The organism is Pseudomonas khorasanensis (genome assembly GCF_014268505.2).
GTDB classification, from domain to species: Bacteria; Pseudomonadota; Gammaproteobacteria; order Pseudomonadales; family Pseudomonadaceae; genus Aquipseudomonas; species Aquipseudomonas khorasanensis.
The window spans coordinates 57,672-115,342 of record NZ_JABWQP020000013.1 but is presented as its reverse complement, the minus strand read 5'-3'; the positions used below and the strand labels follow the sequence as shown (position 1 = coordinate 115,342).

The following is a 57,671-nucleotide window of genomic DNA, read 5'->3' as shown; positions in this document are numbered from 1 at the left end:
CGCAGTCGATGGCCAATGCGCTCACACACCGCTTGCAGCACCCGGTCACCGACGGCATGACCGTACTGATCGTTGATGCGTTTGAAGTGGTCGATGTCGAGCATGATCACCGACAGCTCGCCGCCGCCACGCTCGACACGGGCCATTTCGGTGGTCAGGCGCTCCTGGAAATAGCGCCGATTGTGAATCCCGGTCAGCGAGTCGGTCACCGACAGCGCGCGCAGCTCTTCTTCCACGCGCTTGAGGTCGGAAATATCCGATATGTAGCCGTGCCATAGCACGCCGCCGCCCGGCAGCTCTTCGGGCGTCGCTTCGCCGCGCACCCAGCGCAGGCCACGTTCGGGCAGTTGCACGCGGTATTCTTCGCGCCATGGGCTGAGATTCTCGGCAGACTCACGGATCGATGAGCGCACACGAATGACGTCCTGCGGGTGAATACGACTGAAAATCGCCTCGGCGTCGAACAACAGCACGTCCGGCTCCAGCTCATAGATTTCGCGGATGCCGTCGCTGGCATAGATCACGCTGAAACGCCCGTCGAACTCCATCTTGAACTGGTAAATGCCACCGGGAACATGGGCGCTGAGTTTTTTCAATAAAATGTCGCGCGCCGCCAGCACCTCGTGGACGCGCTTGCGCTCGGTGATGTCGATGCAGATCGCCAGATGACCGACCCACAACCCCTGTTCATCGAGCACCGGTGTAGCGAGCATGTTCACCGGCAGATGAGTCCCGTCGCTGCGCACCAGCGTCCATTCGCGCGCTTCATGGCCGCCGACTTCGCCGCCCTCCACCAGCATCGCGTGACAGGTAGGGATGCTTTTGCCGTAACGCGCACTCAACTCGGCCGAGCGCGCCATCAGTTCGCGGGGCAAATGCAGGTTTTCCAGGGTCATGCGCCCGACGACTTCGGCGCTGGTGTATCCCAGCATTTGCTCGGCGCCGGGGTTAAACGTGTTGATCACGCCGCGCAGATCGGTAGCGATGATCGCCACCTGAGTGGCGGCGTTTAACACACCGCGCAGTTGGCCGTGCGTGCCGCGCAATTCCTGCTCTCGCTCGTGCAGCTCCTGAGTGCGCACCTCCACCAGCCGTACCGCGCGCTGGCGCTGGCTGACCAGCACGTAAAGCAACGCGCTGAGCAGCAAGCTGAGCAGCCCACCGAGGATGATCACGCTGCCCACCGATGAATGGTTGGCCCGCATGAACGCTTCGCTCGGCAGAATATCAACCTGATAATCGTGATCGGCCATGCGCAACAGCCGCGTCGCCGCCAGATCCCCGGGCACCGCCTGGTTGCTCGACTCGAACAAAGCTTCGTGCTGGTCCTGGGTCGACAAGTCCAGAATGCGCACCGACAGGTAATCGTGCCGGGCATCGGGCAAACCGTCGGCGAGCAACTGGCGCATGCTGATCACCGCCATCACATAACCGAACGGCTGTGGCTCACCCGCGCGGCTGACCGGCGCCATCAGCAATACTCCACGCGCATAGGCCGGCTCGATCCCGACCAGATGCATCGGTTGCGAAACGGCCAGGCTACCGAGCCGATCGGCGCGTTGCAGGGTTTCGCGGCGCAAGGGTTGAGCGAGCAAGTCGTAACCCAGCGGTGGCGCCAGTCGGCTCTGAGTCTGGGTGTACAGCACCGGCACGTATTCATCGCGAGGCGCCGCCAATTGCAATTCTCCCTTGGCGTCGAGTTCGCGAATGGTAAACGTGCTCAGGCCTTCATCACGCACCCGCTGCTCGAACGCGGCCCGTTGAGCGCCGCTCACTCTTGGGGCATACGTATAGGCTTGCGTGCGCAGCAATAAAGGTCGGGAGTAACCGTCGAATTCGGCGCGAGACACCGATACGGAGTTGGCGAAAAAGCGGCGCAGACCGTCGAGACGTTGCTCCTGGTCCTGAAAACGCTCGGCGATACGGCTGTAACGCTCATTGGCCAGCAGTTGAAAGCGCTGACGCGATTGTTGCTGAAACTGATTGAACGTGCCCAAGGCCAGCAGCCCGGTGAGGATTGCGCCGGCGAGCAATACCAGCAACGCGACCAGCCAGGCCGAGGCGTCTTCGCTGATAAAACCCAGGATTTTCGGGCGCACGGGGTGCAACGGCATAAACACAACTCGCTACGCCAGATTCCCGGGAAAAACCCCATTGGCGGTGTGTGAGTTATAGCTATTAGCCACTAATTTAGCTAGCACCGCTGGATCCACCGAGCCGTTAAAAATCAAGGCTCTGTGGATCCAACCGGGCAAAGCGTCAACGAGCCGTGATTTTCCAGGCCCGATGAATCTTGGTATTGCGGGCGAAATCCGGGTCAATGGTCTGCGCGCTGATTTCCTCAACCGCATAACGCTCGGTGAGGTTCTCCTCCAACTGGAACTTGCGGAAGTTATTGGAGAAGTACAACACGCCGCCCGGCGCCAGACGCGCCATTGCCAGATCGATCAGCTGCACCTGATCGCGCTGCACATCAAAGATGCCTTCCATGCGTTTGGAGTTGGAGAAGGTCGGCGGATCGATGAAGATCAGGTCGTATTCGTCGCGGCAGCTTTCCAGCCACGCCATGACGTCGCCCTGCTCCAGACGGTTCTTGTCCGAGAAGCCATTCAACGACAGGTTGCGACGCGCCCAGTCCAGATAGGTTTTCGACAGGTCGACGCTGGTGGTGCTGCGCGCGCCGCCCTTGGCGGCGTGCACGCTGGCGGTCGCGGTGTAGCAGTACAGATTGAGGAAGCGCTTGCCCGCCGCCTCTTTCTGAATCCGCAGGCGCATCGGTCGGTGATCGAGGAACAGGCCGGTGTCGAGGTAATCGGTGAGGTTGACCAGCAACTTCACGCCGCCCTCGCTGACTTCATTGAATTTGCCCTGAGCGCTCTGACGCTCGTACTGCTTGGTGCCGCTCTGGCGCTCGCGGCGTTTGACCACCACCCGGCTCTTGTCGACGTTCAGTGCCTGCGGAATTGCCGCCAGCGCATCGAACATGCGCGCCGAGGCTTTTTCCGGGTCGATGGATTTCGGCGCGGCGTATTCCTGAACGTGCACCCAGTCGTGGTACAGGTCGATGGCCATCGCGTATTCCGGCATGTCGGCATCGTAGACGCGGTAGCAATCGATGCCTTCGCGCTTGACCCACTTGCTCATCGCCTTGAGGTTTTTCTGCAGGCGATTAGCGAACATTTGCCCGCCTTCGCTCAATCGCGGCTGCTCGATCACGGGCGCCGGCGCTGGCGTCGGTTTGATCGGGTTGCCGTTCTTGTTGAACTTGCGCTCTTGTGGCTCATCCGGGGTCTGATCGTAAGCCGCTTGCTCGCGCTCGGCCTGACGCTGCTCGGGGGTACGGCGTTCGCCCGTGACGAATTGATCCGGCAGCACTTTGATCAGCAACAGTTTGCACGGCAGCGCGCCGTTCCAGAAGGAATACTGTTTATGGCTGCGAATGCCCATGCGCTTGCCCAGATCCGGCGCACCGGTGAACACCGCCGCTTCCCAGTTCAGGCAGGCCTGACGCAGGCGCTCGCCCAGATTCTGATAGAGATACAGCAGGCTGGCTTCATCACCCAGACGCTCGCCGTACGGCGGGTTGCAGATGACCAGACCTTTCTGATTCTGATCCGGACGCGGTTCGAACGTCGCCACTTCGCCCTGGTAGATCTTGATCCACTCGCTCAGGCCGGCGCGTTCAACGTTGTTGCGGCCCGGCTGGATGAGGCGCGGGTCGGCTTCGTAACCGCGAATCCACAGCGGCGGCTTGGCCAGACCGGCAGCGGCACGTTCGACAGCCTCTTCGTGAAGTTTCTTCCACAGCGCCGGTACATGACCCAGCCACGCGGTGAAACCCCACTGCTCACGGCGCAGGTTCGGTGCCATGTCGGCGGCGATCATGCCCGCTTCGACGAGGAACGTACCGACACCGCACATCGGGTCAGCCAGCGCGCCGCCTTCGGCCGCAATGCGTGGCCAGCCGGAACGGATCAGGATCGCCGCCGCGAGGTTTTCCTTCAGCGGCGCTGCGCCTTGCTGCAAGCGATAGCCGCGCTGGTGCAGGCTGTGCCCGGAAAGGTCGAGGGAGAGAATGGCTTCGCCGCGATCCAGGCGCAGGTGAATGCGCAGATCCGGGTTGAGTTTGTCGATCGAGGGACGATCGCCCTGCGGTGTGCGCAGCTTGTCGACGATGGCGTCTTTGACTTTCAGCGCGCCAAAGTGGGTGTTGTCGATGCCCGAGCCGTGACCGCTGAATTCGACGGCCAACGTGCCGTCGCTGAGCATGTGATCCTGCCACTCGATGTCGAGCACGCCGTGGTACAGGTCTTCGGCGTCCTTCATCGGGAAACGCTTGAGCACCAGCAACACGCGGTTGGCCAGACGCGACCACAGGCACAGGCGATACGCGGTTTCCATGGTCGCCATGCCACGCACGGCGGAGGTGTGCTCGCGGGCTTCTTCAAGGCCAAGCCCGACGGCTTCCTCGATGAGCAGGCCTTCAAGGCCTTTGGGGCAAGTGAGGAAGAGTTCGAACTGATCGGACATGGTATTTCCAGAGCCTTTGGCTAGTGGACCGGCAACGCATTGCCGACCCGGTTTTCAATCAGGCGCTTTTCCAGAAGAGCGCCCGCGTGGCACGAAGGTGTGCCGTTCCATCCCCGCTGCTCGGTTTAAAGGAGCTTAGATGCCGGGACAGATAAAAAAGTTGATGCAACAAAAAGACTGAAAGCGACCCTTCGTCGAATAGTACCCAAGCGCGAACGTGGGTCATTCTCACTAAAGGATTAACCCGCTGACTCAGCGGGGCGCCGATCATACCGGGGTTTGCTCAATAAACGTTCAATAAATTCGCGGTTACTTATCGCCATACCATCATTTGCGTTACGTGCTTATGACAAAACGATCATTCCCTCGGTGTGACTCATTGGTTAGAACTGAGCACAGGTTGACGTCGCAACGGCGTCAACACCTTGGCTCGCCACGCCGGCAGCGAGCCGCAAGACGGCAGGTTTCTTTCTGCCAGACCTCGGTTGAGGTCAACGCGACACTACAGTCAACAAGTGAGGGAAACACCCTATGAGAAGACTTAAGCGTGATCCGTTGGAAAGAGCATTTTTGCGCGGATATCAATATGGCGTTGGTGGCAAATCCCGTGAGCTTTGCCCATTTACTCTACCGTCGGTACGCCAAGCCTGGATCAACGGCTGGCGAGAAGGACGCGGCGACAACTGGGACGGTATGACCGGCACTGCGGGAATCCACAGACTCAACGAACTTCACGCCGTCGGCTGACACAGGGCATTAATTCCGACACGACAATCTGAATCTGCATTGAATTAACCACGCACGTCCTTCCCGGACGGCGGGCTTCGGCCCAGGGGCTCCTTCGAGGAGCCCTTTTTATTGCCTGCAATTCCGCGACGAGCACATAACCTGTGGGAGCGAGCCTGCTCGCGAAAGCGGTATATCAGTCACATTATCAGCGTGTGACACACCGCCTTCGCGAGCAGGCTCGCTCCCACAGGGTTCACCGTGGTGTCCAGTCCGATCAGCGCAAGGCCGCGATGGCATCCACCGACTCGCGTATCAACGCCGGGCCTTTGTAGATGAAGCCGGAGTAGATTTGCACCAGGCTCGCACCGGCGGTGATTTTTTCCGCCGCATGCTTACCTTCGGTAATCCCGCCAGCGGCGATGATCGGCAAACGCCCCGCCAACTCGCCCGCCAGCACCTTGACCGTATTCGTGCTCTTGTCACGCACCGGCGCGCCGGACAGGCCGCCGGCTTCGTCGCCATGTTCCATGCCTTCAACGCCAACACGGCTCAGAGTGGTGTTGGTGGCGATCACTGCGTCCATCCCGGTTTCCATCAGCGCTGCCGCCACCTGCGCGGTTTCTTCGTCGGTCATGTCCGGCGCGATCTTGATCGCCAGCGGCACATGCTTGCCGTGGCGCAGGGCCAGTTCGGCGCGGCGCGTGGCCAGGTCGGCCAGCAACTGCTTGAGCGAATCGCCGAACTGCAGGCTGCGCAGGCCCGGGGTGTTCGGTGAACTGACGTTGACGGTGACGTAGCTGGCGTGGGCGTAAACCTTGTCCAGGCAGATCAGGTAGTCATCGACCGCACGCTCGACGGGCGTGTCGAAGTTCTTGCCGATATTGATGCCCAGCACACCTTTGTATTTCGCTGCGGCGACTCGCGCCAGCAGGTTATCCACGCCGAGGTTGTTAAAGCCCATACGATTGATGATCGCCTCGGCTTCCGGCAGGCGGAAAATGCGTGGTTTCGGATTGCCAGGTTGAGGACGCGGGGTCACGGTGCCAATTTCGACAAAACCGAAACCCAGTTGCGCGAAGCCATCGATGGCGGCGCCATTCTTGTCCAGACCGGCCGCCAGTCCCACCGGGTTGGGAAACTCCAGGCCCATCACCGTCACCGGCACTTTCGCCGGCGCCTTGCACAACACGCCGTTGAGGCCCAAACGTCCACCCGCGCCGATCAGATCCAGCGACAGATCGTGGGAGGTTTCCGGGGAAAGTTTGAACAACAGCTGACGGGCCAGGGTGTACATGGGCGGCGATGACTCGAGCGGCGAAAAGAGGCGGCGATTATAGCCGGGCATCGTCCTCTGGCGCGAGGCACCTGCGCAAAACAGCGGCTGGCATATGCCTTGCACCGCGCTGTCTATCAGTCTGCCGACCAATGACGGCGCGCAGGCCAGGACAATGGCGTCGTCCTCGGGTTTTGCCTGCGCAGAGTCCGGGACGGCGTTTTTTTTGAGGTAGCGTATGAACGAAACGTCCGTGGGGCCGCTGGCCTGGGTCAATGGCAGCGATGCGCCAGAAAAGCGCGCGATCAATCTGGGATTCATGGCGCTGAGCGACTGCGCTTCGGTCGTCGTCGCCGCCACCCAAGGCTTCGCCCAGCCTTATGGCCTGACCCTGAACCTCAAGCGCCAGGCGTCATGGGCCAACCTGCGTGACAATCTGGTCAGCGGCGAACTGGACGCCGCCCACAGTCTGTACGGTCTGATTTACGCCGTGCACCTGGGCATCGGCGGCATCGCCCCGACCGACATGGCGGTGTTGATGGGCCTGAACCAGAACGGTCAGAGCCTCAACCTGTCCCAGGGTTTGCAGACCCTTGGCGTGACCGGTCCTGAAGCGCTCGCCCGCCATGTGCACCAAAGCCGCGCAAAACTGACCTTCGCCCAGACCTTCCCCACCGGCACCCACGCGATGTGGCTCTATTACTGGCTGGCGAGTCAGGGCATTCATCCTTTGCAGGACGTCAACAGCGTGGTCGTCCCGCCGCCGCAAATGATCGCGCACCTGCAAGCGGGGCGCATCGACGGCTTTTGCGTCGGTGAGCCGTGGGCGGCCAGCGCGGTGCAGCAGGACCTCGGTTTTACGCTCGCGACCAGTCAAAGCATCTGGCCCGACCACCCGGAGAAAGTCCTCGGCTGCACCCGTGAATTCGTCGAGCAATACCCCAACACAGCGCGGGCGCTGGTCATGGCGATCGTCGAGGCCAGCCGCTTCATTGAACAAAGCGCCGAGAATCGCCGCAGCACCGCGCAACTGCTCAGTGCGCCGCAATACCTCGACACCCCTGAAACTTGCATCGAACCGCGCTTTACCGGCGATTACGCCGATGGCCTCGGCAATCGCTGGCAGGACCCGCACGCCCTGCGCTTTCATGGCAATGGAGAGGTCAATCTGCCGTACCTTTCCGACGGCATGTGGTTCATGACGCAATTCCGTCGCTGGGGCCTGTTGCGTGAAGACCCGGACTATCTCGACGTCGCCCGTCAGGTTCAGCGCCTGGATGTGTACCGTGAAGCCGCCAGCGCGGTGGGGGTCGCTCCTTGCGGATCTGACATGCGCAGCAGCCAGCTGCTTGACGGCAAGGTCTGGGACGGCAGCGATCCGGCGGGCTATGCGCGCAGTTTCAAGCTGCACGCCCTGAGCGATGACGCTCCCCTTCTCGCCCAGCGCTGACAGGAGACCGCGAATATGTTGCGCATTCTGCTGATCAACGACACCGCGAAAAAAGTCGGGCGGCTGAAAGCGGCGCTGACCGAGGCCGGGTTCGAGGTGATCGACGAGTCAGGCCTGATCATCGACCTGCCCGCACGCGTCGAAACGGTGCGCCCCGACGTGATCCTGATCGATACCGAGTCACCGGGGCGCGATGTCATGGAACAAGTGGTGCTGGTCAGCCGCGACCAGCCACGGCCGATTGTGATGTTTACCGATGAACATGACCCGGGCGTGATGCGGCAGGCGATCAAGTCCGGGGTCAGTGCCTACATCGTCGAAGGCATTCACGCACAGCGCCTGCAGCCGATTCTCGATGTGGCGATGGCACGCTTCGAGAGCGACCAGGCCTTGCGCGCACAACTACACGCCCGGGACCAGCAACTGGCCGAGCGCAAGCGCATCGAACTGGCCAAGGGTTTGCTGATGAAAATGAAGGACTGCAACGAGGAAGAGGCCTACACCCTGATGCGCCGCCAGGCCATGAGCCGCCAGCAGAAGCTGATTCAGGTGGCGGAGCAGATCATCGCCATGAGCGAGTTGCTGGGCTGATTAAAGATCAAAAAATCGCAGCCTCGTTGCACTCGTCAGCTCCTACAGGACTGTGCGTTCACTTGTAGGAGCTGACGAGTGCAACGAGGCTGCGATCTTTTCAAGCCTTGGCACAAATCTCGCTAAGCATTTACCACAGGTAACCAACGGCGGTTGCCCCACCTACGACAAAGACGTCGCTCACCCCGTTCGCCCATCGGCGAATCAGGTAGCGGCGTTTTTGCGTTTTGGCCCCACAGACCGGGGCCGGTGGTGCGGCCGTCGGGCGCTCCACCTGCTGTACATGACTCCTTTCGAGACTCTTTTCAGCCGAGGTGCGCGATGAATTCAAGCTTCTGGAAATCCGGCCATACCCCGACCCTGTTCGCGGCCTTCCTCTATTTCGACCTGAGTTTCATGGTCTGGTACCTGCTCGGCCCCTTGGCGGTGCAGATCGCCGCCGACCTGCACCTGACCACCCAGCAACGCGGGCTCGTCGTCGCCACGCCGATTCTGGCCGGCGCGGTGTTGCGCTTCGCCATGGGCATGCTGGCGGATCGGTTGTCGCCAAAGACCGCCGGGCTGATCGGCCAGGTCATCGTCATCTGTGCACTGTTCGGCGCCTGGAAGCTCGGCATCCACAGTTACGAACAAGCGCTGATCCTCGGCCTGTTCCTCGGCATGGCCGGCGCCTCGTTCGCCGTCGCCCTGCCGCTAGCCTCGCAGTGGTATCCGCCGGAGCACCAGGGCAAAGCCATGGGCATCGCCGGCGCGGGCAACTCCGGCACGGTCTTCGCCGCCTTGCTTGCGCCAGTGCTGGCAGCGGCATTTGGCTGGAGCAACGTATTTGGTTTCGCCCTGATTCCGTTGATCCTGACCCTGATACTGTTCGCCTGGATGGCGAAAAATGCGCCGCAGCGTCCGAAAGCCAAGTCCATGGCCGACTACTTCAAAGCTCTGGGCGACCGCGACAGCTGGTGGTTCATGTTTTTCTACAGCGTCACCTTCGGTGGTTTCATCGGCCTGGCCAGCGCCCTGCCCGGTTATTTCAACGACCAGTACGGTTTGAGCCCGGTGACCGCCGGCTACTACACCGCGGCCTGCGTGTTCGGCGGCAGCCTGATGCGTCCGTTGGGTGGCGCGCTGGCCGATCGCTTCGGTGGCATTCGCACATTGCTGGCGATGTACACAGTCGCCGCTATCTGCATCGCCATCGTCGGTTTCAACCTGCCAAGTTCCTACGCGGCATTGGCTTTTTTCGTCTGCACCATGCTCGGGTTGGGTGCGGGCAATGGCGCGGTGTTCCAACTGGTGCCGCAGCGTTTTCGTCGTGAGATTGGCGTGATGACCGGGCTGATCGGCATGGCCGGCGGTATTGGCGGCTTCGCCCTGGCGGCGGGAATGGGTGCGATCAAGCAAAGTACCGGCAGCTATCAGTTGGCCCTGTGGTTGTTTGCCAGCCTGGGCGTCCTCGCCTGGTTCGGCCTGCACGGCGTCAAGCGTCGCTGGAGAACCACCTGGGGTTCGGCGGCGGTGACGGCGGCGCGGGTCTGAGGCGTCGATGGCCCTGCAACTGAGTGTTGCCGAAGCCAGCGCCACCGGCCCGCGTGCGGAGAATCAGGACGCTCTGCGTTGCGTGACACCGGCGCCGGCGCTGGCCGTGAGCAAGGGTTATCTTTTTGCCATTGCGGACGGCGTCAGCCAGTGCGCCGATGGCGGCCTCGCCGCGCGCTCGACCTTGCAGGCCTTGGCGCTGGACTACTACGCCACGCCGGAAACCTGGAGCGTGGCCCAGGCGCTGGACCGACTGCTCCTTGCGCAGAACCGCTGGCTGCAGGCCAATGGCGGCGGGCAACCGCTGCTCACCACCCTCAGCGCTTTGGTGCTACGTGGCCGGCGCTTCACCCTCGCCCATGTCGGCGACTGCCGGGTCTATCGCTGGCACGCCGAGCGCTTGCAGCGGATCAGCGAAGATCACGTCTGGGAGCAGCCCGGCATGCAGCATGTGCTCAAGCGCGCGCTCGGGCTGGATCAACATCTGGTGCTGGACTTCCTCGACGGCGAACTGCGTCAGGGCGAAAGCTTTGTGCTGCTCAGCGACGGCGTGTGGTCGACGCTGGGCGACACCGCGATCGCGGCGATTCTGCGTGATCAACCGGACCTGCACAGCGCGGCACAGACGCTGGTCAACGCCGCCCATCTGGCCGGCAGTCAGGACAATGCGAGCGCGCTGCTGGTGCGCGTCGAGGCGGTTGGCGAATCCACCATCGGCGACGCGCTGGTGCACTTGCAGCAATGGCCGCTGCCGCCAGCGCTGAAACCAGGACAGTCGTTCGAGGGCTGGCAGGTGCAGAGCATCATCGGCCAGAGCCAGCAATCGCTGCTTTATCGCGTGTTCGATGGGCAGGGCCAGCCATGGTTGTTGAAAACCCTGCCGGCGCGTCTGGCGGAAGATCCGCAGGCGGGGCAAGCGCTGCTGTCGGAAGAGTGGTTCCTCAAGCGCGTGGCCGGCCGGCATTTTCCGGAAGTCCATGCGTGCAGTCAGCGTCAGCATCTGTACTACGTGATGCGCGAATATGCCGGAACGACGCTGGCTCAGGTGTTTCAACACAGCGGCCCGTTGCCACTGGCGCAATGGCAGGACATCGCCGAGCGACTGCTGCGTGCGGCTGGCCTGCTGCATCGGCGGCAGATAGTGCATCGCGATATCAAACCGGAAAACCTGCTGTTGGGTGATGACGGCGAGCTGCGCTTACTGGATTTCGGCCTGGCGTATTGCCCAGGATTGTCGCAAGACGCACCGTCGACACTGCCCGGAACGCCAAGCTTCATCGCGCCAGAGGCGTTTCGCGGCGAGTCGCCGAGTGCACAGCAGGATTTGTATTCGGTCGGCGTCACCCTCTATTACCTGCTGACCGGGCATTTTCCCTACGGTGAGATCGAAGCGTTTCAACGGCCCCGATTTGGTGTGCCCGTCAATGCCAGTCGCTATCGGCCGGACTTGCCGGACTGGCTGGCACAAAGCCTCGAACGCGGCGTTGCAGCCGATCCGCAACAACGGTTCGAAACCGCTGAGGAGTGGCTCCTGGGACTGGAACAGGGCGAGCGAAATAGCTTGAGTGTGCGACCCCGGCCTTTATTGGAGCGTGAGCCGTTGAAGGTTTGGCGGACCATGGCGTTGGTGGCGTTGCTTGGGAATATCGTGCTGCTGGTTTTATTGTTTCACCGTTAAACCGAGTCGCGCCATTCGCGAGCAAGCTCGCTCCCACATTGGATTTCTGGGCGACACCAATCCCCTGTGGGAGCGAGCTTGCTCGCGAAGGCGCCAGACCCGACACCGCAGGTCCTCCAGAGATAACGCGCCACGAACGAGCAACACGCCTCGATTCGGTGCAGAAAACGTACATGAACTGTAGGAAAAGCCCAATAAATCAGCGCCTCCCAGAGTTGGCACAACCACTGCATTACCCTTTTCACCATACATAAAGCCCAGCCTTCAACGAAGAAGGCTGCGCTTCCCGAGAGAACGGGACCAGGACAAAGGCGTCCTCGCTAGGTAACTAGCGGGACGCCTTTTTTTGTTTGCGCAAATTTGTCGAGCAAGGCCCGACGGCCCACCAGAGGCCAGCCGCAGCTCCCGGAGAACCTGATGAAAAAACTCAAACTGGTGATGATCGGCAATGGCATGGCCGGGGTGCGTACCCTGGAAGAACTGCTCAAGCTGAGCGATGAGCTCTACGACATCACCGTCTTCGGCGCCGAACCGCACACCAACTACAACCGCATCCTGCTGTCGCCGGTGCTGGCCGGCGAGCAGACGTTCGAAGAGATCGTGCTCAACGACCTGGACTGGTACCTGGAAAACAACATCAAGTTGCTGCTCAACCGCAAAGTGGTGGAAATCGACCGGGTCAAACGCCGGGTGATCGCCGAGGACGGCACCGAAGCGGAATACGATCGCCTGCTGATCGCCACTGGCTCCACGCCGTTCATTCTGCCGATTCCGGGCAACACCTTGCAGGGGGTGATCGGTTACCGCGACATTGCCGACACCCAGGCGATGATCGACACCGCCAAAACTCACAAACACGCGGTAGTGATCGGTGGCGGCCTGCTCGGCCTCGAAGCGGCCAACGGCTTGATGCTGCGCGGCATGCACGTCACCGTCGTGCATCTGGGCGAATGGCTGCTGGAGCGGCAATTGGACAAGACCAGCGGACAACTTCTGCAATCGGCTCTGGAATCCCGTGGCTTGCACTTCCGCCTCTGCGAACAAACCCAGGCGCTGCATGACGCAGGCAATGGCCGGGTCGGCTCGGTGCAATTCAAGAACGGCGACATCATCCCCGCCGATCTGGTGGTCATGGCCGCCGGCATCCGCCCCAATACCGAACTGGCGGAAAAGGCTGGCATCCCGTGCAATCGCGGAATCCTGGTCAACGACACCCTGCAAACCTACGATCCGCGCATTTATGCGATCGGTGAGTGCGCCAGCCATCGCGGCATTGCCTACGGCCTGGTCGCGCCGCTGTTCGAACAGGCCAAGGTGTGCGCCAACCACCTCGCACAGCTGGGCTTCGCCCGCTATCAGGGCTCGGTGACCTCGACCAAACTCAAGGTCACCGGCATCGACCTGTTTTCCGCCGGTGACTTCATGGGCGGTGAAGGCACCGAGACCATCACCCTCTCCGACCCGATCGGCGGCGTGTACAAAAAACTGGTGATCAAGGATGACGTGCTGGTCGGCGCCTGTCTGTACGGCGATACGGCAGATGGCGGTTGGTATTTCCGGCAGATTCGTGAGAATCACGCCATCGGCGAGATCCGCGATCATTTGATGTTTGGCGAAAACGCTCTGGGCGACGTAGGACACCAAGGCCAGGACAAAGCCATGGTCATGGCCGACAGCGCCGAAGTCTGCGGCTGCAACGGCGTGTGCAAAGGCACCATCGTCAAGGCGATTCAGGAACACGGCCTGTTCAGTGTCGACGAAGTGAAAAAACACACCAAAGCCGCGAGCTCCTGCGGCTCCTGCGCAGGCTTGGTCGAACAGATCCTGATCAACACCGTAGGCGGCGCAGCGGACGTCAAACCGAAAAGCGAAAAAGCCATCTGCGGGTGCAGCGACCTCAACCACGGGCAGATCCGCCAGGCGATTCGCCAGGAGCATCTGCTGACCATCGCCGACACCATGAGCTACCTCAACTGGCGCACGCCGAATGGCTGCGCCACTTGCCGCCCGGCGCTCAACTATTACCTAATTTCCACCTGGCCAGGCGAGGCCAAAGACGATCCGCAATCGCGCCTGATCAACGAGCGCGCCCACGCCAACATCCAAAAGGACGGCACCTACTCGGTTGTGCCGCGCATGTGGGGCGGCGTGACCAACCCATCGGAACTGCGCCGGATTGCCGATGTGGCCGACAAGTACAACGTGCCGATGGTCAAGGTCACCGGCGGCCAGCGCATCGACTTGCTCGGCATCAAGAAGCAGGATCTTCCGGGCGTCTGGAAAGACCTCGACATGCCGTCCGGCCACGCCTACGGCAAGTCCATCCGTACCGTTAAAACCTGCGTGGGCAGCGAGTTCTGCCGCTTCGGCACGCAGAACTCGACGCAACTGGGCATCGAGCTTGAGCACGACCTGTTCAACATGTGGTCACCGCACAAGGTGAAACTGGCTGTCTCCGGCTGCCCACGCAACTGCTCGGAAGCGGGGATCAAAGACGTAGGAATCATCGGCGTCGATTCCGGTTGGGAGATGTACATCGGCGGTAACGGCGGGATCAAGACCGAAGTCGCCGAGTTTTTCGTCAAGCTGAAAACCGCCGAGGAAGTCCGCGAATACAACGGCGCGTTCCTGCAGCTCTATCGCGAAGAAGCCTTTTACCTCGAACGCACCGTGCACTACCTGCAACGGGTCGGCATGGAGCACATCAAGAAAAACGTGCTGGAGGACGCCGAACGTCGCAAGGCCCTGAACGACCGTCTGCAGTTCTCCCTTTCGTTCGAACAGGACCCGTGGAAAGAGCGCCTTGCGCAGCCGCAGCTGAAGAAAGAATTCGATGTGATCCCTGTGAAAAACCTGGAGGTGCCGGCATGAACTGGCTCGATATCTGTGCTCTGGAAGAGATCAACGCCCTCGGTTCGCGGATCATTGCCGGCCCGAAGGGTGACATCGCGATTTTTCGTACAAGCGACGATGAGGTTTTCGCCCTCGATGACCGTTGCCCACACAAGGGCGGGCCTCTGTCGCAAGGCCTGATCTATGGCAAACGCGTGGCCTGCCCTCTGCATAACTGGCAGATCGACCTCCAAACCGGCGAAGCCCAGGCGCCGGACATCGGCTGTGCGCATCACCATCCGGCACGAGTCGAAAACGGCCGTGTGCAATTGGCCCTGCGGGACGCCATCTGATGAACCGCCAGACGACCGCCTCGACCTGCTGTTACTGCGGGGTCGGCTGCGGCGTACTGATCGAACATGACGGCGAGCGCATTCTCGGCGTCAGCGGCGATCCGGCGCACCCGGCCAACTTCGGCAAACTGTGCAGCAAGGGCTCGACATTGCACTTGACCGGCGACCTCGACGCCCGCGCTTTGTATCCAGAACTGCGTCTGGGCAAAGGCCTGGCGCGCAGCCGCAGTGACTGGGACACCGCGCTGGAACACGCCGCCAACGTATTCGCCGACACCATCGCCGCACACGGCCCGGACAGCGTGGCGTTCTACATCTCGGGGCAGTTGCTGACCGAGGACTACTACGCCTTCAACAAACTGGCACGGGCACTGGTCGGCACCAATAACATCGACAGCAACTCACGCCTTTGCATGTCTTCGGCCGTGGTCGGCTACAAGCGCAGCCTTGGCGCCGATGCACCGCCGTGCAGTTACGAAGATCTGGAGCTAAGCGACTGCGTAATGATCGTCGGCAGCAACATGGCCTACGCCCATCCGGTACTTTTCCGCCGGCTGGAGGAGGCCAAATCCCGGCGCCCGCAGATGAAAGTCATCGTCATCGACCCTCGCCGTACTGACACCTGCGACTTGGCCGACCTGCATCTGGCGATCCTGCCGGGCACCGATGTCGCCTTGTTTCATGGAATTTTGCATCTGTTGTTGTGGGAAGAATGGATCGACCGCGACTTCATCGATACGCATACCCAAGGCCTGCCCGAACTGAAAAGCCTGGTGCGCGATTACACCCCGCAAATGGTTTCGCAACTGTGCGGTATCAGCCTCGACCAGTTGCAGCAATGCGCACAATGGATCGGCACGTCGCCAAGCTTCCTGTCGCTGTGGTGCATGGGGCTGAATCAGTCCACGGCCGGCAGCGCGAAAAACAGCGCGTTGATTAATTTGCACCTGGCCACCGGGCAAATCGGCCGCCCCGGTGCAGGACCTTTCTCCTTGACCGGTCAGCCGAACGCCATGGGCGGGCGGGAAACCGGCAGTCTGTCCAACCTGCTGCCCGGCCATCGTGACGCGGCGAATGCTGAGCATCGGGCTGAAGTGGCGGCTTACTGGGGCGTGGATCGGCTACCGGAAACACCTGGGCTCAGCGCCATCGAACTCTTCGAGCAAGTGCGCAGCGGCAAGATCAAGGCACTGTGGATTGCCTGCACCAACCCTGCGCAGTCGATGCCGGACCAGAATTCAGTGCGTGCGGCGCTCAAGGCGTGCCCGTTCGTGGTGTTGCAGGAGGCTTTCCGCACAACCGAAACCGCCGCGTTCGCCGATCTTCTCTTGCCCGCCGCCAGTTGGGGCGAGAAGGAAGGCTTGGTGACCAATTCCGAGCGGCGTATTTCCCACGTGCGCAAAGCGGTTGTCGCACCGGGTGAGGCGCGTCCGGACTGGGCGATCACGGTAGATTTCGCACAGCGTCTGGAAAAGCGTCTGCGTCCACAGCGGCCGAGTCTGTTTGCTTTTGATCAGCCTTCGCAGTTGTTTGATGAATTCAAAGGGCTGACCCGTGGGCGTGATTTGGACCTGTCCGGGATCAGTCATGCACTGCTCGACGAAATTGGCCCACAGCAATGGCCCTTCCCTGCTGGCGCGCGAGAAGGCACGGCACGCTTGTACGCAGACGGCGTTTTTCCAACGGCCAGCGGGCGCGCGCAATTCGTGGCGGATCCTTATCGCGCTGCCAAGGAACAACGCGACGCACGCTTTCCCCTGACATTGAACACCGGGCGCCTGCGCGACCAATGGCATGGCATGAGCCGCACCGGCACGGCCGCGCAGTTGTTCGGGCATGTCAGCGAAGCCGTGCTGAGCCTGCACCCGGATGAGTTGCGCAGGCATCGCTTGCAGCCGGGGGATCTGGTCAATGTGAAAAGCCGTCGCGGCGCCGTGATCGTCGCGGTCAGCAGCGATGACAGCGTGCGCCCGGGCCAGGCGTTTCTGCCCATGCACTGGGGCGATCGGTACCTCAAGGGCGGCGTGAACAGCCTGACCTTGCCGGCGTTCGATCCGCTGTCCAGGCAACCGGAACTCAAACACAGCGGTGTGCGTCTGGAACCGGTCAATCTACCGTGGCAACTGTTCGCATTGATCGAGGGCGATGTTCAAAGGCATTTCGAGACGCTGCGACCGCTGTGCGAGGCGTTTTCCTACGTAAGCCTCAGTCTCGTCGGACGTGAACGTCCGGCATTGCTGATACGCGCTGCCCACACCGAAGCGCCCGATCCATGCTTGCTGAGTGAGATCGACCAGTGCCTGTCGCTGATTGACGGGCCGGTCCTGGCCTACGACGACCCGCGTCGCGCTATTGGTAAACGGGTGCGTATTGAAAACGGTCGCATCACGGCTATTCGCCTGGCCGGCGAAACACTCGCGCAACACTGGCTGCAAAGTCTGTGGCTGGAAGGCCGCGCAGACGAGCAACTGCGGCGCTGGCTGCTGGCCCCCATGAGCGCGCCGCCGGGCGCTGCCGGGGCCATCGCTACCGACAAGACCTTATGCAATTGCGAAAACGTCAGCCTGAACGCCGTCTGTGCCGGCATTCGCCGGGGCCTGGACCTGCAAGGCCTGAAAAACACTCTCCGATGCGGTACGCAATGCGGTTCCTGCGTGCCGGAAATCAAGCGCCTGCTGGCTGCCGAAGCGCGGCCGGTCGCGGTCATTTAACGAGGACAACACCATGAATGCGAAAGTCTGGCTGGTAGGCGCAGGCCCTGGCGATCCGGAGTTGCTGACCCTCAAGGCAGTCCGCGCATTGCGCGAGGCCGATGTGGTGCTGATCGATGACTTGGTCAACGACGCGGTGCTGGAACATTGCCCGGCTGCGCGGGTGATTGCCGTTGGCAAACGCGGCGGCTGCCGCTCGACGCCCCAGGCATTCATCCACCGCCTGATGTTGCGCTACGCGCGTCAGGGTAAATGCCTGGTGCGGCTCAAGGGCGGTGATCCGTGCATTTTCGGGCGTGGCGGAGAAGAAGCTCAGTGGCTGCGCGAACGTGGCGTTGAAGTGGAACTGGTCAATGGCATCACGGCGGGGCTCGCCGGGGCGACGCAATGCGATATTCCGTTGACGCTGCGCGGTGTGGCGCGCGGGGTGACACTCGTCACTGCGCACACTCAGGATGACAGCCAATTGAACTGGCAGGCCCTGGCACAAGGCGCAACGACGTTGGTGATTTACATGGGCGTCGCCAAGCTGGGCGAGATTCGTGAGCAATTGCTGGCAGGTGGCATGGCGGCGGATACGCCGGTGGCGATGATCGAAAACGCCTCTTTGCCTGAGCAGCGGGAATGCCGGAGTGATCTGATGCGCATGAGCGATGACGCGCTGGTTTTCGGATTGAAAAGCCCGGCGATTCTGGTGATCGGTGCGGTGGCGGCTGTTGTTGTAGATCAAAAGATCGCTGCCTGCGGCAGCTCCTACTTTGGAGCTGCATAGATCCTGTAGGAGCTGCCGAAGGTTCGGGCCGCGTTCGGACGATCTTTAAAGCTGCAAAGTCAAATCGCAGACAAAGAAAAGCCCGGCCTAAGCCGGGCTTTTCTCAGAGCGGCAGCTAATTACTTAGCTTGAGCTTCAACCTGCGCTTCTACGCGACGGTTTACAGCGCGGCCAGCGTCAGTTTTGTTGTCAGCAACTGGGCGGGATTCGCCGTAGCCAACAGACTGAACGCGGGACGATTCAACACCGTACTGGTTGGTCAGAACTTGCTTAACGGCGTTTGCACGACGCTCGGACAGTTTCTGGTTGTAAGCGTCAGGACCGACGGAGTCAGTGTGACCTTCAACAGTAGTGGTGGTGGATGGGTACTGCTTCATGAAGTCAGCCAGGTTCTTGATGTCGCCGTAGCTGTTTGGCTTGACTACCGACTTGTCGAAGTCGAACTTCACGTCCAGCTCAACACGAACAACTTCAGCAACTGCTGGGCAGCCATCAGCGTCAACAGTTACGTTGGCTGGGGTGTCCGGGCACTTGTCAACGTTGTCGCAAACGCCATCGTTGTCGCTGTCGGAGCAGACTTCAGCAGGTGCTGGAACTGGAGCAGCAGCTGGTTTGGAACCGCCACCGAAGTTCACACCGATACCGACGCTAGGAGCCCACTCGGTGTCGCCCTGGTCGATGTTGTACTGAGCTTCAACGCCGGCACGGGCGTAGAAGTTCTCGGTGAAGTACAGCTTGGCACCGCCGCCAACGTTGGCGAAGGTGGAACGGTTACGACCGTTCGAACCGTTCTGGTCGATGCTCTGGTCAGAGAAACCGGCCGAAACGTATGGACGAATCATGTCGCCTGGGTTGTTGAAGTGGTACAGAGCGTCCAGAGCGGTGTTAGCGCCTTTGACGTTCTTGCCATCGTCGGCACGTACGTTGTGCACTTCGTCGTAGCCCAGACGCAGTTCTACGTCGTCGGTCAGGAAGTAACCGATCGAACCGCCGAACAGGTTGCCGTTGTTCTTGAAGTTACGAGCGCTGTCGAATTGTTCTTTCTTAGCGAAGCCTTCGATTTCAACTGCGCCTTGGCCTTGTGCCAGAGCGCCGAACGAAGTGGCGGCAATCAGAGAACCAATGGCCAAGCCCAAGGTGTTTTTCAGTTTCATCCGTTAAATCCCCATCTGGTGATTGTGAAGCAGTCCCGCAAACCGGGGGACAACTCGGCGGCAAGTCTATCAGAACTTGCCTACACGTAAGAGATATTTGCGCTGAACTAAGTTTCAGCAATGCCTGCAAATTTCTCACGCAATTTATCTAGAGCGCGTTTGTACCGCATTTTTGTCGCACTCAAACCCATATGCATGATGTCTGCAATCTCCTGAAATTCCAGCTCTGCGACAAATCGTAGCACCAGAATTTCGCGGTCAATCGGATTCACATACACCAGCCAGCGATCAAGCCCGCCCTTCTCCTCCGGCTTCGGCGCCTTTTCTTCAGACGCTTCTTCAAGAGGGTCCAGACTGAGAGCGTCCATCAAGCGACGCTTACGCCGTTCCTTCCGATACTGCGTGATGCATTCGTTGTAAGTGATGCTGTAAAGCCAGGTTTTGAACTTCGATTTCCCCTCGAAGTTCTTCAGGCCGTACAGCACCTTCAGCATCACTTCCTGACAGACATCGTCTGCGTCGCGATCGTTCCCAAGATATCTCGCGCAGACGTTAAATAATGTTCGCTGGTAACGCCGCATCAACTCTTCATAGGCGCGCGTTACGTGAAAAAGCTCGGTATGCGAGCGCGCGACCAACTCCTCATCAGAGAGCTCGCGGGGGTCGTAGCGCGTGGATAGCGTTTGGGCTTTATTCAAAACAAGTCGTGCCGACAGTCAGGTCAATGTCCGCCACAACCAGCCTCAGCTGGCATTTTGCGGCGGCATACATTAGCAGGGTTTGCCGGTTTAGCGGCTACTCACATGCTGTTCCAGCAGGATCCGATTGGAAAGAGAGACTAGCTCACCCTCATCGGTCAGCAATGTGGTTTTAACCGTGCCGATCTCTTCGATCTGGCCTTCGACCTCGCCAACACGCACTTGTTGCCCAACCTCGTACAGCTCACGCACATAGATTCCCGCAAGAATCTGACCGGCAATTTCCCGGCTTCCCAAACCCATGGCCAGCGCAACTGCCAGACCAACGGTAATCAATACGATAACAATGACGTGGTTCAGCAGGTCGGTCTTGACCTCAAGCTGGCTGATCGCGACCGAAAGGCTGATGATGATAACCAGCCCCTGAGCTATCCGCCCCAACCCCGAAGCGTAGTCCAGGCCTACACCTTCTGCCGCCCCGCGCACCAGCCCATTGGCCAGTTGCGCCAGTAACACACCGACCAACAACACCAGCGCGGCGCCGAATACCTTGGGCAAATACAGCGCCAGCATGTCCAGCGTAGCTGAAACTCGCTCAAGTCCAAGGGATTCTGCCGCAGAAACCAGAAAGATGAGCAGAACGAACCAATAGACGATTTTACCGATAAGGGTCGAGATCGGCACCTGCAAACCGGCACGCGACATCAACTTGGTCAATCCGGTGCCGCCCATCAGGCGATCGAGGCCCAGTTTGGCGAGCAGCTTGGACAGCAGGGTGTCGAGCAGCTTGGCCACGACGAAGCCCAACAACAGCACCACCAGTGCGCCGAACAGGTTCGGAATGAAGTTGGCGACTTTGGTCCACAACGCAGTCATTGCAGTGACGAGGCTCTGAGTCCAGAGATCAAGTTCCATATTCAATCAGCCTTATCAGCAGTGCGAGCAGTAGTTTTACGAAGACGGGAAACCGGCGAGACGTGGGCCGAGCCGTTGTTCAGGGCGATCATCAGCGCGGGCAGCCAGCGGCCCAGCAGGCTGAACAGATCACCGGCGCCGACCTGGCGGTTGGCGGTTTTGAGTACGCGGCCCAGGCACGCATCGTCGTCGCGGCTGGACGGCGAAGCGTTGAGCATGTCGCGCAAAGACTGTTCAAACGGATCGTGCATACGCACCTCTCGTGATGTCTGTGAAAGACGCGGGCAAATCTGGTCGGGTCACATGTGCCATTTTCATACCCAGCGCAAACGACGGAACAACCACCACTGACCAAGCGCCAGGGTAAGCACCGTCAAACAGGCAATCAGGAAACCATAAGGACTGCTGGCGAACGGAATGCCGCCCACATTGATACCCAACAGACCGGTGATAAAACTCATCGGCAAAAATATGCAAGTGATAATGCCGAAGCGGTACATGGTGCGATTCATGCGTACGCTCAAGCGCCGGTCTTCGGCCTCAAGCACAAGCCCCACGCGCTCCCGGGTCAATTCCAGCTCTTCCAGATAACGCGTCAGGCTGTTGTTCAGTTCATTCCAGTAATCGGCATCATCCTCGACGAACCACGGCAGTTTTATCCGCGTCAGCTGTCCGAAAATATCCCGCTGCGGTGCGAGAAAACGCTTAAGCCCCGCTGCCCTGCGGCGGATGTGCAAGATGGCACCATGCTCGGGGGTATACCGTTCGTCGGCATCGAGTTTTTCTTCCTCTTCATCGACCACTTCCGACAGACAAGTGACCAGATCCTGCACCTTGTTAGTGAGGAACTGCGCCAGATAAAGCATCAATTCAGAAGATGTTTTCGGTCCCTTGCCTTCTGCCAGCAGCTCCAACAACTCATCCGTGGCGCGAAGCGGACGCAAACGCAGGGAAATCACCCGTTGGGCGGACGCGAAAATCCGCACCGAAACCATGTCTTCAGGCTCGGCCCCGGGATTGAGGTTGACGCCACGCAGAAACAGCAGCAGCTCGGAGTCGGGCAACGGCAGCAAGCGTGGCCGGGTGTTCTCTTCCAATAAAAGATCGCAGGTGAACTCGTTGAGCCCGCTGGATTTGCGCAGCCAGGTCTGGGTCTGTGGATGGCTGCGATCCCAGTGCAGCCAAAGGCTTTCGTGGGCCGGCAACTGCAAGTCGTCAAGTTCAGTCCGGGCTATCGAACGCGCGCCGCCTCTGCCGTCCAGCACCAGGGCGTGCACCAGCCCCCACTGCGCGTTTTCTTCCTCGAACATCCGCATCCCTTAATCGAAAGCTTATTCAGGCATCTGCAGCGGACTCGGCGAGACGATCACGCCGTTGTTGTCCGCATAAATGTACTGGCCCGGATGGAACGTCACGCCGGCGAAAGTCACCGGGACGTTGAGATCACCGATGCCGCGCTTGTCGGTTTTCATCGGGTGGGAGGCCAGGGCCTGCACGCCGAGGTCGGTCTGGGCGATGACATCGACGTCACGGATGCAGCCGTAAATCACCAGCCCTTCCCAGCCGTTCTGCGCAGCCTTGGCGGCGATCATGTCGCCCAGCAATGCGCGGCGTAGCGAGCCGCCACCATCAACGACCAGCACTTTGCCTTTGCCGTCGAGTTCGGCCTGCTCCTTGACCAGCGAGTTGTCTTCGAAGCACTTGATGGTCACGATCTCGCCACCGAATGAATCACGGCCGCCGAAATTGCTGAACATCGGTTCCAGCACCTGCACCAGCTCCGGATAGGCGTCGCACAGGTCAGGCGTAAGGTAGTGGTTCATCGAAAAACTCCTGTAATAAGGAAGACGCTCAAGGATGACGCATTCTTGTGAGGCGTGTCTGGGCAGTCGCTGTTTACCTTAGCCCATGCCATGGTCGCTGACCGAAGCTGAACAAACCCTGAAACGTAATAGCTAAACAGCCACCAAATATGACCAGAACCGCATGATGCGTCATATCTTAGCCGCAAGCCAAGCCGAACGAAATGCCCCGCAGCCTCGCATCAGACCGCAGCAGCCAGATCAGGCTTCTCGCCCAGCAACGGTGTTTGCTGATCGTTCAGCCAGCGACCCACCAATGGCCACACTTCAGCCTGCGCCGCTTTGCTCACCAGCATCTCGACATGGCCAAAATTGTCGCGAAAGCCCTGTTCGCGTCCCAGATTGATGAATTGCTTGTGCCCTGAGCCCATCTGCTCGAACAACTTGCGACAAGCCCACGCCGGATCCTGATGATCGCCGGCCGCCGTCACTGCCAGCACTGGCACTTGAACGTCCGCCAGCCCGGCCCACCAATCCTTGTCCTTGTCGCCAAACCGGCCGAACAAGCCGTACCAGCGCATGCTTTCGATGGCCAGCCCGATGGGTTCGTCTTCCGGGCCTCGCTTGAGACGTGAGCCGGACAACTGCGCGAAGCGCTTGAGAATAAAGCGCCCGCCCCACTCCACCGGTGGAATCTTCAACGGCCAATACGTGCGGCTGACTTGCGTACCGAAAAACGCCGCCGAGGCTACAGCGGGTTCGCCGAGGTACTGGCCACCGATCGCTGCCGCCAGGGTGATGCCGCCCAGCGAATGGCCGATCCAGTGCGGCACCTGTCCGCTTTGTTCACGCACGAACGCGGCAATCGCCGGCAAATCGTACCGGGCGTAATCGGCGACGCAGTTACGGCGGTACGCTTCGTTGCGCTGTGACAAACCGTGACCACGCATTTCCGGGATCCACACATCGAAGCCCTGACGCGCCAGATACGCGCCGAGCCCGAGGCCTTTGGGCGAAAACCAGAAACGTCGATTGGAAAAGCTGCCGTGCAGCAAGATGACCGGCACACCACGGGGCACCGACTCATCGGCCATGCCCAAGCGCGTGACGGCGACCTCGACGGACCAGTCCGGGCTGTTGCCGGGTTTCAAACGATAGACGTCTTCGCTCAGATCGCCGCGCCGCTCGGCGCTGATCAGGGCGACAGGAAACAGGTTGCTGCTGCTTTGCATAATGCTCTTGCACAAAAAAGGGCGGCATCCGGAGACCCCGCCCTGCTTCAATCTCAAGGCCCAGCCCATGCGGGAGCGAGCCTGCCCGCGAAAACGGTAAGTTCAGCGACATCAATGTTGGATGTCAGTCCGTCTTCGCGAGCAGGCTCGCTCCCACAGGGCAAGGCCGTCGTTTACCTATTGATCAAGCCTGTGGCTGGCCTTCGGCGAGGAAGAACCAGGTTTCCAGCACGGTGTCCGGGTTCAGCGACACGCTCTCGATACCCTGCTCCATCAGCCACTTGGCCAGATCCGGGTGGTCGGAAGGACCCTGACCGCAGATGCCGATGTATTTGCCAGCCTTGTTGCACGCCTGGATGGCGTTGGCCAAGAGCTTCTTGACCGCCGGATTACGCTCATCGAACAGGTGCGCGATGATGCCGGAGTCGCGGTCCAGACCCAAAGTGAGCTGGGTCAGGTCATTGGAGCCGATCGAGAAGCCGTCGAAGAACTCGAGGAATTCCTCAGCCAGAATCGCGTTCGATGGCAGCTCGCACATCATGATCACACGCAGACCGTTCTCGCCGCGCTTCAAGCCATTCCCTGCGAGCAGATCGACGACCTGGCTGGCTTCGCCCAGGGTACGCACGAACGGCACCATGATTTCGACGTTGGTCAGGCCCATCTCGTTGCGCACACGCTTGAGCGCGCGGCATTCGAGTTCGAAGCAGTCGCGGAACGATTCGCTGATGTAACGCGAAGCGCCACGGAAGCCCAGCATCGGGTTTTCTTCTTCCGGCTCGTACAGCTTGCCGCCGATCAGGTTGGCGTATTCGTTGGACTTGAAGTCCGACAAACGCACGATGACTTTCTTCGGCGTGAACGCTGCAGCGAGGGTACTGATGCCTTCCACCAGTTTGTCGACGTAGAAGTCGACCGGGTCGTTGTAACCAGCAATACGCTTGTCGACGCTGTCCTTGATTTCCTGTGGCAGACCGTCGTAGTTCAGCAGCGCTTTCGGGTGGACGCCGATCATGCGGTTGATGATGAATTCCAGACGGGCCAGGCCTACACCGGCGTTCGGCAGTTGCGCGAAGTCGAAGGCGCGGTCCGGGTTGCCGACGTTCATCATGATCTTGAACGGCAGCTCCGGCATGGCGTCGACAGAGTTCTTCTTGATGTCGAAGCCCAGTTCGCCTTCGAAGATGTAACCGGTGTCGCCTTCGGCGCAGGACACGGTCACGCCCTGGCCATCCTTGAGCAGTTGGGTGGCGTTGCCGCAACCGACAACGGCCGGGATGCCCAGCTCACGCGCGATGATCGCGGCGTGGCAGGTGCGGCCGCCACGGTTGGTGACAATGGCGCTCGCGCGCTTCATCACCGGCTCCCAGTCGGGGTCGGTCATGTCGGACACCAGCACGTCGCCCGGCTGGACTTTGTCCATTTCCGAGACATCCTTGATGATCCGCACTTTACCGGCGCCGATGCGCTGGCCGATGGCGCGACCTTCAACCAGCACGGTGCCGGTTTCCTTGAGCAGGTAACGTTCCATGACGTTGGCCTGGGTGCGGCTTTTCACGGTTTCCGGACGGGCCTGCACGATGTACAGCTTGCCGTCGTCACCGTCCTTGGCCCACTCGATGTCCATCGGGCAGCCGTAGTGTTTTTCGATGATCATGGCCTGCTTGGCCAGCTCGCTGACCTCCGCGTCGGTCAGGCAGAAGCGCGCGCGGTCAGCCTTGTCGACATCGACGGTCTTGACCGAACGACCAGCCTTGGCTTCGTCGCCGTAGATCATCTTGATGGCTTTGCTGCCCAGATTGCGACGCAGGATCGCCGGGCGACCGGCCTCCAGCGTGCCTTTATGGACATAGAATTCGTCCGGGTTGACCGCGCCTTGTACAACGGTTTCGCCCAGGCCGTAGGCGCCGGTGATGAACACCACGTCACGGAAGCCGGATTCGGTATCGAGGGTGAACATCACGCCGGCGGTGCCGGTTTCCGAACGCACCATGCGCTGCACGCCAGCCGACAGGGCGACCAGCTTGTGATCGAAGCCCTGGTGCACGCGGTAGGAAATGGCACGGTCGTTGAACAGCGAAGCGAACACCTCTTTGGCGGCGCGGATAACGTTTTCCACGCCACGAATGTTCAGGAAGGTTTCCTGCTGACCGGCGAAGGATGCGTCCGGCAAGTCTTCGGCGGTAGCGGAAGAACGCACGGCCACGGCCACGTCAGGGTTACCGGCCGACAGCGCGGCGAACGCGGTGCGGATTTCGGCATTCAGTTTTTCAGGGAATTCGGCTTCCATGATCCACTGACGGATCTGAGCGCCGGTCTTGGCCAGGGCATTGACGTCGTCAACGTCGAGCGCGTCGAGGGCCTTGTGGATCTGCTCGTTGAGGCCGCTCAGCTCGAGGAAATCACGATAGGCCTGAGCCGTCGTGGCGAAGCCGCCGGGGACCGAAACACCGGCGCCTGCCAGGTTACTGATCATCTCGCCCAGGGATGCGTTCTTGCCCCCCACATGCTCAACATCGTGTTTGCCGAGCTTATCGAGGGAAACTACGTACTCTACCAAGGTGATCTCTCCACTAACTGTGTTGGAAAAGCTCAGAAACCGGCGGCCCGGGGGAGCCTCGGCCGGCTGTGTGGCCTGGACCTGGAAAATAAGTGAGAATGCTGGCCAATGGCGGCCGGCAAATCGCGCCTATCATATCCAAGAATCATTACCAGTGTCCTGTGTCGCACGTGCGTATTTGTGATCGGTGACACTCACTCAAGGCCCAAGGTGCAAATGAAACGATCTGCTTTCTTCATCTCCGATGGCACCGGCATCACCGCCGAAACCCTGGGTCAAAGCCTGCTGGCGCAGTTCGAAAACATTACCTTCAGCAAATTCACGCGACCGTACATCGACAGCGTGGAAAAAGCGCGGGCCATGGTACAACAAATCAACAAAGCCGCTGATACCGACGGCTTTCGCCCGATCATCTTCGACACCATCGTCAACCAGGACATTCGTGAGATTCTCGCAACGTCCAATGGTTTCATGATCGACATTTTCTCGACCTTCCTCGCGCCTCTGGAGCAGGAACTGACCGAGCACTCTTCCTACACCGTCGGCAAGTCTCACTCGATCGGACACAACTCCAATTACATGGAGCGTATCGAGGCGGTGAACTTCGCCCTCGACAACGATGACGGCGCCCGTACGCACTATTACGACAAAGCCGATTTGATACTAGTGGGTGTGTCGCGATGCGGCAAAACGCCGACGTGCCTGTACATGGCGATGCAGTTCGGTATCCGTGCGGCCAACTATCCGCTGACCGAAGACGACATGGAGCGCCTGACCCTGCCAGCCGCCCTGCGCGCTCATCAGCACAAGCTCTTCGGCCTGACCATCGACCCGGACCGCCTCACGGCGATCCGTAACGAACGCAAGCCCAACAGCCGCTATTCGAGCTACGCCCAGTGCGAGTTCGAAGTGCGTGAAGTGGAAAATCTGTTCCGTCGCGAGAATATTCCGCACATCAATTCCACGCATTTTTCGGTGGAAGAGATATCGGCGAAGATCCTCGTCGAGAAAGGCGTGGAGCGACGGTTCAAGTAGGTCTGCATTGCCTGGCCTGACGCCTTCGCGAGCAGGCTCGCTCCCACAGGGTTTTGTGGTGAATGCAAAATTTGCAGACACACCCGAAACCTGTTGGAGCGAGCCTGCTCGCGAATAACGATCACACGGTTTCCGTTAATGCCCCGGCCAGGGCTTCGAAGCCTGCAAGCAACAACTGGTCATCCCCCACCGGATTGCACACACTCACCCGAATGAACTGCGGCACCGCGCCATGCCCGACCGCGAACGCCTCGGCAGTCGCGACCAGATAGTTGTTTTCTTTCAATTCCGCAGCGATCTGCGACGCCCGCCACAACTCGGGCACCTCTACCCAGAAATGCGGACTGTGCGTATGGGTTTTGTAATCCAGGCCTTCCAGCATTGGCGCGACCAGCGCCTTGCGCCGCCCGATCTCGGTGATCTGTTCATCGAGTAAACGTTCGGCCATGCCGTTTTCGATCCACAGGCTCGCCACTTCCATCGACAGCGGATTGGCCATCCAGCAACTCCCCCGGATGGCCGAACCGATCCGCCCGATCAATGCTTGCGGCGCGTGCAGATAACCGACCCGCAGCCCCGCCGACACGGCCTTGCTCAAACTGCCGATCAGCACTGAGCGTTCCGCTGCGAAGTAACTCAGCGGCAACGGGCGCTGACGGTCGAGGACCGCATGCGCTTCGTCCTCGATGATCAGCAGATTGTGTTGCCTGGCGATGTCGGCAATCGCTTCGCGCCGTGGGATCGACATCACGGCCGCCGTAGGATTCTGAATGGTCGGCGTGCAGTACAACGCCGAAACGCGATGCTGGCGGCAAATATCCTCCAGTGCCGAGGGTAGAAGTCCTTCGTCGTCCATCGCAGCGCCGATGAGCTTTATCCCGAGCTGACGTGCGACGCTGATCAGTCCGGGGTAGGACAATTGCTCGGTGACCACGGTGTCGCCCGCCTTGAGCAAGCCCATCAACGCGCACAGCAATCCGTGCTGACCGCCGTTGACGCAAAGCACCTGATCGGCGTGCGGCACAAAATCGCCATGACGCAACCAGACGGCGCCCGCCAAGCGATGCCGCGCCAGACCAATTTCGGCGGTGTAGCCGGTCAATTGCCGCAACACACCCGGATCGGTAGCCAGATCCTGAAGAGACTGGCTCATGAACGCCGCCTCCTGGCCCGGTATTGGTTGATTCCGGCTCATGTCGAAACACGCCGGCGGCTCGTCGCTGACATTGCGAAAGCCTTTATCCTGGGGCCGCTCCATCCCGCGCTGACGCACATACGTGCCATCTCCTACACGGGCCACGACCAAACCGACACGCTCCAACTCGCCATAAGCCCGGCTGACCGTTCCGATGGTGACGCCGAGACTGTCCGCCAACAGTCGGTGCGGCGGCAACTTGCTGCCGGCATCGATAACGCCTTCCTTGATCGCTTGTGCGACGGCATCGGCGAGGCGTTTGTATTTGACACCCGCGCGGTTGGCGAGACCGCCCCTGAGGATTGACACCATGGCAATACTTGCTTTGACAGTCATTGTCGCCCCGAATAGCGTGCTGAAAACAGGTTCAATCAGACATAAACCTTTTCAACAAAGCGGTCAATTCGAACGCCGGGAGCACGCGCCATGTCGACCACTGTCAGCACGCCAATCAGCATGACCAAGCCCAGGCTCGCCGGATTTGTCACCAGCCTGCTGTTTCTCATCGTTTGCCTGAGCTGGGGCACTACGTGGCTGGGAATCAAGATCGCGATTGAAAGCGTGCCGCCACTTACCGCGGCGGGCCTGCGCTTTTTGATTGCCTTCCCGCTGTTCCTCAGTTTCGCGCTGTTGCGAAGAGAGCCTTTGCTGTTTCCTCGGCAAAGTCGCTGGTTCTTTGTGTTCGTCACGCTGTCGTACTTCAGCGTGCCCTACTACCTGCTCAACTACGGCGAAATCCACGTGTCGTCGGGCCTGACGGCGCTGCTGTTCAGCTGCATGCCGGTGTTTATCCTGGTGTTCTCTGCGTTGTTTCTGCGCGAGAGAATCTACCCTTCGCAGGTACTCGGCATTGCCATTGGTTTCGGCAGTCTGTTCATGATTATCCGTAGCCAGGGTTTGCTTGTGGATAAAGCCGAATGGCTCGGCGTGCTGGCGATTCTCGGTGCAGCCGTAATGCACGCGCTGTGTTACGTGGTGACTAAAAAGCACGGCAGCGCGATCAGCGTGATCACCTATAACACCTTGCCGATCGGCATCGCCGGGGTGCTGTTATTAATTGTCGGACTAAGCCTCGAAGCGCCACAGTTTCAGAACGTGACCGCGCGCTCATGGGGCGCCCTGCTCTATCTCGGGCTGGTGGCATCGGTGGGCGGATTTATCGTTTATTTTCTGCTGCTTAAACGCTTGAGCCCGATCATTCTGTCGTTCGTGTTTATCATTTTTCCGGTATTCGCTGTGATCATCGGCGCCTGGTACGAAGGCCAGGCGCTCTCAAAGGAGTTGATGATCTATTCGGCGATACTGTTGAGCGGTTTTGCGATCACCAAGTTGCCGTTTGAAAAATGGTTCAGATGGCCCATAGATCGACAAAGCGATTGACCGGCGTCGCTTCAAGCCGCGCCAGATCCTTGCATAGATCAAAGATTTCCCCGCCGCGCAGGGCGGTGAAGCGCGTCGCCAGATTGGCTTTGAACTTGTCCTCGAGCAGCGGAATGCCGTCCGCACGGCGGCGACGATGGCCGATCGGGTATTCCACGACGACGTTGTCGGTGCTGCTGCCGTCCTTGAAGAGAACCTGCACGGCGTTGGCAATCGAGCGCTTGTCAGCCTCCAGGTATTCACGGGTGTAACGCGGCTCTTCGACGATGACCATTTTGTCGCGCAGCACATCAATGATCGGGTGCGCCTTGTGGAAATCATCCTCGTAGTGCTCGGCAATCAGATTGCCGAACGCCAGCGGTACAGCGGTCATGTATTGAAGGCAATGGTCGCGGTCAGCGGCGTTGGCCAGCGGCCCGACCTTGGAAATGATGCGGATCGCCGATTCGTGAGTGGTGATGACGATGCGGTCGATTTCATGCAGGCGATTGCGCACCTGTGGATGCAGGGCCACCGCCGCTTCGCACGCCGTTTGCGCGTGGAACTCTGCCGGGAAGCTGATTTTGAACAGCACGTTTTCCATCACGTAGCTGCCGAACGGCCGTGAAAAACTGAAGGCGCGTTTATCGTCGGGTTTCAGTGCCAGATCGTTGTTGGTGTGACTGAACGACACGTCGTAGAAGCCCCACTGTTTCGCGCTCAGCACACCGGGAATGCCCATCTCGCCGCGCATCGCGATGTCGGCCAGACGCACGCCACGACTGGTCGCGTCGCCCGCTGCCCAGGACTTTCGTGAGCCGGCGTTTGGCGCATGGCGATAGGTACGCAGTGCCTGTCCATCGGCGAACGCGTGGGACAACGCCGATAAAAGCTGCTCGCGATTGGCGCCCATGAGTTTGGCAGTGACGGCGGTCGAGGCGACTTTCACCAGAATGACGTGGTCGAGTCCTACGCGGTTGAAAGAGTTTTCCAAGGCAATCACGCCTTGAATCTCGTGCGCCATGATCATCGCTTCCAGCACATCGCGCACCGTCAGCGGCGCTTCGCCACTGGCCAGGCGCTTTTGCGACAGGTGATCCGCGACCGCAAGAATCCCGCCGAGGTTGTCCGAAGGATGCCCCCATTCAGCGGCGAGCCAAGTGTCGTTGTAGTCGAGCCAGCGGACAATGCAGCCGATGTCCCAGGCAGCCTTGACCGGATCCAGACGATACGGCGTGCCGGGAACCCGAGCGCCGAACGGCACCACGGTGCCTTCGACAATGGGCCCCAAGTGCTTGGTGCATTCAGGAAAACGCAGCGCCAGCAAGCCGCAGCCCAACGTGTCCATCAGGCAGTTGCGGGCGGTGTCGAGGGCTTCGGCGGATTCGGCTTTGAAGGTGAGGACGTAATCGGCAATGTCCTGCAGGACGATGTCGTAGTCGGGACGGTTGTTCAGGTCGACGTTGGCGCTCATGTTCGATTCACTCCTGTAGATACCGTCTTAAGCCTCACCGGGCAAGCGCAAGTTTCGGGTCATATGGCAGTCCTGACTTGAGCACTCCGTAAACGAAGTGCAGCAGCTTGCGCATTGCCGCGCAGATGATCTGCTTGGGGGCTTTGCCGTTGGCCTCCAGGCGCTCTTTCATCGCCTTGATCGCCTTATTGTGTTTCAACGCCACCATGCCAGGCATGTAAAGGCCTGCACGCAGCCGTGCTGACCCTACTCTTGAGATCAGGGTATGACCTTTGAACTTTCCTGATTCCTGCAGCTTTGGATTGAGCCCCGCAGCAGCGACCAGTTGGCGAGGATCACTGTATTTGCGCAAGTCACCCAGTTCGGCCAGCAATCGCTCAAGCGTTTTTTGTCCGATGCCGTCGATGGTTACGATCAGATCCCGCATCTGACGCATATCCGGGTCGTCATCGATGTGTTTTTTGATCGCCTTATGCGTTTCTACGATCTCTTTTTCGATATGGCGCAGAACGGAGTTGATCGAGTCTTTGACCTTTTCGTCGGAAACGTCCAGACGATTAAGCTCCATTTGTTCCATTTCCTGAAGGTCATCCAGGCGGCGCACCATTGCTTTCAACTGGCGATATTTCAGCGGCTCAGGCGCCCATGGCCGAAGCTTTTGATCCTTTTCCCGAGCGAAGTCGGCGATCAGTTTCGCATCGCTTTTATCGGTCTTGATCCGGCGAAGTTCGCTGTCAGCGTACGCTTTGGTCGTAGCCGGGTTCACCACGCAGACCCGGAAGCCTTTGTTGTAAACGAACTCGGCAAGCTCCAAGTGGTAGACGCTGGTGGCTTCCATCACGATCAGGGCCGAACGCTCGACGTTTTTGTCTAGCCAAGCCTCAAACTCTTTGAAGCCCTTTGGATCGTTGGCCAGTTTGGCCTTGGTTTTGTGCTTGCCGTTGGGCAGGTGTGTAGCGATATCAAAGGTGTTTTTTGCGATGTCGACGCCAACGAAACCGGACATGATCGTTTCTCCACTTGTTCCCTGTTGTGATCATCACGTCACTCTGTCCAACCTTGCGAATGCGGGCTCTCGCCGGAGGCGGGCCCAAGATACCGTGCGAACTGTACGAGTGAGTGTGGAGGGCTGGAGCACGATCTACGTCACAGGCAACAAGCCTAAGGAGCTGCGCGGCTTCCAAGTCCCTCCCTCGATGATCAGTCGAGAACTATCGCTCCTGACGGAGCGTTAGTCGAGATACAAGGAGCTGCCGAAGGCTGCGATCTTTTGATCCTGAAAGATCGCAGCCTTCGGCAGCTCCTACCTGGTGGTGTGTTGGGTCAGAAAGAGTCGCCGGGAACGCGGACGAAGCCTTCCATCAGCACCCGCGCGCTGCGGCTCATGATGGCTTTTTTCACCACCCACTCGCCGTTTTCGAAGGTGGCTTCAGCGCCTACGCGCAACGTCCCTGACGGGTGCCCAAAGCGCACGGCATTGCGCTCGACGCCACCCGCCGCCAGATTCACCAGCGTCCCGGAAATCGCCGCCGCCGTGCCAATGGCCACCGCCGCCGTGCCCATCATGGCGTGATGCAGCTTGCCCATCGACAGTGCTCGCACCAGCAGATCAACGTCAGCCGCGGCAACCGCTTTGCCGCTGGAAGACACGTAATCCGCAGGCCTGGCGACAAACGCGACTTTCGGCGTGTGCTGCCGTTTGGCCGCTTCTTCCAGATTCGAAATCAACCCCATCCGCAGCGCGCCGTACGCTCGAATGGTTTCGAACATCAGCAGTGCTTTCGGATCGCCGTTGATCGCACCCTGCAGCTCGGTGCCGGTGTAGCCGATGTCTTCGGCATTGACGAAAATCGTCGGGATACCCGCGTTGATCATGGTCGCCTTGAACGTACCGACACCGGGCACTTCCAGTTCATCGACCAGGTTGCCGGTCGGGAACATCGAGCCACCGCCGCCCTCTTCTTCTGCCGCCGGGTCCATGAATTCCACTTGCACTTCGGCGGCGGGAAACGTCACGCCGTCGAGTTCGAAATCGCCGGTTTCCTGCACCTCACCGTTGGTGATCGGCACATGGGCGATGATGGTCTTGCCGATGTTGGCCTGCCAGACCCGCACCACGGCGACTCCGTTGTGCGGAATGCGGCTGGCGTCGACGAGTCCGTTGCTGATGGCAAACGAACCGACCGCCGCCGACAGGTTGCCGCAGTTACCACTCCAGTCCACAAACGGCTTGTCGATGGACACCTGCCCGAACAGGTAATCGACGTCGTGGTCGGCCCGGGTGCTTTTCGAGAGGATCACGGTTTTGCTGGTGCTGGACGTGGCGCCGCCCATGCCGTCGATTTGCTTGTCGTACGGGTCCGGACTGCCGATCACGCGCAGCAGCAATGCGTCACGGGCCGGGCCGGGAACCTGAGCAGCTTCAGGCAAATCCGTGAGGCTGAAAAACACGCCTTTGCTGGTGCCGCCGCGCATGTAGGTGGCGGCGATTTTAATTTGAGGGGCGATCTGTGATGCGTGAGCCATGATGCTCCTTACCGAAGGCATGGGACTGAAATCCCATGCCCCCATCAGTTGATTAAACAGCCACCGCCGACCCTTCGAGGAAGTCCTGAGCGAAGCGCTGCAACACGCCGCCAGCCTCGTAGATCGACACTTCTTCAGCGGTATCGAGACGGCAAGTGACCGGCACTTCAACGCGCTCGCCACTTTTGCGATGGATCACCAGCGTCAGATCGGCGCGCGGTGTGCGCGCGCCGATGACGTCATAGGTTTCGCTGCCGTCGATGCCCAGCGTCTTGCGGTCAGTGCCCGGCTTGAACTCCAGAGGCAACACGCCCATGCCCACCAGGTTGGTGCGGTGGATGCGTTCAAAGCCTTCAGCGGCAATCGCTTCCACGCCCGCCAGGCGCACGCCTTTTGCCGCCCAGTCGCGGGAGGAACCCTGACCGTAATCGGCGCCGGCAATGATGATCAGCGGCTGCTTGCGCGCCATGTAGGTTTCGATGGCTTCCCACATGCGCATCACTTTGCCTTCCGGCTCGACACGGGCCAGCGAGCCCTGTTTGACCTGGCCGTTTTCCACGACCATTTCGTTGAACAGTTTCGGGTTGGCGAACGTTGCGCGTTGCGCGGTCAAGTGGTCGCCACGGTGGGTGGCGTAGGAGTTGAAGTCTTCCTCCGGCAAGCCCATTTTCGCCAGGTATTCGCCGGCTGCGCTGTCCAGCATGATCGCGTTGGACGGCGACAGGTGATCGGTGGTGATGTTGTCCGGCAGCACCGCCAGCGGGCGCATGCCCTTGAGCGGACGTGCACCAGCCAGTGCGCCTTCCCAGTAAGGCGGACGGCGGATGTAGGTGCTCATCTCGCGCCATTCGTACAGCGGCGTGACTTTCGGGCCGGTGTCTTCATGCACGGCGAACATCGGAATATAGACCTGGCGGAACTGCTCCGGCTTGACCGAAGACTTCACCACCGCGTCGATTTCTTCGTCGCTCGGCCAGATGTCCTTGAGGCGGATTTCCTGGCCATCGACCACACCCAGCACGTCCTTTTCGATATCGAAACGGATGGTGCCGGCGATGGCGTACGCGACCACCAGTGGCGGCGAAGCGAGGAACGCCTGTTTGGCGTATGGGTGAATGCGGCCGTCGAAGTTGCGGTTGCCCGACAACACGGCGGTGGCGTAAAGATCGCGGTCGATGATCTCTTGCTGGATCACCGGGTCGAGCGCGCCAGACATGCCGTTGCAGGTGGTGCAGGCAAACGCCACGACACCGAACCCGAGCTGTTCCAGTTCGGTGGTCAAACCCGCCTCATCGAGGTACAGCGCCACGGTTTTCGAACCCGGCGCCAGCGAGGACTTGACCCATGGTTTGCGGGTCAGGCCGAGCTTGTTGGCATTGCGCGCCAGCAGACCGGCGGCGATGACGTTGCGCGGGTTGCTGGTATTGGTGCAGCTGGTAATGGCGGCGATGATCACCGCGCCGTCCGGCATCTGCCCCGGCACGTCATCCCACTGGCCGGAGATACCTTTGGCGGCCAGATCCGCCACCGCGACGCGGGCATGCGGGTTGCTCGGCCCGGCCATGTTGCGCACCACCGACGACAGATCGAAGGTCAGGCCGCGCTCGTATTGCGCGCCCTTGAGGCTGTCGGCCCACAAACCGGTGAGTTTGGCGTATTGCTCGACCAGTTGGACCTGCTGATCTTCACGACCGGTGAGCTTCAGGTAATCAATCGTTTGCTGATCGATGTAGAACATCGCGGCCGTGGCGCCGTATTCCGGGGCCATGTTGGAGATGGTCGCGCGGTCGCCAAGGGTCAGCGCAGCGGCGCCTTCGCCGAAGAACTCCAGCCATGCGCCGACGACTTTCTGTTTGCGCAGGTATTCGGTCAGCGCCAGCACCATGTCGGTGGCGGTGATACCAGGCTGCAGCTTGCCGGTCAGCTCGACGCCGACGCTCTCCGGCAGGCGCATCCACGAGGCACGACCAAGCATGACGCTCTCGGCCTCAAGACCACCGACGCCGATGGCGATGACGCCCAGGGCATCAACGTGCGGGGTGTGGCTGTCGGTGCCGACGCAGGTATCCGGAAAGGCTACACCGTCGCGCACCTGGATCACCGGAGACATTTTCTCCAGGTTGATCTGGTGCATGATGCCGTTGCCCGGCGGAATCACATCAACGTTCTTGAAGGCTTTTTTGGTCCAGTTGATGAAGTGGAAACGGTCTTCGTTGCGCCGGTCTTCAATGGCGCGGTTTTTCTCGAAAGCCTGGGCATCAAAACCGCCCGCCTCGACGGCCAGCGAGTGATCGACGATCAATTGCGTCGGCACCACCGGGTTCACTTGCGCCGGGTCGCCGCCCTGCAACGCGATGGCATCGCGCAAACCGGCGAGGTCAACCAACGCGGTCTGGCCGAGAATGTCATGGCAAACCACACGCGCCGGGAACCACGGAAAGTCGAGGTCGCGCCTGCGCTCGATCAACTGCTTGAGCGAATCGGTCAGCGTCGCCGGATCGCAGCGACGCACGAGGTTTTCCGCCAATACGCGAGAGGTGTACGGCAGGGTGTCGTAGCTGCCAGGCTGGATCGCCTCGACTGCCGCGCGGGCGTCGAAATAATCCAGAGGGCTGCCGGGCAGCGTTTTGCGAAATTGTGTGTTCATCGGGTCAGGACTCGGGTCACGGTAGTTTCAAAGGGTGGCCGACACAAACCTGAGTTACACACCATCCACTGTGGGAGCGAGCCTGCTCGCGAAAGCGGTAGATCAGTCGACATCGATGGTGAATGTCAGTCCGTCTTCGCGAGCAGGCTCGCTCCCACAGGGTCTAGCGGTGTTTTCCGGGATCGGGTCAGCCCACCATTCAGCGACGTTCGATTGGCACGAACTTGCGCTGTTCGACGCCGACGTATTCGGCGCTTGGACGGATGATGCGGTTGTTGGCGCGCTGTTCGAACACATGCGCGGCCCAGCCGGTCAGGCGCGAGCAGACGAAGATCGGCGTGAACAGCTTGGTCGGAATGCCCATGAAGTGGTACGCCGAGGCATGATAGAAATCGGCATTGGGGAACAGTTTCTTCTGCTCCCACATCGTCTTGTCGATGGCTTCGGAAACCGGGAACAGCACCGTGTCGCCTACTTCATCGGCGAGTTTTTTCGACCACCCCTTGATCACCTCGTTGCGCGGGTCGCTGTCCTTATAGATCGCGTGGCCGAAGCCCATGATCTTGTCCTTGCGCTCGAGCATTCCCAGGGTGCCTTTGATCGCTTCTTCCGGCGACGAAAAACGCTCGATCATTTCCATCGCCGCTTCGTTGGCACCGCCGTGCAGCGGGCCGCGCAACGAGCCGATGGCCGCCGTCACGCAGGAATACAGGTCCGACAGGGTCGAGGCACACACCCGCGCGGTGAACGTCGAGGCGTTGAATTCATGCTCGGCGTAAAGAATCAGCGACACGTTCATCACTTTGACGTGCAGGTCGCTCGGCTTCTTGTCGTGCAGCAAATGCAGGAAATGCCCGCCGAGGGTCGGCTCGTCGCTGACGCAATCGATGCGCTTGCCGTCGTGGCTGAAGCGATACCAGTAGCACATGATCGCCGGGAACGCGGCGAGCAGGCGATCAGTCTTGTCGCGTTGCTCGGAGAAGTCTTTCTCCGGCTCAATGTTGCCGAGGAACGAACAACCGGTGCGCATCACGTCCATCGGATGGGCGTCAGCAGGGATGCGCTCGAGCACTTCCTTCAGTGCTGGCGGCAGGTCGCGCAGTTTGCTCAGCTTGCTCTGGTAATCGGCGAGTTGCGCCTTGGTTGGCAGCTCTCCATAAAGCAGCAGGTAGGCGACTTCTTCAAATTGTGCGTCGGCTGCCAGTTCGCGAACGTCGTAGCCGCGATAGGTCAGGCCGGCGCCAGCCTGGCCCACGGTGGACAGTGCGGTTTGCCCGGCAACCTGACCACGGAGCCCGGCGCCACTGAGTACTTTTGCTTCGGCCATTGCTGTCTCCAATTTTCTTGAATTTGTAGGGGAAACATGTGGGAGCGAGCCTGCTCGCGAATAGTGCATCAGGGACACCGCGTTATCGTTGGCGTCCTTCGCGAGCAGGCTCGCTCCCACAGGGTCTTGTTCAGCCTTTTTTCTGTGCAAACAACGCATCAAGCTTCTGCTCGAACGTGTGGTAATCGATTCGATCGTAAAGCTCCATGCGAGTTTGCATGGTGTCGATGACATTCTGCTGCGTGCCATCGCGGCGGATCGCGGTGTAGACGTTTTCCGCCGCTTTGTTCATCGCCCGGAACGCCGACAGCGGGTACAGCACCAGCGACACGTCGGCGCCGGCCAGTTGCTCGGTGGTGTACAGCGGCGTCGCGCCGAACTCGGTGATGTTGGCCAGGATCGGCGCTTTGACACGGCTGGCGAACAGCTTGTACATGTCCAGCTCGGTAATCGCTTCCGGGAAGATCATGTCGGCACCGGCCTCGATGCACGCGGCGGCGCGATCCAGTGCCGACTCCAGGCCTTCCACCGCCAGCGCATCGGTGCGCGCCATGATCACAAAGCTGTCGTCGGTGCGCGCATCGACCGCGGCCTTGATGCGATCGACCATTTCCTGCTGGCTGACGATTTCCTTATTCGGACGATGGCCGCAGCGCTTGGCGCCGACCTGGTCCTCGATGTGAATCGCCGCCGCGCCGAACTTGATCATCGACTTGACCGTGCGCGCCACGTTGAACGCCGACGAGCCAAAACCGGTGTCGACATCGACGAGCAGCGGCAGGTCGCAGACATCGGTGATGCGGCGCACATCGGTCAGCACATCATCCAGACCGGTAATGCCCAGATCCGGCACACCGAGCGAGCCCGCGGCCACCCCGCCACCGGAGAGATAAATCGCCTTGAAACCGGCGCGCTTGGCCAGCAGCGCGTGGTTGGCGTTGATCGCGCCGACGACTTGCAAAGGATGCTCGCTGGCGACCGCATCGCGGAAACGCTGGCCCGGCGTGTTCAGGTTGGAACTCATGACTCACCTCGTTCAGTGGCTGTCTGGTGGTGGGCGCCGTCCTCGTAGTGACGGGCAATGTTGCGTTTCGAGGCGCCGATGTGACGGCGCATCAACAATTCCGCGAGTTCGCCGTCACGGTCGGCGATGGCGTCGAGAATCCGGTGGTGTTCGGCGAAGGCCTGATGCGGGCGGTTCGGCGTGGTGGAAAACTGGATGCGGTACATGCGCACCAGTTGATAGAGCTCGCCGCAGAGCATCTGCGTCAGGGTGCGGTTGCCGCTGCCCTGGATAATCCGGTAGTGGAAGTCGAAATCGCCTTCCTGCTGGTAGTACCCGACACCGGCCTGAAATGCGGCGTCGCGCTCGTGGGTTTCCAGCACTCGGCGCAGCTCGTCGATTTCTTCGACGCTCATGCGCTCGGCGGCGAGACGACAGGCCATGCCCTCGAGGGATTCACGGATTTCGTAGAGTTCGATCAACTCGGCATGACTGAGCGAAACCACTCGCGCGCCAACGTGCGGTATGCGCACCAGCAAGCGCTGCCCCTCCAGCCGATGGATCGCCTCACGCAACGGCCCGCGGCTGATGCCGTAAGTGCGCGCCAGCTCCGGCTCGGAGATCTTGCTGCCCGGGGCGATCTCTCCCTTGACGATGGCCGCCTGAATACGCCGGAAGACGTTCTCCGACAGCGTCTCGGAATCGTCGCCGCTGATGACCGGGGGATCGAGTTGATCCAGCATGATTGTCGACACCTTGATATCCAATGCGGCAAAAACTAGCTAATTAGCCCGCATACGTCAAAGGATAAATAGGTATTGTCGACAATCGTCTAATAACCTAAAAAGATCGCAGCCTCCGGCAGCTCCTACAGGATGTACGCAATCCCATGTAGGAGCTGCCGAAGGCTCGGGCCGCGATCGGACGATCTTTTGATCTCTGCGCTGGACGGCGCAAGCGCTGGCGCCATAAAACCACCGTGCTAGAATGCCGCCCGCATTTGCTGGTCATTTGTACGGCTTGCCATAAAAAGCTGATAAGCACACGCAGGGGCTTGCGCGCGGTTGCGCGGGCACCTGAACCGATAACGGAACGCTGCGCACCAGGATTTATGAGACTCAAGCCTTTCCCCACATTATTAGCGCTGTTTTGCCTGCCCGGCCTCGCCGCCGCGGGGGAAAAAACCGTGTACGGCCTCAACGAATACGCTTCGCTCGATGGCATCAATCTCGAAGTCGCCGCCAAACTCGACACCGGCGCGAAAACCGCCTCATTGAGTGCGCGCGATATCAAACGCTTCAAACGCAACGGTGAATCCTGGGTACGTTTCTACCTGGCAATCGACGCCGCGCACTCCCACCCGATCGAACGGCCGCTGGCCCGGGTCAGCAAGATCAAGCGTCGCGCCGGCGACTACGATCCGGAAGAGGGCAAACAGTACACGGCCCGTCCGGTGATCGAGCTGGATATCTGCATGGGTTCGGCGATGCGCAGCATCGAAGTGAACCTGACCGACCGAAGTGCGTTCCAATACCCGCTTTTGATCGGCTCCGAGGCCTTGAAACGCTTCGACGCGCTGGTCGATCCCAGTCTTAAATACGCTGCCGGCAAACCTGCCTGCACCATCGCCGCTCATACCGCCGAGTAATTTCCATGCGTTCTCTAACCTTCCACCTGAAAATCCTGATCGCCGTTCTGGTGTTGTTGGGCGTTTCGGTTACGGCCTATCAGATTTTCGTGCTCGGCATCCCGGTGACCGAAGACGCCACCGACGACCTGTGGAACATCGACGCCAAAGTCGAGTTCGTCGCCAGCACCAAGGACCCGGTGAAAATCCAGATGTTCGTGCCGCCCCTGAGCCGCGATTACGTCAGCCTCAACGAGAGTTTCATCTCCAACAATTACGGCGTCGCCGTGAACCGCGTTGATGGCAACCGCAAGGTGACCTGGTCGGCTCGTCGCGCCAAGGGCAACCAGACGCTTTATTACCGTCTCGTACTGACCAAGCGTTACACCGCCGAAAAATCCAAGGTCAAAGGCCCGACCTTCCGTGACAGCATGGTCATCGAAGGCCCTGAAAAAATCGCCGCCGAAGCCCTGCTCGCACCAATCCGTCAGCACTCGGCCGACGTCGAAACCTTTATTGGCGAGGCAATCAAACGGGTAAATAACGTCAACGATGACAACGTGAAGCTGCTGCTGGCCGGCGATCCGTCGACGCCGCACAAAGCCAAAATCGTTGAGCTGCTACTGTCGATCGCCCACGTGCCGGTCGAAAAAGTCCACACCATTCGCCTCGTCGCCGATCAGCCACAAACGCCTGAGCTGTGGCTGCGCAGCTTCAACGGCAACGACTGGCTGTATTTCAACCCGGAAACCGGCGAACAGGGCCTGCCGACCGACCGCCTGCTGTGGTGGACCGGCGACGAAAACCTGATCACGGTCGACGGCGGCAAGAAAGCCAACGTGACTTTCAGCCTGAACAACAGCGAGATGAATGCGATTCGTCTGGCCAAGCTGACCGACGAAAACACCGACGCCAATTTCCTTGAATACTCGCTGTACGGCTTGCCGCTGCAGACCCAGCAAACCTTCATGATCATGGTGATGATCCCGATTGGCGTGCTGGTAATTCTGATCCTGCGCAACCTGATCGGCCTGCAGACCCTGGGTACGTTCACGCCCGTACTGATCGCCCTCGCCTTCCGCGAAACGCAATTGGGCTTCGGCATTCTGCTGTTCACGGTGATCACTGCGCTGGGCCTGTCGCTACGCTCCTATCTTGAGCATTTGAAGCTGCAAATGCTGCCGCGCCTGTCGGTGGTGTTGACCTTCGTGGTGGTGCTGATCGCGGCGATCAGTCTGTTCAGCCACAAGCTTGGACTGGAGCGCGGCTTGTCGGTGGCGCTGTTCCCGATGGTGATCCTGACCATGACCATCGAACGCCTGTCGATCACCTGGGAAGAACGCGGTGCCAACCATGCGCTGAAAGTCGCCATTGGTACGCTGTTTGCCGCGTCCCTGGCGCACTTGATCATGACCGTGCCGGAGCTGATTTACTTCGTGTTCACCTTCCCGGCGATCCTGCTGATTCTGGTGGGCTTCATGCTGGCCATGGGTCGTTATCGCGGTTACCGCCTGACCGAACTGGTGCGTTTCAAGGCTTTTCTGAAGAAGGCTGACACCTGATGTTCGGTTTCTGGAAGACCTGGAAGGCCCTGGAAGCCCGGGGCATCATGGGCATCAATCGGCGTAACGCAGACTACGTGCTCAAGTACAACAAGCGCAGTCTGTACCCGATCGTCGATGACAAGATCCTCACCAAGGAACGCGCCATCGCGGCCGGCATTCACGTGCCGGAGCTGTATGGCGTGATCTCCACCGAGAAGGAAATCGACAAGCTCGACGAAATCATCGGCGGACGCAGCGACTTCGTGATCAAACCGGCCCAGGGCGCCGGAGGTGACGGCATCATCGTCATCGCCGACCGTTTCGAGGGCCGCTATCGCACGGTGTCGGGCAAGATCCTTGCCCACGAAGAGCTTGAGCATCACATCTCAAGCATCCTCACCGGCCTGTATTCGCTGGGCGGCCACCGCGACCGCGCGCTGATCGAATACCGCGTGACCCCGGACCAGATCTTCAAGAGCATCAGCTACGAAGGCGTGCCGGATATCCGCATCATCGTGCTGATGGGTTACCCGGTAATGGCCATGCTGCGCCTGCCGACCCGTCAGTCCGGCGGCAAAGCCAACCTGCACCAGGGCGCCATCGGTGTCGGTGTCGATCTGGCGACCGGATTGACGTTACGCGGCACCTGGCTGAACAACATCATCACCAAACACCCCGACACCACCAACGCGGTGGACGGCGTGCAACTGCCCTACTGGGACGGTTTCATGAAACTCGCCGCAGGTTGTTATGAGCTCTGCGGGCTGGGTTACATCGGTGTGGACATGGTCCTGGACCAGGAAAAAGGCCCGCTGATTCTCGAACTGAACGCACGACCGGGTCTGAATATTCAGATCGCCAACGACTGCGGGCTGACGCTGCGTACACACGCGGTCGAAGCGCGGCTTGAAGAGCTAAAGGCACGGGGCGTGAAGGAATCCGTTGAAGAGCGGGTGGCGTTCACTCAGGAAATGTTTGGGCATATTCCTGCCGTCGAAGGCTGATCCGAAACCGAGTCGCGCCTGCTCGTGAAGGCAGTTGATCGTTCCCACGCTCTGCGTGGGAATGCATCCCGTGACGCTCCGCGTCACAGTGGACGCAGAGCGTCCATGGCGGCGTTACCACGCGGAGCGTGGGAACGGATCAAGCACTCGGTCTGCTCCCTTCCCCCTCGCCCCCTTGGGGAGAGGGCTGGGGTGAGGGGGCAGGCTTTTGACTTTGATCTGGCCCTCGAGAGGACTACAATCCCCACCCCGCCTCAATGGCCGATCTGCCCGACCATGCTGACCTGCTCCGTACATCCGCTGCCCTACCGCGCCAATCCCGCCGACTACTTCGTGGCCATTCGCAACGCGCCCGGCGCCGTGCTGCTCGACAGCGGTCGGCCAAGCGCCGACCGAGGCCGTTACGACCTGCTCAGCGCCTGGCCGCTGGAACACCTGGCGGTAATGCCGGAAGAAAGCGGCGCGCATTTCCTGCAGCGCCTGCGCGACAACCTCAGCCGCTTGGGCGAAGCGCAACTGCCCAATGAACTCGACCTGCCATTCGCTGGCGGTCTGATCGGCTATCTGAGCTACGACTTCGGCCGCCATCTGGAAAATCTGCCTAGCCAGGCGCTGGATGATCTGCAGTTACCGGATGCCCGTTTCGGCCTCTACAACTGGGCATTGATCAGCGATCACCAGAGCGCCACCAGCCAACTGGTCTTTCACCCCTCGATTGACGACAGAGAGAAGCAGCGTCTCGTTGACCTGTTCACTCAACCGGCCGCCGAGGCGCTGGCACCGTTCAAACTGAATAATCCGATGACACCGGATCTCTCGGCCGACGATTATCGCGCGGCATTCGAACGCATTCAGCAATACATCCAGGCCGGCGATTGCTATCAGGTCAACTTCGCTCAGCGCTTCCGCGCTGAATGTCAGGGCGACCCATGGCTGGCTTATTGTGCATTGCGCCAGGCCTGCCCGACGCCTTTCTCCGGTTTTCAAAACCTGCCCGAGGGCGGCGCGGTGTTGAGCCTGTCGCCGGAGCGTTTCGTCAAAGTCAGCCAGCGCCAGGTCGAAACCCGCCCGATCAAGGGCACTCGCCCCCGTGGCCTGACTCCGGCCGAAGACGCCGCCAACGCCGCCGAACTGCTGGCCAGCCCCAAGGATCGTGCGGAAAACCTGATGATTGTCGACCTGCTGCGCAACGATCTCGGGCGCACCTGCCGCATCGGTTCGGTGCGGGTACCGGAGCTGTTCAGTCTGGAAAGCTATCCGAATGTGCACCATCTGGTCAGCAGCGTGACCGGTGAACTGGCGGCCGGTCGTGATGCGCTGGACCTGATTGCCGGGAGTTTTCCCGGCGGCTCGATCACCGGCGCCCCGAAGATTCGCGCGATGCAGATCATTGATGAACTGGAACCAACGCGACGCGGCCTGTATTGCGGATCGTTGTTGTACCTGGACGTGCGCGGCGAGATGGACAGCTCCATCGCGATTCGCAGCCTGTTGGTCAAGGATGGACAGGTGTGCTGCTGGGGCGGTGGAGGGATCGTCGCGGACTCCGACTGGCAGGCTGAGTATCATGAGTCGATCACCAAGGTCAGAGTTCTGCTCGAAACCTTGCAAAACCTTTGATCAGTGATGGCTCCCACGCTCCGCGTGGGAGCGATCGGAACCTCTAGCTTTTTGTGGCGAGGGAGCTTGCTCCCGCTGGAGTGCGGAGCGCTCCCGGAATTCTTGCGACTGCTGCGCAGCCGAGCGGGAGCAAGCTCCCTCGCCACAGCGATTGTTTACAGACTGAGTTCGCGGTTGGAGGCCTTGAGGAACTCCTGCTTCAGCTCATCAAATGTGTGAACAGCCGGAAACTGCGCAAACTCGCGAATCACGTTCTCTGGGGCATGAAACAGAATCCCCGCATCGGCCTCGCCGAGCATCGTCGTGTCGTTATACGAATCCCCCGCCGCGATCACTCGGTAATAGAGGCTTTTGAACGCCAGAACCGACTGCCGCTTGGGATCTTTCTGACGCAACTGATAGCCCGTGACCCGCCCGGTTTCGTCGGTAATCAACCGATGGCAAAGCAATGTCGGAAAGCCCAGTTGGCGCATCAACGGCTGCGAGAACTCATAGAAGGTGTCCGATAGAATCACCACCTGAAAGCGCTCACGCAGCCAGTTGACGAATTCAACCGCGCCGTCCAGCGGCTTGAGCGTGGTGATCACTTCCTGGATATCCGAGAGTTTCAAGCCGTGCTCATCAAGAATGCGCAGGCGCTGCTTCATCAGCACGTCGTAATCGGGAATGTCCCGAGTGGTGGCCTTGAGGGATTCGATTCCGGTTTTTTCGGCAAAGGCGATCCAGATTTCCGGCACCAGTACCCCTTCAAGATCCAGGCAAGCAATTTCCACAAGACACTCCCGTTTGTAGTGATTATTGAGTCGAGCGACGCCGAACTCTAGCGTCTGAACCCGACGCGCGCAACGCAGAGGAGGCCCCGGGCGCGACAGCTTTTTGTTACCATCGGCCCCATATAGAGCGCCCAGCGCCACCGACCTGTAGGAAGCCGCCCTGATGAGCCCAACGTTCGACGTCGTGGAACTCGCCACGACCTATGCCAACAAATCCGCCCAAGACATCCTCAAACTCGCGTTCGCCGAGTTCGGTGATGACTTGTGGATATCTTTCAGCGGCGCCGAGGACGTGGTGCTGGTGGACATGGCCTGGAAGCTGAACAAGAACGTCAAGGTATTCAGCCTCGACACCGGGCGCCTGCATCCGGAGACGTACCGCTTTATCGAGCAGGTGCGCGAGCACTACAAGATCGACATCGAAATCGTCACGCCAGACCACACGAAACTGGAACCCTTCGTGAAGGAAAAAGGCCTGTTCAGTTTCTACAGGGACGGCCACGGCGAATGCTGCGGCATCCGCAAGATCGAACCGCTGCGACGCAAGCTCTCTGACGTCAGGGCCTGGGCCACCGGCCAGCGCCGGGATCAGAGCCCTGGCACACGCAGCGCAGTGGCGGTGCTGGAAATCGATACCGCGTTCTCGACACCGGAACGCACCCTCTACAAATTCAATCCGCTGGCGCAGATGACCAGCGAAGAGATCTGGGGTTACATCCGCATGCTTGAGCTGCCGTACAACAGCCTGCATGAGCGTGGTTTCATCAGCATCGGCTGCGAACCCTGCACCCGCCCGGTGCTGCCAAACCAGCACGAGCGCGAAGGCCGCTGGTGGTGGGAAGAAGCGACGCAGAAAGAATGCGGGTTGCATGCGGGCAATATCATCAGCAAGAGCAAAGCTTGATCACCCTCTGAATAACCCCCTGTGGGAGCGAGCCTGCTCGCGAAGGCCGTAGCTCCAGTCGACATCGTCGTTGCCTGTTTTACCGTATTCGCGAGCAGGCTCGCTCCCACACTGCCATGTATGAGACCTAAGAATGTGTACACAAGAATGTCACCATCGGTGCCATTTATGTGTGCACTTTTCGTTTCCACGCCCTGAAAAGTTACATTCCTGATCTGATCCCCGCCTGATTACGCCGTCGCAAAATCCCTCCGCAGAAAAAAATACCTGTTCATCCGGTCAATTTATACCGCCGTTTTTTCAGCCACTTATGCCCCATCGATAACTTTTCGAAATGAGTGCGGCTATCTATAGTTCTTCGACTGGCACAAATCTGGCTTAAGTGCATGCATGTTTTGTATACAAAATCGCAAAACATACACACTTTCGATCCGCAAGCCTGAAGCGCCCTATCCCGTACAGGCTGCAGATGCCCCGTAACCAGTGATGTTTTTCACTGCCGCGACGAAGATTTGTCGAGCCTGGCGGCTCATGCACAGTCATCGCGGCCCTGAACATCAGGAGCCTGCCGGAATGCGTACAAGTCTCTCGAACAATATCGCGCTGAATCTGCCCTCCTCTACACTCGATCAACCGTTACCCCCGGACGGACTGAGCGAGCCGTGTCACCTGAGCCCGCGTCTGCACAACAGCGATCTGGCACCGACCAGGATCGAGGGCCGGCGCTGGGGTAAATACAGCATCTTTGCCCTGTGGACGAACGATGTGCACAACATCGCCAATTACTCGTTCGCCATCGGCTTGTACGCCTTGGGCCTGGGCGGCTGGCAGATTCTGCTGTCGCTGGGCATTGGCGCGGCGCTGGTGTACTTCTTCATGAACCTGTCGGGTTACATGGGACAGAAAACCGGCGTGCCGTTTCCGGTGATCAGTCGGATCAGTTTCGGTATCCACGGTGCACAAATTCCTGCACTGATACGCGCGGTTATCGCCATCGCCTGGTTCGGGATTCAGACGTATCTGGCCTCGGTGGTGTTTCGCGTCTTGTTGACCGCCGTGCACCCCGGCTTCGCTGAATACGATCACGATTCGATTCTGGGCCTGTCGACGCTGGGCTGGGTGTGCTTCGTGGCGATCTGGATGGTGCAACTGGCGATCCTCGCCTACGGCATGGAAATGGTCCGCCGTTACGAGGCCTTTGCCGGGCCGGTGATTTTGCTGACAGTCGCAGCCCTCGCCGGGTGGATGTACTTCCAGGCCAACGCCACCATCGCCTGGTCGATCCGCGAGCCGCTGACCGGTGGCGAGATGTGGCGCAATATTTTTGCCGGCGGGGCTTTGTGGCTGGCGATCTACGGCACGCTGATCCTCAACTTCTGCGACTTCGCCCGCTCTTCGCCTTGCCGCAAAACCATCAAGGTCGGAAATTTCTGGGGCTTGCCGGTGAATATTCTGTTGTTTGCCGCGATTACGGTCGTGCTGTGTGGCGCGCAATTCCAGATCAACGGGCGGATCATCGAGAGCCCGACCGAGATCATCGCCTCCATTCCCGACACGTTCTTTCTGGTGCTTGGCTGCCTGGCCTTTCTGATCGTTACCGTTGCGGTGAACATCATGGCCAACTTCGTCGCCCCGGCGTTCGTGCTGAGCAACCTGGCGCCCAAGTACCTGACCTTCCGCCGCGCCGGGCTGATCAGCGCGACCATCGCGGTGTTGATCCTGCCGTGGAATCTCTACAACAGCCCGCTGGTAATCGTGTATTTCCTGTCTGGCCTCGGCGCCCTGCTCGGCCCGTTGTACGGCGTAATCATGGTTGACTACTGGCTGATCCGCAAAGGCCGGATCAACGTCCCGCAGCTCTACAGCGAAGATCCCAACGGCGCGTATTACTACAGCCGTGGAGTGAATTTGCGCGCGGTGGCGGCGTTTATTCCTGCAGCCCTGATCGCGATTGTCCTGGCACTGGTGCCGGGTTTCCATAGCGTGTCGCCGTTTTCCTGGCTGATCGGCGCCGGGATCGCCGGCATGCTTTACCTGATCATCGCCAAACGCCAGATCCACTACGCCGATGTCAGCGGTGAATCCATCGCTGTGGATAACGTCAGCCATTAATCCCTTCGCGGCCCGGTTTTTGGGCCGCACCACTGCCCGCAATAAGGATTTCCATGCGTATTCTCGTGGTCAACGTCAACACCACCGAATCCATCACCGACGCCATCGCCCGCTCGGCTCAGGCCGTCGCCTCACCCGGTACCGAAATCGTCGGCCTGACGCCGTACTTCGGCGCCGAATCGATTGAAGGCAATTTCGAAAGCTACCTGGCCGCCATCGCCGTGATGGATCGGGTGATGGCCTACGATCAGCCGTTCGACGCGGTGATTCAGGCCGGTTATGGCGAACACGGCCGTGAAGGCCTGCAGGAACTGCTCAACGTGCCGGTGGTGGATATCACCGATGCGGCGGCCAGTACGGCGATGTTCCTCGGCCATGCCTATTCAGTGGTGACCACGCTGGATCGCACCGTGCCCCTGATCGAGGATCGGCTGAAGCTGTCGGGTCTTTGGGATCGCTGTGCGTCGGTGCGGGCCAGTGGCCTGGCTGTGCTGGAACTGGAACACGAGCCGCAACGTGCGCTGGAGGCGATCGTGCATCAGGCTGAACTGGCGGTGACGCAGGACAAGGCCGAGGTCATTTGCCTGGGCTGCGGCGGGATGGCCGGGCTGGATGAGCAGATTCGCCGACGTACCGGCGTGCCGGTGGTGGATGGGGTGACGGCGGCGGTGATGATTGCCGAGTCGCTGGTGCGCTTGAAGCTGTCGACCTCCAAGGTGCGGACCTATGCGACGCCACGACCGAAAAACATCATCGGCTGGCCGGGGCGGTTTGCTCGCTGAGTTGCCCGTCCGAAACCGAGTTGCCCTTTTCGCGAGCAGGCTCGCTCCCACATCTGGAATGCGTTCCCCTGTGGGAGCGAGCCTGCTCGCGAAGGGCGCAACTCGGTCCCAAGCCTTACTTAAACGGCACTAAACCGCCGCGCCAATCCCTTCTCGGCAAACTGTTCAATCACGAAATCGACAAACGCCCGGGTCTTGCCCGGCAACAGTTTGTGCTCGGCGTAATAGATCGAGATGTTGCCGTCATCGACAAACCAATCCGGCAAGACCCGCTGCAAGGTCCCCGCCTCCAGATACCCCACCGCAAACGGCATGCTCACCAACGCGATCCCCAAACCTTGCGCCGCCGTCGCACACGCCGCTTCGGAATCGCTCATGGTCATCCGCGCCCGCAACGTCAGCGGACTGTGCTGCTGATAACGGTGGGTGAGTTGCCAGGAACGCACGCGCCCGGTTTGCGGTGAACGGATCAGAATCCCGTCGTGTTGTTTGAGGTCGTCCGGATCGGTGATCGGCGGATGGCTTTGCAGATAATCCTTCGACGCCACCAACACCCGATGCGCCGCCGTCAGTCTGCGCGCAACCACACCCTGCGGCAGTTCGAAGCCCCCGCCAATCGCCGCATCAAAGCCCTGGCTGATCAGGTCGACCTGACGATTATCGAAATGCCAGTCCGGGTTGATCGCCGGGAAACGCCGCAAGAACTCGCCAAGCAGCGGCACGATGTAAAGACGACCAAACACCGTGCCCATGCTGACCTTGAGGGTTCCGGTCGGTTGCCCTTGAGTGCTGGCCAGATTGGCCACGGCATTCTGGATCGTGGTCAGGCTGGCGCTGACTTCACTCAAAAACAGCTGCCCCGCTTCGGTCAGGGTCAGACTGCGCGTGGTGCGCTGGAACAATCGCATGCCCAGCCGCGCTTCAAGTTTCGCCACGCTTTTGCCCACCGCCGCAGGCGTCAGGCCCAAGCGCCGCGCCGCCTCGGCAAAGCTGCCGACTTCCGCGCTGCGCACAAAGCATTCGATACTGCTGAAGGATTCCATGGCTACCACTATAAACTTTTGGTTTACACAGACTATACAACTTGGTCCTACCCTGATGTGAATCAGAGGTTGATACTCGGCTGCAACAACAGGGCATCCTGCCTTGAACATTCTGGAGATCGAACATGACCACTCAACACCTCAGCGGCAAAGTCGCTCTGATTCAAGGCGGTTCCCGTGGTATCGGCGCCGCCATCGTCAAACGCCTCGCCGCCGAAGGCGCTGCGGTAGCGTTTACCTACGTCAGCTCCGCCGCGAAAGCCGAAGAGCTGCAGAACAGCATCACTGGCAACGGTGGCAAAGCCCTGGCGATCAAGGCCGACAGCGCCGATGCTGCCGCCATTCGCCAGGCAGTCAGCGCCACGGTCGAAGCGTTTGGTCGTCTCGACATCCTGGTCAACAACGCCGGCGTACTGGCCATCGCACCGCTGGAAGAATTCAAACTGGAAGACTTCGATCAGACCCTGGCGATCAACGTGCGCAGCGTCTTCATCGCCTCGCAGGAAGCGGCGAAGCACATGGGCGAAGGTTCGCGGATCATCAACATCGGCAGCACCAACGCTGACCGCATGCCCTTCGGCGGTGGCAGTGTTTACGCGATGAGCAAATCGGCACTGGTCGGCCTGACCAAAGGCCTGGCCCGCGATCTCGGTCCGCGCGGCATCACCATCAACAACGTGCAACCCGGCCCGGTCGACACCGACATGAACCCGGCCGACAGTGACTTCGCCGAAAGCCTGATCCCTTTGATGGCTGTCGGTCGTTACGGCACAGCCGATGAAATCGCCAGTTTCGTCGCCTACCTGGCCGGGCCGGAAGCCGGTTACATCACCGGTGCCAGCCTGACCATCGACGGTGGTTTCGGCGCCTGATTGCGCGGAACCCGCACAAAAAAACGCCGCCCTTCTTTATTCGAAGGGCGGCGTTTTGATGTTTGCGGTCAAGCCCATTCCAGCGCTGGCAGACCAAAAGCGCTTGGCGTGAAGTCTTTCAGCGAGCGAAGAATCCCGTCAGCGTGTGCATATTTTTCATCGGCCATCGCCGCGTCAGGGATGGCGATTGCGGTCATACCTGCCGTTTTCGCCGCTGTCACACCGAACGGCGAATCCTCAAAGACCAGACAATCCTCAGGCGCGACGCCAAGACGCCGGGCCGCGGTGAGGAAAATATCCGGCGCCGGTTTGGCCGCACCGACTTCAGGATCGTCCGCCGTAACGATGAAATCGAACAGCGCGAACCAGTCACGGTGCAGCGTGGTTTTCTGACCGAACGACTGACGCGACGAACTGGTGCCGACCGCGATCGGGATGTTGTGCGCTTTGAGATGACGAACCAGCGCTTCGGCACCCGGCATCGCCTGGGCCCTGGGAAAACGCTCGCGCATCAGCGGCTCGCGAATCGCCAGAAACTCTTGCGGCGTGATCGGTAACTCAAGCGCCTGCACAACGTAATTGGCCAGGTCACTGGCACCGCGACCAATGATGTTCTGCTTGACGCTCCAGTCGAAGGTTCGCCCATAACGCCCGGCAATCATCGAGGTGACCTCGGTGTAAATGCCTTCCGTGTCCAGCAGCAAACCATCCATATCGAAAATCACGGCCTTGATCGGGCCGAACGCTTTCAGCGGTGCATTCATCATCGGATCCGTTATCAAAGACATCCCGGGCGGCATTCGTCGTGCCGCAGCCCGGATCTGATTAATGGGTTCAGCAGCATAGCGAGACGACTGGACTTTGAGCAACGGGCAATGCCCGTCGACGTGCTTAACACCCGCCCAGAATTTAGCGAAACCTCCTACAGACACAGCCTACTTCCCCGACTTCTTTCCTGTTTGATCCCCCGCAAAGTCCGCGCCCCTGTTTTTCCACGTGTGCGAGCGACTGCGAATGTTCCAACCCGATCGGCTACTGGCCCTGAACAACAGCATCGGTCTGCTGGTGGTGGCCGCCCTGAATCCCAAGCAACCGGATTTCGAAGCGCTGATCGAACACATGCGCTTATGAGCAAAACCTCAACTAAACTAGTCGAGCTAATGAGAGAAGAAATGCGAAGTAATGGTTTTAATAGTGATTATCCGATAGATGTTGCTGAGCATAACGGCACACTTTAGATTCTGGACGGCCATCATCGAGCTTCTGCCGCACGACAAACCTCTACAGAAGTGACAATACAGCTCATAACCAATATACGAGACCATCACGGCACCTTAAACACTATTGAAGAAGTACTAGAATCATCCGACAGACCACATATGTATAAAAAATATTGCAATAAGAGATTCATCGAAAAATAGTTAACGAATTAATTTTTTTAAATAAAATTGAAAAAATGTCGGTATCTGACAACCTCTATATCCTCACGGGTAATCCTCATCCCTGAGCAACCTCAGAGGAAAATTACACTCTTGAAAGTCTGAATATACTTAAAGGGCCTAAAATAATAGGCCTTGGAAATTCAAGCAAAGAGCAGATTACTGCTCATCCCCATCCTCCTCATACTCCATATCCGCCTCATCCGCATCATTCAACGGCACCGTCGCATCATCCATCAGTGACCCCGGATCTTCATTGCCCGGGTCATTGATAAACGGCTGCCCGTTCGGGCCTTTTTCTTCTTTGCCTTCAGTTTCGGGAGTCATGGCGAACCTCATGATCATGTGGGGTGTATGACGTTCGAAACGCCCTAAAGCCAATCGTTCCTCATTGCGACTGCCAGATACGAAAAACCCGGCGCTTGGCCGGGTTTCCGTTGTATCGATCAGTGATGCTTGTTTTTGTGTTTGTTCTTGTACTTATGTTTGTGACCGCCACCGGAATGGGATTTTCCGTCGTCGTCACCGAGGTTGTTCCCGACCGCCCCGCCTGCTGCGCCGCCCAGACCGGCGCCGATGGTCGAGCCGGTGGAGCCACCGAGGCTGTTGCCGACGACTGAGCCGCCCGCCGCGCCGAGACCGCCGCCAATCGCGGCTTCCGTGCGGTTGCGTTTATTCGCGCCGATCGCGCTGCCCGCCGCGCCGCCGACACCTGCGCCTACCGCCGCCCCCGTGCTGCCGCCGAGTTGTCCGCCAACCACATTACCGAGCGCACCGCCCAGACCACCACCCACGGCAGCAGTGCCGTCGCCGGCCGCCATCGCGCCCTGCGCCACGAACAAGCCGAAAAACAGTGCAGATAATGACAATCGCATATCAACCTCTCAGTTCCCGAATCGGGACAGTCCGCCCAAGGGGGGCGTATGTGAGTTAGAGATGATTTTGAACGAAACGTTCAGCCATGAAAAAGCCCGACATCGAGTCGGGCTTCTTCGGGCCACTATCCGTCTCAGTGGCGCTTGTGACCTTTGCCCAGATTGCTGCCGACTGCACCACCGGCCGCACCGCCCAGACCCGCGCCAATCGTGGCGCCGTTCTTGCCGCCCAGACTGTTGCCGATCACCGAACCACCGGCCGCACCGACACCACCGCCGATGGCCGCCTTGGTGCGGCTGCCCTTGCGAGCGGCGACCGCACTGCCCGCTGCGCCCGCGACGCCGGCACCAATCGCCGCACCGGTGCTGCCGCCCATTTTCTGGCCAACGACGTTGCCAAGCGCGCCGCCCAGGCCACCGCCCAGCGCAGCAGTGCCATCACCGGCAGCCATCGCACCTTGAGCAACCAGAAGGCCAAGAACCAGAGCAGGCAGTGTTAAACGCATGACGAAAACCTCAAATAAGCGGGATGACAAAAAGGGACGGGATTTAATGCGCTCGGCGCGAGAAAGTCCAGACGCACGCGGCAGCGTCGATTGGACAGCGATTGCGCAAAAGGTTTTATGCCGGACAAAAAAAAGCCCGCTGGGGAGACGGGCTGGAGACTTGCTTTCTAACGGATGGCTTCACACTACGTTGACCAACGTGAAAAGTTTGTGAAAAAAAACCAACATTAATGTCAACGCTCCCCGGCATTCCCACCTCATATTCCTGCGCCCGTAAAAAACCCCGTTCGATGACGGGGTTACAGGGCGAATTCACCTTCTGGTCCTTGCCGTGACCTTGGGCAAAAATTTCGCTCTCGGCCCTTTCGGCGCTGTGGATTTGATTTTGCCATTGCTCACCGGGTCTTCGCCAAACCCCGATTGGTACTCGGTCTGACCGCAGCGCACGCAATTGTTGAATGAAAACTCAGCGCCATCGTCTTCGATGTATGGACCTGACATAGCCTCTCCCCTTCGCGACGGGCCGATACCGACAAAACTGTTTTGCCTGAAAAAATCGACCCCAGCGATTTTGAGACTAGCCGGTCATTCTTGGACTCGCTGTTCAGCGCGGCTGATCGCCGACGAGCGGACCAGCCATGACGAAAGCAAATACCTTTACCGGCATTTGCTAAAGATATCCGTGGAACTGCCGTTGCCCTTATTCCTACCAATGAATCTCAGGGAGAGGTCATGCAGATCAACGGATTCCCCAACATGCCAGTCGTAAACCTCACGGACGAACAGATCGCTGCCGGCAAAGCCGCTGCGGAGAAACTCAAGGAAAAGATCGATTCCGGCGAAATCACCATCAAGTACCCGGACAAACCGACTCTGCAACCCGGCGTCATCTACCATCCCAGCGAGCCAGGTCCATCGGCTCAACCTGACGGCACAGCGCCTCTCGTCGCCATCGATACACCGCTGACCTATGACTCAAGAGGTGCGGTGATCCTCAAGCCCCAAGGCTGATTGACGTGGAAAAAGCCCATTCTCTGTCCGAATGGGCTCTGCGTTGGTGGCAATGATCAGCGCAACTTCACCGCAGTCCCAGTGACAAACACCACAACCATTCCGCCCTTCCCTGCCGGCATGCTGATTTCAAAATCCACGCCCACCACCGCATCGGCCTGCAGTGCCCGCGCCCGCTCTCTCAGTTCATCGGTTGCCTGAATGCGCGCTTCTTTCAACGCCCGCTCAAGAGTCTGGGACCGGCCACCGAAAAAGTCGCGCATGCCCGCGAACATATCGCGGATAACGTTGACGCCTTGCACAGACTCGGCGCTGACAATGTCCAGATAGGCGGTAATCTGTCGCCCCTCGACGGAGTGCGTGGTGGAAATGATCATGAAGAGTCGTCCTTTTACCAAGAATTGAATGCCGCGATTGTAAACGCTCAGCCTTGCCGGGTTTGTCCGTTTCCAGCACTGGTGGTGTGAGGCAAGTTTGATCCATCTTTTGATGTGGCTGAGGCCGAGGCGTATCGCCGGGATTTGCCAAATGCCGAGGTTCATGTACTGGAGTCCGGGCATTTCGCGCTGGATGAGCAGCCTGGGCAGCTTTCCGGGTTGGTGGGGGCGTTTCCTGGTAAGCATATGAGGGGGTGAGGTCGGCTCGGCTGGCTTGTTTGCAAAACTGGCTTCCATGACCAGAAACTTTGGCTTGCGCTGCGGCTGCCGCTTGTAATTGCGCCTGAATTTGCCAAAACGCGGCTGCCGATCATACTGCTGAATCGAGCATCATCCGGTGCTTGTGATCCTGAACAGGATTCAGGTCAGTTCCTCGCAGTTCATTCGATTAAGTTGGAGTTCTCCATGAAACTACGACGTATCGTAAGTGCGACTCTCGCCGTCAGCATGCTGCTTGGCGGTGCCGCCATGGCGGGTCAAGCCCTGGGCGCCGACTCTGCCAGCCCCCCAAAATCTGCCAGCTCCTCACCCAACCAGTTTCTCATTGAAAAAATCAGCCCAGAATACTGGCGGGTGCAGATCAACAACCCGCCTTTCAACATATATGGTCCAGACTCTACCTTCCAGCTCGAGAAGGTGATCAGCGCGATCGAAAGCGACAGCAAGCTCAAGGTGGTGGTCTTTGAAAGCAAGGTTCCTGGTTTCTTCCTGACCCACTACGACTTTGCGGAGCCTCTGGAGCGGACCCTGGAAATGCCTAACGGGAAGACCGGCCTACCGCCCCTTCCGGACATGCTGGTACGTCTGAGTAAGTCCCCAGTGGTTTCCATCTCGATGATCAACGGCCGCGCCTCTGGCGTAGGCAGCGAACTGGCCCTGGCCAGCGATATGCGTTTTGCCAGCGACAAGGCAGTGCTGTCCCAATTTGAAATTGGCGCCGGCTTTGTCCCTGGTGGAGGCCCAATGGCGCGTCTGCCGCGCCTCATCGGCCGCGGCCGTGCATTAGAGGTTTTGCTGAGCGGTAGCGACATCGACGGCAAGCTGGCCGAGCGGTATGGCTACGTAAACCGCAGTTTCCCCGAAGGAGAACTGAACGGCTTCGTCGACACGCTGGCTCGCCGCATTGCCACCTTCGACAAGCAGTCTCTGGGCGAGATCAAGGATCTGGTGAACATAGCCTCCCTGCCCCCAAACGAAGACATCGGTAAGGAATGGACAGGTTTTCTCAACTCGGTTCGGCGCCCCGCCGCCCAACACCATATCGGCCGCCTTATGGAACTAGGCCTGCAACAAAAAGCCGATGTGGAAATCAACCTCCCTAAATATACCGGCCAGGTCAGCGCCGAGAAAAAATGAGGCGCAGATAACTGCGACAGCGCTGATTTACAGGGCTGGGCCAGGCTTAGCCCTTCACTCCAGCAAAATATCTGTTATGCCGCGGCGGGACTCAACGCCTGGCAGACTCGCACTCGCGTGCAGTTCACGCACGGGTTGACCGGCACACTGGTGGTACAGCTCAACTGATCCCTGGGACATTCCTCTGCTAGCACAGATTATCGGCGGTCAGAAATGACTGAGCCCGCTGGAATGCCTCCTGCCTGTTGCCGGCAGAACACAGAACACCGTCGATCGTATATCCAAACTTTAAAACCCGTGCCACAGGCCAAATGCCTGGTTAGCGCCTTCGACAGGTATTGCTCTGTATCCAAGTGTGTATGGAGGCAGACGCGTTACACAACATTG

General features: G+C 59.7%; 48 protein-coding genes (1 of these 48 only partly in view). 21 read left to right on the top strand and 27 right to left on the bottom strand.

The window, feature by feature from the left end; translation table 11 throughout:
* Positions 1-2,114 carry the 5' portion of a sensor domain-containing diguanylate cyclase gene (locus HU727_RS21835; protein WP_186534105.1) on the bottom strand. It extends 271 nt beyond the left edge of the window, so only the first 2,114 of its 2,385 coding nucleotides appear in the window; it begins with the start codon at positions 2,112-2,114; its stop codon lies off the left edge, out of view.
* A 145-nt stretch (positions 2,115-2,259) separates the two neighbouring features.
* Complete coding sequence (rlmKL, locus tag HU727_RS21830; protein WP_186534106.1) at positions 2,260-4,530, bottom strand: bifunctional 23S rRNA (guanine(2069)-N(7))-methyltransferase RlmK/23S rRNA (guanine(2445)-N(2))-methyltransferase RlmL; 2,271 nt, start codon at positions 4,528-4,530, stop codon at positions 2,260-2,262.
* A 531-nt stretch (positions 4,531-5,061) separates the two neighbouring features.
* Between rlmKL and rmf the strand changes: the two genes are divergently transcribed.
* Positions 5,062-5,277 (top strand): ribosome modulation factor, encoded by a 216-nt coding sequence (gene rmf, locus HU727_RS21825; RefSeq protein WP_003223300.1) that lies wholly within the window; start codon positions 5,062-5,064, stop codon positions 5,275-5,277.
* A 256-nt stretch (positions 5,278-5,533) separates the two neighbouring features.
* Here the strand turns inward: rmf and HU727_RS21820 are convergent, their stop codons facing one another.
* A complete protein-coding gene (locus HU727_RS21820) occupies positions 5,534-6,553 on the bottom strand; it encodes a quinone-dependent dihydroorotate dehydrogenase (RefSeq protein ID WP_186534107.1) in 1,020 nt (339 codons plus the stop codon).
* Between the two features lie 217 nt (positions 6,554-6,770).
* On the opposite strand from HU727_RS21820, the gene HU727_RS21815 reads away from it, so the two are divergent.
* From HU727_RS21815 to cobA, 8 genes are all read left to right on the top strand, one after another.
* Positions 6,771-7,982, top strand: a complete 1,212-nt coding sequence (locus HU727_RS21815; RefSeq protein ID WP_186534108.1) for a CmpA/NrtA family ABC transporter substrate-binding protein — start codon at positions 6,771-6,773, stop codon at positions 7,980-7,982.
* Positions 7,983-7,997: 15 nt separating this feature from the next.
* On the top strand, positions 7,998-8,573 hold the full coding sequence (locus tag HU727_RS21810) for an ANTAR domain-containing response regulator (protein ID WP_186534109.1): 576 nt from the start codon (positions 7,998-8,000) through the stop codon (positions 8,571-8,573).
* 321 nt (positions 8,574-8,894) lie between these two features.
* Positions 8,895-10,106, top strand: a complete 1,212-nt coding sequence (locus tag HU727_RS21805; RefSeq protein WP_186534110.1) for a nitrate/nitrite transporter — start codon at positions 8,895-8,897, stop codon at positions 10,104-10,106.
* A gap of 7 nt (positions 10,107-10,113) precedes the next feature.
* Positions 10,114-11,784: a bifunctional protein-serine/threonine kinase/phosphatase gene (locus tag HU727_RS21800; protein WP_186534111.1), complete on the top strand. Its 1,671-nt coding sequence runs from the start codon at positions 10,114-10,116 to the stop codon at positions 11,782-11,784.
* Between the two features lie 417 nt (positions 11,785-12,201).
* On the top strand, positions 12,202-14,655 hold the full coding sequence (nirB, locus tag HU727_RS21795; RefSeq protein WP_186534112.1) for a nitrite reductase large subunit NirB: 2,454 nt from the start codon (positions 12,202-12,204) through the stop codon (positions 14,653-14,655).
* Positions 14,652-14,969, top strand: a complete 318-nt coding sequence (nirD, locus tag HU727_RS21790; protein ID WP_186534113.1) for a nitrite reductase small subunit NirD — start codon at positions 14,652-14,654, stop codon at positions 14,967-14,969. Before nirB ends, nirD begins: the two co-directional genes overlap by 4 nt.
* Positions 14,969-17,680, top strand: a complete 2,712-nt coding sequence (locus HU727_RS21785) for a nitrate reductase (protein WP_186534114.1) — start codon at positions 14,969-14,971, stop codon at positions 17,678-17,680. The genes nirD and HU727_RS21785 overlap by 1 nt, the downstream gene beginning before the upstream one ends.
* A gap of 13 nt (positions 17,681-17,693) precedes the next feature.
* Entirely contained in the window at positions 17,694-18,452 is a 759-nt protein-coding gene (gene cobA, locus HU727_RS21780) for a uroporphyrinogen-III C-methyltransferase (protein ID WP_186534115.1), read from the top strand.
* Between the two features lie 119 nt (positions 18,453-18,571).
* On the opposite strand, the gene HU727_RS21775 is transcribed toward cobA, so the two are convergent.
* From HU727_RS21775 to ppsA, 8 genes are all read right to left on the bottom strand, one after another.
* On the bottom strand, positions 18,572-19,606 hold the full coding sequence (locus tag HU727_RS21775; RefSeq protein ID WP_016773833.1) for an OmpA family protein: 1,035 nt from the start codon (positions 19,604-19,606) through the stop codon (positions 18,572-18,574).
* 107 nt (positions 19,607-19,713) lie between these two features.
* Positions 19,714-20,304 carry an RNA polymerase sigma factor SigX gene (sigX, locus tag HU727_RS21770; protein ID WP_011333251.1) on the bottom strand — a complete coding sequence of 197 codons (591 nt, stop codon included), beginning with the start codon at positions 20,302-20,304 and terminating at the stop codon, positions 19,714-19,716.
* 90 nt (positions 20,305-20,394) lie between these two features.
* Positions 20,395-21,219 carry a mechanosensitive ion channel family protein gene (locus HU727_RS21765; RefSeq protein ID WP_186534116.1) on the bottom strand — a complete coding sequence of 275 codons (825 nt, stop codon included), beginning with the start codon at positions 21,217-21,219 and terminating at the stop codon, positions 20,395-20,397.
* 2 nt (positions 21,220-21,221) lie between these two features.
* Positions 21,222-21,470: a hypothetical protein gene (locus HU727_RS21760; protein WP_003223293.1), complete on the bottom strand. Its 249-nt coding sequence runs from the start codon at positions 21,468-21,470 to the stop codon at positions 21,222-21,224.
* A 63-nt stretch (positions 21,471-21,533) separates the two neighbouring features.
* Positions 21,534-22,529, bottom strand: coding sequence for a divalent cation transporter CmaX (cmaX, locus tag HU727_RS21755; protein ID WP_186534117.1), 996 nt, complete (start codon positions 22,527-22,529; stop codon positions 21,534-21,536).
* A gap of 21 nt (positions 22,530-22,550) precedes the next feature.
* Entirely contained in the window at positions 22,551-23,042 is a 492-nt protein-coding gene (gene rraA, locus HU727_RS21750) for a ribonuclease E activity regulator RraA (RefSeq protein WP_186534118.1), read from the bottom strand.
* Positions 23,043-23,263: 221 nt separating this feature from the next.
* Complete coding sequence (locus HU727_RS21745) at positions 23,264-24,253, bottom strand: alpha/beta fold hydrolase (RefSeq protein ID WP_186534119.1); 990 nt, start codon at positions 24,251-24,253, stop codon at positions 23,264-23,266.
* Between the two features lie 184 nt (positions 24,254-24,437).
* On the bottom strand, positions 24,438-26,813 hold the full coding sequence (ppsA, locus tag HU727_RS21740) for a phosphoenolpyruvate synthase (RefSeq protein WP_186534120.1): 2,376 nt from the start codon (positions 26,811-26,813) through the stop codon (positions 24,438-24,440).
* Between the two features lie 216 nt (positions 26,814-27,029).
* Here ppsA and ppsR point away from each other — a divergent pair, with 216 nt between their 5' ends.
* On the top strand, positions 27,030-27,848 hold the full coding sequence (ppsR, locus tag HU727_RS21735; protein ID WP_053118702.1) for a posphoenolpyruvate synthetase regulatory kinase/phosphorylase PpsR: 819 nt from the start codon (positions 27,030-27,032) through the stop codon (positions 27,846-27,848).
* A gap of 121 nt (positions 27,849-27,969) precedes the next feature.
* Here the strand turns inward: ppsR and HU727_RS21730 are convergent, their stop codons facing one another.
* The gene (locus HU727_RS21730; RefSeq protein ID WP_186534121.1) at positions 27,970-29,379 is read right to left on the bottom strand and encodes an aminotransferase-like domain-containing protein; all 1,410 of its coding nucleotides are present in this window, start codon (positions 29,377-29,379) and stop codon (positions 27,970-27,972) included.
* A gap of 120 nt (positions 29,380-29,499) precedes the next feature.
* Here HU727_RS21730 and HU727_RS21725 point away from each other — a divergent pair, with 120 nt between their 5' ends.
* Positions 29,500-30,423 carry a DMT family transporter gene (locus tag HU727_RS21725; protein ID WP_225919883.1) on the top strand — a complete coding sequence of 308 codons (924 nt, stop codon included), beginning with the start codon at positions 29,500-29,502 and terminating at the stop codon, positions 30,421-30,423.
* Here the strand turns inward: HU727_RS21725 and prpD are convergent.
* The 7 genes from prpD to HU727_RS21690 form a co-directional block, all read right to left on the bottom strand.
* The gene (gene prpD, locus HU727_RS21720) at positions 30,392-31,876 is read right to left on the bottom strand and encodes a 2-methylcitrate dehydratase (RefSeq protein WP_186534123.1); all 1,485 of its coding nucleotides are present in this window, start codon (positions 31,874-31,876) and stop codon (positions 30,392-30,394) included. The genes HU727_RS21725 and prpD overlap by 32 nt on opposite strands.
* Before the next feature lie 34 nt (positions 31,877-31,910).
* Positions 31,911-32,882, bottom strand: a complete 972-nt coding sequence (locus tag HU727_RS21715; RefSeq protein WP_217847141.1) for an IS110 family RNA-guided transposase — start codon at positions 32,880-32,882, stop codon at positions 31,911-31,913.
* A gap of 317 nt (positions 32,883-33,199) precedes the next feature.
* Positions 33,200-34,402, bottom strand: coding sequence for a 2-methylaconitate cis-trans isomerase PrpF (gene prpF / locus HU727_RS21710; protein ID WP_186534016.1), 1,203 nt, complete (start codon positions 34,400-34,402; stop codon positions 33,200-33,202).
* A 52-nt stretch (positions 34,403-34,454) separates the two neighbouring features.
* Entirely contained in the window at positions 34,455-37,049 is a 2,595-nt protein-coding gene (gene acnD, locus HU727_RS21705; RefSeq protein ID WP_186534017.1) for a Fe/S-dependent 2-methylisocitrate dehydratase AcnD, read from the bottom strand.
* Positions 37,050-37,248: 199 nt separating this feature from the next.
* Positions 37,249-38,376 carry a bifunctional 2-methylcitrate synthase/citrate synthase gene (prpC, locus tag HU727_RS21700; protein WP_186534018.1) on the bottom strand — a complete coding sequence of 376 codons (1,128 nt, stop codon included), beginning with the start codon at positions 38,374-38,376 and terminating at the stop codon, positions 37,249-37,251.
* 130 nt (positions 38,377-38,506) lie between these two features.
* A complete protein-coding gene (prpB, locus tag HU727_RS21695; RefSeq protein ID WP_186534019.1) occupies positions 38,507-39,400 on the bottom strand; it encodes a methylisocitrate lyase in 894 nt (297 codons plus the stop codon).
* A complete protein-coding gene (locus HU727_RS21690) occupies positions 39,397-40,119 on the bottom strand; it encodes a GntR family transcriptional regulator (protein WP_186534077.1) in 723 nt (240 codons plus the stop codon). Before HU727_RS21690 ends, prpB begins: the two co-directional genes overlap by 4 nt.
* Before the next feature lie 371 nt (positions 40,120-40,490).
* On the opposite strand from HU727_RS21690, the gene rloA reads away from it, so the two are divergent.
* The 4 genes from rloA to pabB all read left to right on the top strand — a co-directional run bounded on the left by rloA (position 40,491) and on the right by pabB (position 45,174).
* On the top strand, positions 40,491-41,027 hold the full coding sequence (rloA, locus tag HU727_RS21685) for a retropepsin-like aspartic peptidase RloA (RefSeq protein WP_186534020.1): 537 nt from the start codon (positions 40,491-40,493) through the stop codon (positions 41,025-41,027).
* A 5-nt stretch (positions 41,028-41,032) separates the two neighbouring features.
* Positions 41,033-42,568, top strand: coding sequence for an osmotic stress tolerance membrane protein RloB (rloB, locus tag HU727_RS21680; RefSeq protein ID WP_186534021.1), 1,536 nt, complete (start codon positions 41,033-41,035; stop codon positions 42,566-42,568).
* Positions 42,568-43,554 carry an alpha-L-glutamate ligase-like protein gene (locus HU727_RS21675; protein ID WP_016773817.1) on the top strand — a complete coding sequence of 329 codons (987 nt, stop codon included), beginning with the start codon at positions 42,568-42,570 and terminating at the stop codon, positions 43,552-43,554. The genes rloB and HU727_RS21675 overlap by 1 nt, the downstream gene beginning before the upstream one ends.
* 276 nt (positions 43,555-43,830) lie before the next feature.
* The gene (gene pabB / locus HU727_RS21670; RefSeq protein ID WP_186534022.1) at positions 43,831-45,174 is read left to right on the top strand and encodes an aminodeoxychorismate synthase component I; all 1,344 of its coding nucleotides are present in this window, start codon (positions 43,831-43,833) and stop codon (positions 45,172-45,174) included.
* Positions 45,175-45,329: 155 nt separating this feature from the next.
* Here pabB and thrH read toward each other — a convergent pair whose 3' ends face one another.
* Positions 45,330-45,947, bottom strand: coding sequence for a bifunctional phosphoserine phosphatase/homoserine phosphotransferase ThrH (gene thrH / locus HU727_RS21665; protein WP_186534023.1), 618 nt, complete (start codon positions 45,945-45,947; stop codon positions 45,330-45,332).
* A 163-nt stretch (positions 45,948-46,110) separates the two neighbouring features.
* Here thrH and HU727_RS21660 point away from each other — a divergent pair, with 163 nt between their 5' ends.
* The 3 genes from HU727_RS21660 to HU727_RS21650 all read left to right on the top strand — a co-directional run bounded on the left by HU727_RS21660 (position 46,111) and on the right by HU727_RS21650 (position 49,745).
* Positions 46,111-46,851: a phosphoadenylyl-sulfate reductase gene (locus HU727_RS21660; RefSeq protein WP_186534024.1), complete on the top strand. Its 741-nt coding sequence runs from the start codon at positions 46,111-46,113 to the stop codon at positions 46,849-46,851.
* Positions 46,852-47,424: 573 nt separating this feature from the next.
* Entirely contained in the window at positions 47,425-48,963 is a 1,539-nt protein-coding gene (locus HU727_RS21655) for an NCS1 family nucleobase:cation symporter-1 (protein WP_186534025.1), read from the top strand.
* Positions 48,964-49,016: 53 nt separating this feature from the next.
* Positions 49,017-49,745 carry an aspartate/glutamate racemase family protein gene (locus HU727_RS21650; protein WP_186534026.1) on the top strand — a complete coding sequence of 243 codons (729 nt, stop codon included), beginning with the start codon at positions 49,017-49,019 and terminating at the stop codon, positions 49,743-49,745.
* A 119-nt stretch (positions 49,746-49,864) separates the two neighbouring features.
* On the opposite strand, the gene HU727_RS21645 is transcribed toward HU727_RS21650, so the two are convergent.
* Complete coding sequence (locus tag HU727_RS21645) at positions 49,865-50,788, bottom strand: LysR family transcriptional regulator (RefSeq protein ID WP_186534027.1); 924 nt, start codon at positions 50,786-50,788, stop codon at positions 49,865-49,867.
* Between the two features lie 125 nt (positions 50,789-50,913).
* Here HU727_RS21645 and HU727_RS21640 point away from each other — a divergent pair, with 125 nt between their 5' ends.
* On the top strand, positions 50,914-51,660 hold the full coding sequence (locus HU727_RS21640; protein WP_186534028.1) for a 3-oxoacyl-ACP reductase family protein: 747 nt from the start codon (positions 50,914-50,916) through the stop codon (positions 51,658-51,660).
* 68 nt (positions 51,661-51,728) lie between these two features.
* Here HU727_RS21640 and HU727_RS21635 read toward each other — a convergent pair whose 3' ends face one another.
* The 5 genes from HU727_RS21635 to HU727_RS25795 all read right to left on the bottom strand — a co-directional run bounded on the left by HU727_RS21635 (position 51,729) and on the right by HU727_RS25795 (position 54,981).
* Positions 51,729-52,424: an HAD-IA family hydrolase gene (locus tag HU727_RS21635; protein ID WP_186534029.1), complete on the bottom strand. Its 696-nt coding sequence runs from the start codon at positions 52,422-52,424 to the stop codon at positions 51,729-51,731.
* An 834-nt stretch (positions 52,425-53,258) separates the two neighbouring features.
* Entirely contained in the window at positions 53,259-53,426 is a 168-nt protein-coding gene (locus tag HU727_RS21630; protein ID WP_164558301.1) for a hypothetical protein, read from the bottom strand.
* A gap of 119 nt (positions 53,427-53,545) precedes the next feature.
* Complete coding sequence (locus HU727_RS21625) at positions 53,546-53,974, bottom strand: glycine zipper domain-containing protein (protein ID WP_186534030.1); 429 nt, start codon at positions 53,972-53,974, stop codon at positions 53,546-53,548.
* A gap of 134 nt (positions 53,975-54,108) precedes the next feature.
* Positions 54,109-54,480, bottom strand: coding sequence for a bacteriocin (locus HU727_RS21620; RefSeq protein ID WP_186534031.1), 372 nt, complete (start codon positions 54,478-54,480; stop codon positions 54,109-54,111).
* A 312-nt stretch (positions 54,481-54,792) separates the two neighbouring features.
* Positions 54,793-54,981: a hypothetical protein gene (locus tag HU727_RS25795; protein WP_225919882.1), complete on the bottom strand. Its 189-nt coding sequence runs from the start codon at positions 54,979-54,981 to the stop codon at positions 54,793-54,795.
* A gap of 231 nt (positions 54,982-55,212) precedes the next feature.
* Between HU727_RS25795 and HU727_RS21615 the strand changes: the two genes are divergently transcribed.
* Complete coding sequence (locus HU727_RS21615) at positions 55,213-55,491, top strand: hypothetical protein (protein WP_186534032.1); 279 nt, start codon at positions 55,213-55,215, stop codon at positions 55,489-55,491.
* A gap of 56 nt (positions 55,492-55,547) precedes the next feature.
* On the opposite strand, the gene HU727_RS21610 is transcribed toward HU727_RS21615, so the two are convergent.
* Positions 55,548-55,868 (bottom strand): YbjQ family protein, encoded by a 321-nt coding sequence (locus tag HU727_RS21610; protein WP_186534078.1) that lies wholly within the window; start codon positions 55,866-55,868, stop codon positions 55,548-55,550.
* A gap of 465 nt (positions 55,869-56,333) precedes the next feature.
* On the opposite strand from HU727_RS21610, the gene HU727_RS21605 reads away from it, so the two are divergent.
* Positions 56,334-57,284 (top strand): enoyl-CoA hydratase/isomerase family protein, encoded by a 951-nt coding sequence (locus HU727_RS21605; RefSeq protein WP_186534033.1) that lies wholly within the window; start codon positions 56,334-56,336, stop codon positions 57,282-57,284.
* Positions 57,285-57,671: the final 387 nt, after the last annotated feature.

Excerpts from the sequence above, each read along its gene's own strand:
- rlmKL (WP_186534106.1), bottom strand. The coding sequence starts at position 4,530 with ATGTCCGATCAGTTCGAACTCTTCCTCACTTGCCCCAAAGGCCTTGAA.
- rmf (WP_003223300.1), top strand. The coding sequence starts at position 5,062 with ATGAGAAGACTTAAGCGTGATCCGTTGGAAAGAGCATTTTTGCGCGGA.
- HU727_RS21820 (WP_186534107.1), bottom strand. The coding sequence starts at position 6,553 with ATGTACACCCTGGCCCGTCAGCTGTTGTTCAAACTTTCCCCGGAAACC.
- HU727_RS21815 (WP_186534108.1), top strand. The coding sequence starts at position 6,771 with ATGAACGAAACGTCCGTGGGGCCGCTGGCCTGGGTCAATGGCAGCGAT.
- HU727_RS21810 (WP_186534109.1), top strand. The coding sequence starts at position 7,998 with ATGTTGCGCATTCTGCTGATCAACGACACCGCGAAAAAAGTCGGGCGG.
- HU727_RS21805 (WP_186534110.1), top strand. The coding sequence starts at position 8,895 with ATGAATTCAAGCTTCTGGAAATCCGGCCATACCCCGACCCTGTTCGCG.
- HU727_RS21800 (WP_186534111.1), top strand. The coding sequence starts at position 10,114 with ATGGCCCTGCAACTGAGTGTTGCCGAAGCCAGCGCCACCGGCCCGCGT.
- nirB (WP_186534112.1), top strand. The coding sequence starts at position 12,202 with ATGAAAAAACTCAAACTGGTGATGATCGGCAATGGCATGGCCGGGGTG.
- nirD (WP_186534113.1), top strand. The coding sequence starts at position 14,652 with ATGAACTGGCTCGATATCTGTGCTCTGGAAGAGATCAACGCCCTCGGT.
- HU727_RS21785 (WP_186534114.1), top strand. The coding sequence starts at position 14,969 with ATGAACCGCCAGACGACCGCCTCGACCTGCTGTTACTGCGGGGTCGGC.
- cobA (WP_186534115.1), top strand. The coding sequence starts at position 17,694 with ATGAATGCGAAAGTCTGGCTGGTAGGCGCAGGCCCTGGCGATCCGGAG.
- HU727_RS21775 (WP_016773833.1), bottom strand. The coding sequence starts at position 19,606 with ATGAAACTGAAAAACACCTTGGGCTTGGCCATTGGTTCTCTGATTGCC.
- HU727_RS21765 (WP_186534116.1), bottom strand. The coding sequence starts at position 21,219 with ATGGAACTTGATCTCTGGACTCAGAGCCTCGTCACTGCAATGACTGCG.
- HU727_RS21760 (WP_003223293.1), bottom strand. The coding sequence starts at position 21,470 with ATGCACGATCCGTTTGAACAGTCTTTGCGCGACATGCTCAACGCTTCG.
- cmaX (WP_186534117.1), bottom strand. The coding sequence starts at position 22,529 with ATGTTCGAGGAAGAAAACGCGCAGTGGGGGCTGGTGCACGCCCTGGTG.
- rraA (WP_186534118.1), bottom strand. The coding sequence starts at position 23,042 with ATGAACCACTACCTTACGCCTGACCTGTGCGACGCCTATCCGGAGCTG.
- HU727_RS21745 (WP_186534119.1), bottom strand. The coding sequence starts at position 24,253 with ATGCAAAGCAGCAGCAACCTGTTTCCTGTCGCCCTGATCAGCGCCGAG.
- ppsR (WP_053118702.1), top strand. The coding sequence starts at position 27,030 with ATGAAACGATCTGCTTTCTTCATCTCCGATGGCACCGGCATCACCGCC.
- HU727_RS21730 (WP_186534121.1), bottom strand. The coding sequence starts at position 29,379 with ATGACTGTCAAAGCAAGTATTGCCATGGTGTCAATCCTCAGGGGCGGT.
- HU727_RS21725 (WP_225919883.1), top strand. The coding sequence starts at position 29,500 with ATGACCAAGCCCAGGCTCGCCGGATTTGTCACCAGCCTGCTGTTTCTC.
- prpD (WP_186534123.1), bottom strand. The coding sequence starts at position 31,876 with ATGAGCGCCAACGTCGACCTGAACAACCGTCCCGACTACGACATCGTC.
- HU727_RS21715 (WP_217847141.1), bottom strand. The coding sequence starts at position 32,882 with ATGTCCGGTTTCGTTGGCGTCGACATCGCAAAAAACACCTTTGATATC.
- prpF (WP_186534016.1), bottom strand. The coding sequence starts at position 34,402 with ATGGCTCACGCATCACAGATCGCCCCTCAAATTAAAATCGCCGCCACC.
- acnD (WP_186534017.1), bottom strand. The coding sequence starts at position 37,049 with ATGAACACACAATTTCGCAAAACGCTGCCCGGCAGCCCTCTGGATTAT.
- prpC (WP_186534018.1), bottom strand. The coding sequence starts at position 38,376 with ATGGCCGAAGCAAAAGTACTCAGTGGCGCCGGGCTCCGTGGTCAGGTT.
- prpB (WP_186534019.1), bottom strand. The coding sequence starts at position 39,400 with ATGAGTTCCAACCTGAACACGCCGGGCCAGCGTTTCCGCGATGCGGTC.
- rloA (WP_186534020.1), top strand. The coding sequence starts at position 40,491 with ATGAGACTCAAGCCTTTCCCCACATTATTAGCGCTGTTTTGCCTGCCC.
- rloB (WP_186534021.1), top strand. The coding sequence starts at position 41,033 with ATGCGTTCTCTAACCTTCCACCTGAAAATCCTGATCGCCGTTCTGGTG.
- HU727_RS21675 (WP_016773817.1), top strand. The coding sequence starts at position 42,568 with ATGTTCGGTTTCTGGAAGACCTGGAAGGCCCTGGAAGCCCGGGGCATC.
- pabB (WP_186534022.1), top strand. The coding sequence starts at position 43,831 with ATGCTGACCTGCTCCGTACATCCGCTGCCCTACCGCGCCAATCCCGCC.
- HU727_RS21660 (WP_186534024.1), top strand. The coding sequence starts at position 46,111 with ATGAGCCCAACGTTCGACGTCGTGGAACTCGCCACGACCTATGCCAAC.
- HU727_RS21655 (WP_186534025.1), top strand. The coding sequence starts at position 47,425 with ATGCGTACAAGTCTCTCGAACAATATCGCGCTGAATCTGCCCTCCTCT.
- HU727_RS21650 (WP_186534026.1), top strand. The coding sequence starts at position 49,017 with ATGCGTATTCTCGTGGTCAACGTCAACACCACCGAATCCATCACCGAC.
- HU727_RS21645 (WP_186534027.1), bottom strand. The coding sequence starts at position 50,788 with ATGGAATCCTTCAGCAGTATCGAATGCTTTGTGCGCAGCGCGGAAGTC.
- HU727_RS21640 (WP_186534028.1), top strand. The coding sequence starts at position 50,914 with ATGACCACTCAACACCTCAGCGGCAAAGTCGCTCTGATTCAAGGCGGT.
- HU727_RS21635 (WP_186534029.1), bottom strand. The coding sequence starts at position 52,424 with ATGAATGCACCGCTGAAAGCGTTCGGCCCGATCAAGGCCGTGATTTTC.
- HU727_RS21630 (WP_164558301.1), bottom strand. The coding sequence starts at position 53,426 with ATGACTCCCGAAACTGAAGGCAAAGAAGAAAAAGGCCCGAACGGGCAG.
- HU727_RS21625 (WP_186534030.1), bottom strand. The coding sequence starts at position 53,974 with ATGCGATTGTCATTATCTGCACTGTTTTTCGGCTTGTTCGTGGCGCAG.
- HU727_RS21620 (WP_186534031.1), bottom strand. The coding sequence starts at position 54,480 with ATGCGTTTAACACTGCCTGCTCTGGTTCTTGGCCTTCTGGTTGCTCAA.
- HU727_RS25795 (WP_225919882.1), bottom strand. The coding sequence starts at position 54,981 with ATGTCAGGTCCATACATCGAAGACGATGGCGCTGAGTTTTCATTCAAC.
- HU727_RS21615 (WP_186534032.1), top strand. The coding sequence starts at position 55,213 with ATGCAGATCAACGGATTCCCCAACATGCCAGTCGTAAACCTCACGGAC.
- HU727_RS21610 (WP_186534078.1), bottom strand. The coding sequence starts at position 55,868 with ATGATCATTTCCACCACGCACTCCGTCGAGGGGCGACAGATTACCGCC.
- HU727_RS21605 (WP_186534033.1), top strand. The coding sequence starts at position 56,334 with ATGAAACTACGACGTATCGTAAGTGCGACTCTCGCCGTCAGCATGCTG.